Source organism: Streptomyces sp. NBC_01474 (assembly GCF_035918215.1).
In the GTDB taxonomy this organism is placed as follows: Bacteria; Actinomycetota; Actinomycetes; order Streptomycetales; family Streptomycetaceae; genus Streptomyces; species Streptomyces aureus.
This window is the reverse complement of record NZ_CP109449.1, coordinates 5,100,173-5,157,585: the sequence shown is the minus strand read 5'-3', so window position 1 is coordinate 5,157,585 and position 57,413 is coordinate 5,100,173. Positions and strand designations below refer to the sequence as shown.

Below are 57,413 nucleotides of genomic sequence, written 5' to 3'. Positions count from 1 at the left end.
CCCGGGGTGCCCGCGATGGACCCCGAGTCGGCCGAGGCGGTGAAGAAGCTGGTCTCCAAGGGCATTCTCGGGGCCGGCGTCCTGGTCACGGACGACATCCACGGGGACTACGAGCGGCTCAAGGGGCGCGGGGTGCAGTTCCTCCAGGAGCCGCAGGAGCGCCCGTACGGGACCGAGGCGATCTTCCGCGACGACTCCGGGAACTGGTTCTCGTTCACGCAGCGGAACGAGGGGCTAGACCTCGACAAGGAGTGGGCCACCAGCTGAGACCTCTCGTTCGGAGCCGCCCTCAGTCCGGCAGGCGCAGCATCGGGAAGCTTCCCGTGTTCGTCGGCGCGTGCTCCGGCAGCCACAGCACCGCGACCGCCCCCTCGGACGGAGTCATCGAAGGAGCGCCCGGCGGGCGCACGTTGCGGAAGGTGAGGCGGGCGCCGAGCACGCGCGCCTGACCCGCGGCGATCGTGAGACCGAGACCGTGCCCGTGGCCCGCGCGGTCCGCCGCGCCCGTACGGAAGCGGCTCGGCCCCTCGTCGAGCAGCTCCTCCGGGAACCCGGGCCCGTGATCGCGCACACGCACCACCCGGCCCTCGACGCTGACCTCGACCGGCGGCTTGCCGTGCTTCGCGGCGTTGGCGAGGAGGTTGAAGAGGATGCGTTCGAGGCGGCGCGGGTCGGTGGTGACCTCCGACTCGTGCACCACGCTCACCCGTACGTCCGCGTGGCGCGCGCCGACCCGCCGCGTCACGAACTCGCCCAGCAGCAGGTCCTGGAGCTCGGCGCGCTCGGCCGCGCTGTCCAGACGCGCCACTTCGAGCACGTCCTCGACGAGGGTGCGCATCGCCTGGGCCCGGTCCTTGACCAGCTCGCTCGGGCGTCCGGGCGGCAGCAGCTCGGCCGCGGTGAGCAGTCCGGTCACCGGCGTACGCAGCTCGTGCGCGATGTCCGCGGTGACCCGGCGCTCGGCCTCGAGGCGCTGCTTCAGGGCGTCGGCCATCGCGTCGACGGCCTGCGCGAGATCGTCGGTCTCGTCGCGTACGACGCCGCCGATGGCGTCCCCGACCCGTACGTCGGTCCGCCCCTGCGCGACCTCCCTGGCCGCGGACGCCGCCTTGCGCAGGCGCCGTGACACCTGGCCGCCGATGAGCACGCCGAGGGCGCACCCGCCGAAGACCACCGAGATCGAGCCGATGATCAGGGCCTGGTCGAGGTCCTTCATGACGGTGGCGCTGCGGTCGGTGAAGCGGGTGTGCACGGACAGCAGGCGCCCGTCGCCGAGCGGGACCGCGGCCCATATGTCGGGTACGCCGCCGACCTGTTCGGAGACGAAAGTGGCGCGCCGCCCGGCCATCGCCTTCTTGCGCAGGTCAGGGGGTATGCCCGGGTCGTCGACCTTGAAGCCGACGGGGAGGCCGCGTCCGGTGGCCTCGTACTGGCGCGCCACGAACTGGATGCGTTCGTCCTGCACGTCGCGCGCGTTGTCCAGCATCGAGACGCGCGCCGCGTTGTGCACGACCAGGCTCAGGGCGACGGCGACGAGCGCCCCGACCAGGGCGATGGCGACGCTGATCTTCCAGCGGACCCCGGTGTGCAGCACCGGGCGCAGCCGTCTCAGCGGCAGCCGCAGCGGCTGCCCGAGCCGGGCGCGCACGGTCGCGGCGGCCCCCCTCATATCCCGATCCCGTTCCTCGTGAGACAGCGAATGACCCGGCCGGCACATGCACCGACCGGGTAACCGATTTTCCGGACACCCGGCCCGGACAAGCCACCCGGTCCCGACAAGCCACCCGGTCCCGACAAGCCACCCGGCCCCGACACGACACCTCGACCCGGCACGGCCCGTCAGGCCTTGAGCTTGTAGCCGAAGCCGCGGACCGTTTCGATCCGGTCCTGGCCGATCTTCGTGCGCAGCCGCTGCACATGGACGTCGACGACGCGGGTGTCCCCGCCCCAGCCGTAGTCCCACACGCGTTCGAGGAGCTTGTCGCGGGAGAGGACGGTGCCGGGCGCGGACGAGAACTCCAGGAGCAGCCGCATCTCGGTCGGCGTCAGCGCGACCGTGGCCCCCTCCTTGCGGACCTCCATGCCCTCGGTGTCGATCTCCAGATCGCCGAAGTGCAGGACACTGGCGGTCGTGCCGGAGCCGTCAGGGACGGCCGGCGCCGCGCCGGACGCCGACCCGCTCGCGTGCCCGAAGCGCCGCAGGACGGCCCGGATCCGCGCCACGAGGACGGCCCCGTCGAACGGCTTGGTCACGTAGTCGTCCGCGCCGGCCTCCAGGCCGAGCACCACGTCGATCGAGTCGGCCCGCGCCGACAGCATGATCACGGGGACGGTGGACTCGTCACGGATGCGGCGGCACAGACTCACGCCGTCCAGGCCCGGCACCATCACATCGAGCAGCGCGATGTCGGGCCGGTTCGCGCGGAACGCCTCCAGGCCCGCGAGGCCGTCCGGCATGGCTGTGACCACGAAGCCGTCCCGCTCGAGGGCGAGCTGGGTGGCCTCGCGGATGACGTCGTCGTCCTCGACGAAGAGGACGTGAGTGTGCTCTGCCATCCGAATCCGCTGCTCCTGATACGTCGTCCGAAAAGTGGTCTGGTCCGTCATCTGCATGGTCGGGGCTGTCCGGCCCGCCGCTCAGTTGTCGGACGGCTCGGGCGTGTCCCCGTTCACCGCGTTGCTGTAGTCGTTGTGCGTTCTGGCCTGCTCGACGAACCGGCCGGTGGTCCAGCGGTACGTCAGGACGTCCTCACCCGAGGGATACGCCACCGAGTCGCCCTTCTCGTACACCTGCTTGGTGACGACGAGGTCGCCCCGGTCTATCTCCGCGTACACCGGAGGCTCCTCGGCCTTGAAGACGTTCTCGTACTTCCCGCCGGTGTCGCGGTACACGTAGCTGCCGATGCTGACGGCGTCTCCGCAGGTCATGACGTTGACCACGACGTCGCTCGACGTGTTCCCCGTCAGGTTCCCGTAGGACACGTCGACCGGGTACTCGTGCCCCACGCAGGGCTTGAGGTCGCGCTTGACCTCCGTGCTCACCGCCGGGTCGTTCTTGACGAGCCGGACCGCGTTCACCGTCTTGGGCGCAGGGGAGGACGGGGAGGACGACACGGCCTTCGGGGCGGCCGAGGGCCCCGGGTCGGAGCGGGCGGGCCCTTCGTCGCGGGCGCCGGTGCCGCCGGCCGAGCAGGCCGTGAGGGCGCCGAGGAAAAGGCCGATGGCGGCGAGCGCGGCCACCGCCGTACTCCCCGCCTTCAGGACCCGACCGGCACGTATGCCTAGGCCGCGCAACGCTCCGTCTCCTCCCGTTCGAGCACGCGGTGGCCGGACTCGTGGCGGTCCCGGCTCTCCAGCTCCTCGCGGAGCCGGGCCAGCGCCCGGTGCAGCGTGCTCTTCACGGTTCCGGCCGACATGCCGAGGGCGGCGGCCGTCTCCTCTGTGGACATCTGCTCCCAGTGTCGCAGCACCACCACGCTGCGCTGCTTGGGAGCCAGCACCTTCATGATGTCCATGAGGAGCGCGCGATCGGCGTGCTGCTCGGTCGAGTCGTCGATGCTCGCGTCGGGCAGCTGTTCGGTGGGCACCTCTTCGAGCTTGCGGGCGCGCCACCACTCCGTACGCGTATTGATCATGACCCGGCGCAGATAGGCGTCGGCGAGGCGCTTGTCGGCTATGCCGTCCCAGCGGCCGAACGTCCGCACCAACGCCGTCTGGAGCAGGTCCTGGGCGTCGACAGGGTCCGGCACGAGGCGCCGGGCGCTGCGCAGCAGGGCGTCCTGCCGAGTGCGGACGTACTCCTCGAACTCGAGCACCTCGCCGTGCGCCATGCCAACCGCCTCCCGTTCGCGAACCGTTCGCGCTTTCCCTGTCCGTCACCTGTGGGTGATCGGTACACGGAAGAAGCTACGGAGGCGTTGTCACGGGGTTGTCCGCTTCAGCCTGCGGCGGGCGCACGGCTGGCCGTCGGTTGTGTAACAGACGTAAGTCGTGGGTAAACCCGTACGCCCGTCAGCTCAGCGGCAGCCGGTAGAAGCCGTCCGGCAGCGGCTCCACGAGCCCGTCCGCCACGAGCCCGTCGAGGGCGCGCGCCCGCTGCACCGGCTCGTCCCACACGCGGTCCAACGCCGCCTGGGGAACCGGCGAGACGGCTTCCCGCAGCACGGCCAGCAGCTTCCCGCGCACCTGCCGGTCCGTGCCTGCGTACGTCTGCCCGCGGCGCGGCGGACCCACGTGGTCGGGCTTGCCGGCGAGCCGCCACGCGCACTGGGCGGCGATGGGGCAACGGTGGCAACTCTCGTTCTTCGCCGTGCAGATGAGGGCGCCGAGCTCCATGGAGGCGGCGGCCCAGCGCGAGGCCGTCGACTCCTGCTCGGGCAACAGGGCTCGGGCGAGCTTGCGTTCGGCCGCAGTCGTGGCGTTCGGCGGGTACTGCACACCGCTCACGGCCCGCGCGAACACGCGCCGTACGTTCGTGTCGAGGACGGCGTGCCGCTGCCCGTACGCGAAGGAGGCCACGGCGGCGGCCGTGTACTCACCGATGCCGGGCAGCGCGAGCAGTTGGGAGTGAGCGGAGGGTACGTCGCCGCTGTGCCGTTCCGTTATGGCGACGGCGGCGCCGTGCAACCGCAGCGCGCGGCGGGGATAGCCGAGTCTGCCCCAGGCGCGCACGGCCTCGCCGGGCGCCTCCTTGGCCAGATCGGCGGGGCGCGGCCACCGTGCGAGCCACTGCTCGTACACGGGAAGGACGCGGCTCACCGGCGTCTGCTGGAGCATGAACTCGCTGACCATCACGCCCCAGGGACCCGCGTCGGGGCGGCGCCACGGCAGGTCGCGGGCATTCTCCGCGAACCAGTCGATGACGGGAGCGTGCAGGGACTCGGTGCTGGTGTTCGTGGGCGCAGTCATGGCAGGACGATCCTGCCATGGGGAGCGGGGACGGCGCGGCCACGCTGTGACGCAAACGGGTTGGCTCGGCCTCGCTTCGCTTGACGCCCACCCTGACGATCGGCAGGGGCGGCGTCCCGGTCGGCGCTTGTACCTTCGGAAGACGTGAGACCTCAGCCCGCAGTAGCGGGCCCCTTGCACTGGGCGGCCTGGCCGTCCCCGTCGCCGCCGCAGAGCGCCTAGGCCTGGAGCGAAGCCCGCTGTGGGAGCAGCTCACCGGCTTCGCGGTGCTGGCCGCCACGACAGCCCTGCACCGCACCTGGCCCGCGACGGCGTTCCTGTTCGCGGCCGCACCGGGCATCGCGACGTCCCCCTCCCTCTTCACACTCTCGTACGGCAGCGCGCCGGCGGTCTTCGCCTTCCTGCTGGGCCGGCGCGGCATGGCGACGGGTGCCGCGCTGCTCTCGAACGCAACCGGCACCACCACCACTCACACCACCCGCGCCACATACCGAGTGATCCAGGAAGCTCTGGCTCTGACGAATGCGGCGAAACATGCCCCCGGAGCCCCGCCACCGACTGGAGAAGAGCGTGTCCCCCGGACCAGGCACGACAGACCAGGTGCAGGAACAAAAACGGGAGGGGGCGAGATGATCCGAGTCCTGCTGACGGACGACGAAGCGATGATCCGGGCGGGTGAGCGCGATCCTCGCGGCAGGCGGCAGGCGGCAGGCGGCAGGCGGCAGGCGGCAGGCGGCAGGCGGCAGGCGGCAGGCGGCAGGCGGCAGGCGGCAGGCGGCAGGCGGCAGGCGGCAGGCGGTGATCGGCGACGTCGAGGTGGTGGCGGAGGCGGCGGACGGCCGTGAGGCGGTGAGCTTGGCGCAGGCCCACCGCCCCGACGTGGCGCTCCTGGACATCCGTATGCCACGCCTGGACGGGCTGGAGGCGGCGGAGGAGACAGTACGAGCCGTGCCGGGCACGGCGGTGGCGATGGGCGCCGCGTTCCTGTCACCGAAGGTGGCGCGCCACGTGATCGACGGCTTCGGGGCACAGTGCCTGGGCCGAGAGGCAGCGGCCAGGGCGCGCGTGGCCGCGCTCACCCCACGTGAACGGGAGGAGGTGCTGGGCCTGGTGGGCGCGGGCCCCTCGAACCCGGAGATCGCGCGCCGCCTGCACCTGGTGGAGGGCACGGTGAAGGCCTACGTGAGCGCGGTCCTCGACCGTCTGGAGGTCAGGAACGGAGTGCAGGCGGCCAGCGTGGCGTGCGAGGCGGGCCTGGTCTGATCACCGCCGGTGACCGCCGACGGCCGCATACCCGCTCACCACCCCCGACCCGGCGAACCAGCGGACAACCTCACTACCGGACCCCCGCATGGCCACGACGACCCGAGCCCCACTCCCCACACAGAGCCGCACCGTGACGAACGAGACAAGAGCCCCGACCGCCAGCCCCACCGCCACGTCGTGCGGGTAGTGGACGCCGACGAAGACGCGGGAGAAGGCCATGAGGAGGGCGAGAGGGACGGTGAGCCGGCCGATGGCGGGCCAGGCGAGGGTGAGGCCGACGGCGGAGGCGGCCGCGATGGTGGCGTGGTTGCTGGGGAACGACCAGTCGCCATGAGGCGGACACGCGACAAGAGAGGTCAGGGCGTCGGAAACGGCCCGGCAGGGACGCTCTTCGTCGACACCGGACTTGACCAGCTCGCTGCACACGTAGGCGAGGCCGGTGGCCAGCGGGGCGAGCACCGCGACGGCCAGGGCCCGTGGATCACCGCGCCGGGCCCGCCACCAGACGGCGACGAAGAGCACGGCGAAGACCAACAGCCCCAGCTCGGTGAACACCTCCATGAGGTGCTGGAACCACGACGGGGTGTCGTGGGCGAAGCCGGTGATGTCGCGATAGAGGTCGGAGTCGAAGATTCCCATGACACGGGCGGTACGTAATGCCCCAGCACCATCACATCCTGCGATGGTCTCGTCCCGTACCTGACGAAAGACAGGGGTTGTCCCCGCGCCGGAACCGCCGCCCGGGACTATGATCCGCAAAACTCAGGGGCCGTGGCGGCGGGTGGGGGCGGGAGAACGGACGGATCTCTCGTACAGTTTGCGCCGTGGGATCTCTGCGCAATCCGATCGGGCCGCTTCCCTCCACCATTTACTGGCGACGGAGGGCCGTTCTGCTGTCCATGGTGGCGCTGCTCGCGCTGCTGATCGTATGGGCCGTCAACTCCGGTGGCGGAGGCAGCAAGACCGGCGCCGGTGGCTCGAACGGCAAGGACACCGCGCCCTCCTCCATCACGCCCGGCCCCTCCGGGTCCGGACCGGCGATCAGCCAACACCCGGGCGGCCGCGACGAGTCGGGCGGCGGCGGTGACGACGGTTCCTCCGACGGCGCCAACGGCGACGGTTCGGGCTCCGGCACGGCCGGCTCAGGGGCGGGACCCGATGACGGTGCGAAGGGCGGGACAGGCGCGGGCGACCGGCTCCCCGCGGGCTCAAGTCTCCCCGACTGCACGACAGGCGGCGTGACGCTGACGCTGCGCAGCGTCCACAACTCGTACGCGCCGGGCGAGAAGCCGAAGTTCGAGCTGGCCGCCAAGAACACGACGGCGAAGGACTGCAAGGTCGATCTGGGCCCGAAGAGCGCGGTCCTGACGGTCACTCAAGCATCCAGCGACACCGAGATCTGGTCCTCCGCCGACTGTCCCAAGGGTGCCGGCAGCCTCCTGCTACGCGTACCGGCAGGCGCCCACATCACGCACACGGTCGAGTGGGACCGCAAGGCCAGCGCCCCCGAGTGCGCAACCCCGAAGACGGGCCCGGCAACGCCAGGCACCTATCTGGTAGAGGCAAAGGCACCCCAACTCCCCAAGGCCCAGGCATCCTTCGTACTGGCCAAGGACTGACACCACCACCCCTCTGACGGAACGATCAGCGGAAACCGCCCGAGGCGCCCACCGGCGATCAGCCGCGTACGAGAGGGGCGGGCCGGCGAGCGCCCCACCGGCGATCAGCCGCGTACGAAACGGGAGGGGCCGTGGCGGGATGTGCGCGCGGAGCCACCAGCACCACGTACAGGTAATCAGCTGGGTGACGAGGCCCCGTAGAACAGCGAGCACGTACATCCCGGCGCGGTCCCGCACCCGAAGACGGCGGGGCGAGCCCACCGGGCCGCACTCGGCCCCCGCCCCAGCCCCCGCAAGCAGCCCCGAGAGGCGCCCCAAGGCGCCCCTGGGAGAAGCCTCTAGACGTACCGCTCCAGGATCGACGACTCGGCCAACCGCGAGAGCCCTTCCCGCACGCTCCGGGCACGGGCCTCCCCGACGCCGTCCACGGCCTGCAGATCATCGACGCTGGCGGCGAGCAGCTTCTGCAGCCCCCCGAAGTGCTCGACAAGCCGGTCGATGATGGCCCCGGGCAGCCGAGGCACCTTCGCCAACAGCCGGAACCCGCGAGGCGAAACGGCCGAGTCCAGGGTCTCCGGAGACCCGGTGTACCCCAACGCGCGTGCCACAGTGGGCAGTTCGAGAAGCTCGGCATGTGTCAGCGCGTCGAGCTCGAACAGCGCCTCGTCGACGGTCCGGGACCGCTTGGCCGTAGGTTCGGGCACATAGTCCCGAACGACGAGCTCCCGCTCGGGCTCCACCCCGGCGATCAACTCGTCGAGCTGAAGGGCGAGCAGTCGGCCATCCGTCCCGAGCTCCACCACGTACTCGGCGATCTCGGTGGCGATGCGCCGCACCATCTCCAGCCGCTGCGCGACCGCGGTCACATCCCGCACGGTCACGAGATCCTCGATCTCGAGCGCGGAGAGCGTCCCGGCCACCTCGTCCAAGCGGAGCTTGTACCGCTCAAGAGTGGCAAGCGCCTGATTCGCCCGCGAGAGAATCGCGGCCGAGTCCTCGAGGACGCGCCGCTGCCCGTCCACGTAAAGGGCGATGAGCCGCATCGACTGAGACACCGAGACCACGGGGAAGCTGACCTGCTTGCTCACCCGGTCCGCGGTGCGGTGCCGCGTGCCCGTCTCCTCCGTGGGGATCGTGGGGTCGGGCACCAACTGGACGCCCGCCCGAAGGATCTTGGTGATGTCCTTGTCGATGACGATGCCGCCGTCGAGCTTGCACAGCTCGCGCAGACGCGTCGCGGTGAACTCGACGTCCAGGATGAAACCGCCGGTACACATCGACTCGACGGTCTTGTCCCAGCCGAGAACGATGAGTCCGCCGGTGTTGCCGCGGAGGATTCGCTCGAGGCCGTCACGCAGCGCCGTACCGGGCGCGACCGCGCTCAGTGAGGCGCGCATCAGCCCATCGGCACCGGAGCTCCCGCCGGACTTGCCGGGAGCTGCTGCCCGGTCGTTGGCTGCCACTGCACTCCTCCGGTCGCAGATGTCGCAGATATCGCAGAAGTCCCAGATCTTGCGAAACGCACAGATCTTGAATGCCCAGGGTTCGTACGCACGGGCGAGACCAGGGCAAAGTCTACCGGCGCTCCTCCGTCTCCCGTGGGGCCTCTCGGCGACGGCTCCTGGGCAGCACGCGCAGAGCGTCCCCCATGTCGGCGACTTCGGTGACCTTCATACCGGCGGGCACCTTGCCCGGATCGCTCGGCACGAGGGCGTGGGTGAAGCCGAGCCGGTGCGCCTCGGCGAGCCGGCGCTGCACGCCGGTCACCCGTCTGACCTCGCCCGCGAGGCCGACTTCACCGATCGCGACGAGGTTCTTGGGGAGCGGGGTGTCGCTGGCGGCGCTGGCGAGGGCGAGGGCGATGGCGAGGTCCGCGGCGGGCTCGGAGAGCTTCACGCCGCCGACGGTCGCGGAGTAGATGTCCCGCTTTCCCAGGGCACTGATCCGCCCGCGCTGCTCGAGGACGGCGAGCATCATCGAGACGCGAGACGTCTCCAGGCCGGATGTGGTGCGCCGAGGGGACGGGATCTGGGAGTCGACGGTGAGGGCCTGAACCTCGGCGACGAGAGGCCGCCGCCCCTCCAGGGTGACGGTCAGGCAGGTGCCCGGGACGGGTTCGTCGCGGCGGGTGAGGAACAGCCCGCTGGGGTCGGCGAGTCCGGTGATGCCTTCGTCGTGCAACTCGAAGCAGCCGACCTCGTCGGTCGTCCCGTACCGGTTCTTCACGCCGCGTACGAGGCGCAGGCGCGCGTGCCGGTCGCCTTCGAAGGAGAGGACGACGTCCACGAGGTGCTCGAGGAGGCGGGGTCCGGCGATGGCGCCGTCCTTGGTGACGTGACCCACGAGGAGGGTGGCCATGCCACGCTCCTTGGAGGCGCGGATCAGGGCGCCGGCGACCTCGCGGACCTGGGCCATGCCGCCGGGGGCGCCGTCGATCTCGGGGGAGGCGACGGTCTGCACGGAGTCCATGATCAGGAGGCTGGGCTTGACGGCGTCCAAGTGGCCGAGGACCGCGGACAGGTCGGTCTCGGCGGCGAGATACAGATGGTCGTCGATCGCCTTGATGCGGTCGGCGCGCATCCGGACCTGGCTGGCCGACTCCTCGCCCGTGACGTACAGGGTGCGGTGCTCGTCGCTGGCGGCCTTGGCGGCGACGTCGAGCAGGAGGGTGGACTTGCCGACGCCGGGCTCGCCCGCGACCAGGACGACGGCGCCGGGGACGAGGCCCCCGCCGAGGACCCGGTCGAGCTCGGGCACGCCGGTGGAGCGGGCGGTGGCCTGCCGGGCGTCGACCTGGCCGATCGGGACGGCGGACGTCGTGACCCGGCCGGGCGCGGTCGTCCGCACGGCGGGCGCGCCGTACTCCTCGACCGTCCCCCACGCCTGGCACTCGCCGCAGCGACCCAGCCATTTCGCCGTCTGCCAGCCACACTCGGTGCAGCGGTAGGACGGTCGGTCCTTGCCGGATTTCGTACGGGCAGCCATGCACGGAACCGTAACCGAGGCCACTGACAACGCAGCGCCGACCACCACCCCGCCCGCCCCCGCCACCTCTCCCGCCACCGCCCGGAGGGCCCCGCGCCGGGCGTGCTCCCGTGCGCCCCGGCGCACATACATGCGCCGAGCGCATGTTCCCCCGTACGGAATTTGGTATTCCCGTCCCCTTTTGAGGGATCGTTTCACCCGTATGGATTAAATGTCCTCAAGGGGGAGGAAGGGGGCGGCGCCACCCGCCTACGGTCGCACGGGTGATGACCAGCAGGCCGGAAATCCCCACGCAGACCACCGGCGCACACCGGGCGCACCGCGACGGGCGCGGGCGACCTGCGCCGCGGACCGTGACCCAGCGCCCGACATCGCGCTACGAGCCCTATCTGGACGGCCTGTTCACGTACTGCCTGTCCGTCCTGTGCGATCACGACGACGCCATCGCGGCGCTGGGCGACGCCTTGGCGCTCGCCGAACGCCGCGGCTCACGCGGCCCCGAAACCGAGAGCGACCGTAAGGCGTGGCTGTACGCGCTCGCGCGGTGGTCGTGCCTGCGGGCCCTGGCGGAGGCGAAGCGCCGCAGACAGGGGGCGCACGTCTCGGGCCGGCCCCACCCCGAAGCCCCGCACGCCAAAGAGGCCCCTTCCGAAGAGATCCAGGCGCGGCGCCGCCGAGAGCTCGCGCTCCTGGCCTGGCCGGAGGCCGCCGGTACGACGCCCGAGCAGCGCGAGGCGCTGGAGCTGGCCGTACGGCATCAGCTGTCGCCCCGAGAGGTCGCCGCCGCACTCGGCACGGACCCGGGTCTCACCCGGGAACTGCTCGCCTCCGCCGCCTGCGAGGTGGAACGCACTCGCGCCGCCCTCGCCGTGGTGGAGACGGGCACCTGCCCGAGCGTCGCCCGCCTCACCGGAGACAACCAGCTGCTGCTGAGCTCCGCCCTGCGCCGCGAACTGGTCCGGCACGTCGACGACTGCCCCCGCTGCCGCCGCACCGCCGAGCGCGCCGCCCCCGGCGCCTGGCCCGGCACGGCCGTCACCCCGGCCGCCCTGCCCCTCGCCACGGCCCCGCGCGAGGCCCTGCACCGGGCGATGGCCCACGCCGACCGCCCCCAGCGAGGCGCGGCCCCCCGCTTCGACCGGCGCGGCTTCCCGATGGACCCCAAGGACAGGGCGGCCCGCCGGGACCGGCTACGCACGCGTGCCGTCACGACGACGGTCGTCGCCACCGTCGTGGCCGCCCCGGTGCTGGCGCTGTGGGCGGCGTACCGGGGTGCACCTCAGACGGGCGAGGGTCAGGACGGGCGCTCGATCAGCGCGAGCGAGGCCGGCGACCCGGGCGGGCTCGACGGCAACGGCGCGGACGGTGCTTACGAGAACGCGGGCAACGCGCGCACGACCCCCGACCCGCGTTTCACCGCGGGCAGCCGCTCCCCGGACGTCTCCGTGGAGGTCATCAGCCCCGGCGGGCCCTCGCAGTCCGGCCCGGGCCGGCTCACCGTGGAAGCGCAGCCGAGCGGCTCCGCGACCCTCATCACGCTGACGGCGTCCGGGAGTTCACCGGTCCACTGGTCCGCACACACCGGAGCCGGCTGGCTCTACCTGACGAGCAGGTCGGGAACCCTGCGGCCCGGAGAGTCGTTCACGATCCGGGTGTACGTCGATCACGACCGGGAGCCCGCCGGTCACTGGTCGGCGCGCATCGGCATCGACCCCTCAGGGGCAGTCATCTCAATAGAGGGACACGGGAGTTCGGGCCCCTCGCACCCCGGCACCTCGGACCCGGGCCCCGACCCGTCGAACACGGGAAACCCGGGCCCCGGCCCGTCCGACCCCACGCCGTCCGGCCCGGGCCCGTCCGACCCGGACCCCACACCGTCCGACCAGAGCCCCACGCCGTCCGGCCCGTCACCGAGTCCGTCGGCCCCCACGGACTCGTCACCGCCGCCGAGCGACGGCGGCGGCGCGAGCCCGAGCGGCGGCTAGCGCGGGCCCGGCGGGAGCCTGCGGGGGCAGTTCTCAGGAAGCGGTGGTGGGATCCGCCGGATGCGGCGCGAGCAGCGGCAGCTGGGAGGCCAGACGCTCCTCGCACAGCTCGACGAGACGGTCGTAGCCCTCCTTGCCCATGAGCTCGGTCAGCTCGGGCCGGTAGGAGACGTACACCGGGTCGCCCGCCCCGTGGGCCGACGTCGCCGAGGTGCACCACCAGTGCAGATCGTGGCCGCCCGGGCCCCAGCCGCGGCGGTCGTACTCACCGATGGACACCTGGAGCACACGGGTGTCGTCGGGCCGGTCGATCCACTCGTAGGTCCGGCGGACCGGCAGCTGCCAGCACACGTCCGGCTTGGTCTCCAGGGGCTCGCGGCCCTCCTTGAGCGCCAGGATGTGCAGCGAGCAGCCCGCGCCGCCCTTGAAGCCGGGCCGGTTCTGGAAGATGCACGAGCCGTTGTACGGGCGGGTCTGGCGCTCGCCGTCCTCGTCCTTGGAGACCCAGCCCGTCTGCGAACCGACCTCGTGGTTCTGCCAGATGTCGGGCGTGAGCCGCGCCACGAACCCGGCGACGCGCTTCTCGTCGTCCTCGTCGGAGAAGTGGGCGCCGAGCGTGCAGCAGCCGTCGTCCGCGCGGCCCGCCTGGATGCCCTGGCAGCCGCTCCCGAAGATGCAGCTCCAACGCGAGGTCAGCCACGTCAGGTCGCAGCGGAAGATCTGCTCGTCGTCCGCGGGGTCGGGGAACTCGACCCAGGCGCGGGCGAAGTCCAGACCCTTCTCGTCAGGGGCGGAACCTTTCCTCGATGACACCTTCGGCGATGAACCCTTCGTCCCGGACTGCTTTGTCCCTGATTCCTTGGACTTCGGCGCCTTCGACGGCTTAGTGGCCGACTTGGCTTCCTTGTCGCTCTTACCGCGCTTGTCGCTCTTGTCGGCGTTCGCCTTTTTCGTCTTTGGCACGGTTCCAGGGTAAGCGCGCTGCGGTGCCCTCGGGGACTGACGCCTGTCCTACGCGCAGTAGCGTTCCGTATATGAGACTCGGTGTCCTCGACGTGGGTTCGAACACGGTGCACTTGCTTGTGGTGGACGCGCACCCGGGCGCGCGCCCGCTGCCCGCGCACTCGCACAAGGCGGAGCTGCGGCTCGCGCAACTCCTCGACGACCGCGGCGCCATCGGCCCCGACGGCGTGGCCCGGCTGACCGCCACCGTGCGGGACGCCTTGGAGGCGGCCGAGGACAAGGGTGTCGAGGACCTCGTGCCCTTCGCCACCTCGGCCGTACGCGAGGCCAGCAACGCCGACGAGGTCCTCGCCCGGGTCAAGGAGGACACCGGCGTCGAGCTCCGCGTCCTCACCGGCGAGGAGGAGGCCCGGCTCACCTTCCTCGCGGCCCGTCGCTGGTTCGGCTGGTCGGCCGGGAAACTGCTCGTCCTGGACATCGGCGGCGGCTCCCTCGAGATCGCGTACGGCATCGACGAGGAACCCGACGCCGCGGTGTCGCTGCCGCTCGGGGCGGGGCGCCTGACGGCGGGCTGGCTGCCGAGCGACCCGCCGGACCCCGCGGACATCAAGGCGCTGCGTAGGCATGTACGCGCGCAGATCGCGCGCTCGGTCGGCGAGTTCACGCGCTTCGGCAAGCCCGATCACGTCGTGGCCACGTCCAAGACGTTCAAGCAGCTCGCGCGTCTGGCCGGAGCGGCCCGTTCCACCGAGGGCCTGTACGTCCAGCGGGAGCTGAAGCGCAAGTCCCTGGAGGACTGGGTGCCGCGTCTGGCCGCGATGACGGAGGCGGAGCTCGCCGAGCTCCCCGGGGTCTCAGAGGGCCGCGCGGGCCAGCTGCTCGCGGGCGCGCTGGTGGCCGAGGGGGCCATGGACCTGTTCGGGGTCGAGACCCTGGAGGTCTGCCCTTGGGCGCTCCGGGAGGGCGTGATCCTCAGGCGGCTCGACCACATGCCGACGGTCTGACGGGACGTACCGCAGCCGGAGGCCGGGCCGCGGCCACGGACAGCCGGGCCGCGGCCACGGACAGCCGGGCCGCGGCGGCTCCCGTCGCCGCCCGGTCCACCGACCCGGGGCCCGCCCTGCGGCGCGCCGCCGTCCTGAGGCGCACCCCACGGCACCCGCGGGCCGACCACCTCCCCGGGGCTCAGCCGGGGCCCGTACTCTGTCTCCGTGGCAGAACCAGTAGTGCGCATCCCGGATGCGAAGGTCGCCCTGTCGACGGCCTCGGTCTATCCGGAGTCGACGGCGACGGCCTTCGAGATCGCGGCACGCCTGGGCTACGACGGCGTCGAGGTCATGGTCTGGACCGACCCCGTCAGCCAGGACATCGAGGCCCTGCGCCGGCTCTCCGACTACCACCAGGTCCCGATCCTCGCCGTGCACGCGCCCTGTCTGCTGATCACCCAGCGCGTCTGGTCCACGGACCCGTGGACCAAGCTCCAGCGCGCGAAGTCGGCGGCCGAGAAGCTGGGCGCGTCCACGGTCGTCGTCCACCCGCCCTTCCGTTGGCAGCGCCAGTACGCGCGCGACTTCGTCGACGGCATCTGGCGCATGGCCGACGAGACGGACGTCCGCTTCGCTGTCGAGAACATGTACCCCTGGCGCTACCGCGACCGCGAGATGCTCGCGTACGCCCCCGACTGGGACGTCACCAAGGACGACTACCGGCACTTCACGATCGACCTCAGCCACACCGCGACGGCCCGCACCGACGCGCTGGCGATGATCGACCGCATGGGCGACCGCCTCGGCCACGTCCACCTCGCGGACGGCAGGGGATCGGCGAAGGACGAGCACCTGGTCCCCGGCCGCGGCACGCAGCCCTGCGCCGAGCTCCTGGAGCGCCTCGCCCTGACCGGCTTCGACGGGCACGTAGTGATCGAGGTCAACACCCGCCGGGCCATGTCCAGCGCCGAACGTGAGGCCGACCTCGCCGAGGCCCTCGCCTTCACCCGCCTGCACCTCGCGTCGTCGGTCCGGGTCCCCCGCTCATGACCGACCCCGACGTCCCTCCCGTACGCCGCAGGGGGCGGCCCTCCCGTTCGCAGACGGAGGCGGCCGGGCCCGCGACCCGCGACCGCATCCTGGAGGCGGCCCGCGCGGAGTTCTCCGAGCGCGGCTACGAGAAGACGTCGGTACGCGGCATCGCCAAGGCGGCGGGCGTGGACGCGGCGCTGGTGCACCACTACTTCGGTACGAAGGAGCAGGTCTTCGAGGCGTCCATCGAGGTCGCCTTCGCCCCTGCCCTGGACGCACCGGCCGCGATCGAGGACGGGCCGCTGGACGGCGTCGGCGAGCGCCTCACCCGCTTCATCTTCTCCGTGTGGGAGAACCCGGCGACCCGTGCCCCGCTCCTCGCGATCGTCCGCTCGGCCGTGAACAACGAGACCGCGGCGGCCGTTTTCCGGCGCCTGATCGCCGTACAGCTGATGCGGAAGATCGCCCGGCGGCTGGACCTGCCGCCCGAGGAGGCCGAGCTCAGGGCGGAGCTGGCGGCGGCACAGCTCGTGGGGATCGCGATGCTGCGCTACGTGATCAAGGTGGAACCGCTGGCGTCGGCGGACGTGGAGCGGATCGTCGAACGGGTGGCACCGGTGGTGCAGGGGCATCTGACGGGGGAGTGACGCACGCCTGGCATACCCACCCGAACCGTCGCGAGACCCGGCCACCGGGCGCCCGGACGGGACGCGAGGGCCGGGGCGTCCGGACGGGACACCACGGGCGAGGGCACGTACAGCGAGACGCGCGTCCCGTATTCCGGACACCCTGTCCGGATCTTGGATCGGCGGCGTACGCTCGATAGCAGCCCTATCTGCCGCACGGGCCCCTGAAAGGGCCCTTGAAGGAGCGAGCGACGATGCCCGAGCTGAGGTCCCGCACAGTCACCCACGGACGCAACATGGCGGGCGCACGCGCCCTTATGCGCGCCTCCGGGGTACCCGGTGCGGACATCGGCCGGAAGCCGATCATCGCCGTGGCCAACTCGTTCACCGAGTTCGTGCCCGGCCACACCCACCTCCAGCCGGTCGGCCGCATCGTCTCCGACGCGATCACGGCGGCGGGCGGCATCGCGCGTGAGTTCAACACGATCGCCGTCGACGACGGCATCGCGATGGGCCACGGCGGCATGCTCTACTCGCTCCCCTCGCGCGACCTGATCGCGGACAGCGTCGAGTACATGGTCGAGGCGCACTGCGCCGACGCCCTGATCTGCATCTCGAACTGCGACAAGATCACGCCCGGCATGCTGATGGCGGCCCTGCGCCTGAACATCCCGACGGTCTTCGTCTCCGGCGGCCCGATGGAGTCCGGCCGCGCCACCCTGGTCGACGGCACCGTCCGCACGCTCGACCTGGTCGACGCGATCTCCGACGCCGTGAACGACAAGATCTCGGACGAGGACATCCTCCGTATCGAGGAGAACGCCTGTCCGACCTGCGGCTCCTGTTCCGGCATGTTCACGGCCAACTCGATGAACTGCCTGACGGAGGCCATCGGCCTCTCCCTCCCCGGCAACGGCACGGTCCTCGCGACGCACACGGCCCGCAAGGCGCTGTACGAGAACGCGGCCCGCACCGTCATGGACATCACGCGCCGGTACTACGAGGAGGACGACGAGTCGGTCCTGCCGCGTAACGTCGCCACCTTCGCCGCCTTCCAGAACGCCATGGCCCTCGACATCGCCATGGGCGGCTCCACCAACACGATCCTGCACCTGCTGGCCGCCGCGCAGGAGGCGGGCGTCGCCTTCGGTCTGGACGAGATCAACGAGGTCTCGCGCCGTGTGCCGTGCCTCGCCAAGGTCGCGCCGAACGTGGCGAAGGACCGCACGTACTACATGGAGGACGTGCACCGCGCCGGCGGCATCCCCGCCCTGCTGGGCGAGCTGCACCGCGCCGGTCTCCTGAACGAGGACGTCCACTCCGTCCACAGCCCGTCGCTCTCCGACTGGATGAAGACGTGGGACGTGCGCGCGGGCTCCCCGTCCGCGGAGGCCGTCGAGATGTGGCACGCGGCCCCCGGCTGCGTCCGCTCGGCGGAGGCGTTCTCCCAGTCGGAGCGCTGGGAGGCCCTCGACATGGACGCCGAGAACGGCTGCATCCGGTCCGCCGAACACGCGTACTCGAAGGACGGCGGGCTCGCGGTCCTCAGGGGCAACCTGGCGGTCGACGGCTGCGTCGTGAAGACGGCGGGCGTCGACGAGTCGATCTGGACGTTCGAGGGTCCGGCGGTCGTCTGCGAGTCGCAGGAGGACGCCGTCGACAAGATCCTCAAGAAGGAGATCACGCACGGCGACGTCGTGGTCATCCGCTACGAGGGCCCCAAGGGCGGCCCCGGCATGCAGGAGATGCTCTACCCGACGTCATTCCTCAAGGGCCGCGGCCTCGGCAAGACCTGCGCCCTGGTCACGGACGGCCGCTTCTCCGGCGGCACGTCGGGCCTGTCCATCGGCCACGCCTCGCCCGAGGCGGCGTCCGGCGGCACGATCGCCCTCGTCCAGGACGGCGACCGCATCCGCATCGACATCCCGAACCGTTCGATCGAGCTCCTCGTCTCCGACGACGAGCTGGCCACCCGCCGCACCGCCCTGAACGGCGTCTACGCCCCGGTCGCCCGCGACCGCAAGGTCTCGGCCGCCCTGCGCGCGTACGCCGCGATGGCGACGAGCGCGGACAAGGGCGCGGTGCGGGACGTCTCGAAGCTGGGCTGAGAACCGGCCGACTGCCTCTGGGCGAAACGGTGGCTTGACCCTGGCTGTGGCTGTGGCTGTGGCTATGGGTCTGGTTCCGACTTCGACTCTGGGGCTGGGTCTGGGTCTAGCTCTGGTTCTGACGTCGACTCCGGCTCTGGTTCTGTCTGAGGCGTGAGCCCGCCCGGTGGCGAATTCGCTGCCGGGCGGGCTCATGTCTGTATGAGGACGGGGCCAGGCCTGACTGTTGCCGCGGCCATCAGGGCCCGGCCCGACTGCGGGTCGCCCTCGGCCCGGCCCGGCCGAGATCTCCAGGGCCCGTACGGCCCCACGTCACCAGCGCTCAGGCTTCCGCCCGTCCACCCCGAACACACTTCCGTCGGGCGCGCTCCCGTAGACGCGTCCTCCTTCGCCCACGACAGGCGCGGGCAACTCCCCGACCACCCGCCCGGGTTCACTACCGAGCCGGGGTCGCGTCTGGCCGAGGGGCTTGCCGGTGCGGATATCGGTGGCGAGCAGGCGGCCGTCGGGGGCGGTGAGGTAGACGTGACGGTCGTCGGCCGCGGGTGCCGAGCCCCTGCTGATGGAGGTTTCCACCCGCCACCGCTGTGTGCCGGTCGTCGTGTCCACGGCCACGAGTGCCCCGCCCACGGCGAGGAGATACACGGAGTCGCCGTGCAGGGTTGCCGTCGCCTGAGGAAGGGCAGTCGTCAGCCGTGACCGGTGCACGCTGCCGCTCGCCGGGACGTAGCGGACCAGGGCGACGGTCTCGCTGGACATGTTGCGCTCGGTGAAGCAGACCGCGCCCTTGGAGCCGCCGACCGGGGTCAGATTCCCGCTGATCCGCCGTTGCCACCGGACGGCTCCGGACTCCGGGTCCACGGCGCTGACCTGGGTACTCGCCCCGTCCGGGGACATGGTCGTCGCGTAGGCGAGGCCCTTGCCGAAGTACGCGAGGGTGGGCTGCGTCTGACCCGGCAGGCGGTGGCTCCAGAGCTTGTGGCCCGTGGCGCCGTCGACCCCGGTGACCGTCCCGTCAGCCGCGGTGAGCAGCGCTGTCCCGCCGGCGTGCAGCACGCGGCCGTTGTACGCGGCGATGTCCATGCCCCAGCGGAGCTTGCCCGTACGGGGATCGAGCGCGCGCAGACGCATGCCGTCGGCGCTGATCGCGTGGACGAGGCCGCCGGAGAACACGGGCGCCGTCGTGGGCGAGGCGCCCGAATCACTGTCGGCGCCGGTGGACCTGCGGCTCCACAGCACGCCCCCGTCGCGCGGATCGACGGAGGCGGCGAGCACGCCGGCCACCGCACAGCGCAGGGCTCCGCCACCGTACGAGCAAGTCGGCATCACGGCGGCTGAGTCACCCGACCCGCCGCCCAGCTCGCGGGCCCAGGGCTTGAAGCCGTGCACGGCACTACTGGCCGTGGAGGACGAACGTGCGCTTGAGGTCCCCCCGTCACTCAGCGAGGTGAGGACGACGGTCGCCGCTGCGATCGAGAGGGCGACGGCCAGGGCACCGCCGACGATCAGGGCACGCCGCCGACGGATGACGCCGGTTGCCCGGCTGCCGGGAGACTCCGGTGTGTGGGCGTCGGGGGAGCGGCTCGCGCCCGCTTCTTCGGTCGGTGCACCGGACGAGCGGCTGTGCGTCTCCTCGGCAGTGTCGCGGGACGGCTCACGGTCCCAGACTCCGGCTCCGGCCCTCCGCTGTTGAGGTATGAACGCCTGGGTGTCGTACCGGGCGGAGACCTGGCGCAGCTCCTTCATCAGCTCGTCGGGGGTCGGCCGGTGCTCGGGGTCCTTGGCGAGACAGCGCATGATCAGGGGGCCCAGATCGTCCGGGACGTCCGTCAGGTCGGGCTCGTCATGGACCACTTGGTACGCGACCAGGTAAGGGCTGTCGGAGTCGAAGGGGCCCCGTCCGGTCGCCGCGTGCACCAGGACCGAACCGAGCGCGAAGACATCGGCCGCCGGTCCCACCTCGCGCGGCCGGCGGAACTGCTCCGGTGCCATGAACGGCGGCGTACCGATCAATTTGCCGGTCTCGGTCCGCAGTTCGCTGTCTTTCGGCCGGGAGATTCCGAAGTCGATCACCTTCGGGCTGTCCTCGGCCAGCAGTACGTTGCTCGGCTTCAGATCGCGGTGCACGACCCCGGCGCGGTGGATGTCCCGCAGGGCCTCGGCGAGCCCGGCCATCACCTGACGCAGCTGGGCAGGCCGCAGCGGGCCGTGCTGCTTCACATGCTCGGCGAGGGTGAGGCCGGGAATGAACAGCGTGGCCATCCACGGCCGTTCGGCATCGGGATCGGCATCTACGACGGGCGCCGTGAATGCGCCGCTCACCCGTCGTGCGGCCGCGATCTCCTGCCGGAAGCGTCCCCTGAACTCGGGGTCCCTGGCGAACTCGGCATGCACGACCTTCACCGCGAGTTGCATTCCCGAGGCGGACCGCGCCAGATGTACGACTCCCATGCCGCCGGAACCCAGGCGCCCTTCAAGGCGGTAATGGCCGGCGTACTCAGGAAGTTCCGCTTCCGCACCGGGCCCGGCGCTGCGGCCTGGCGGCATGGTCCACCCCCGTGGCTGTCATCCGTGAGCGCCCCCGCGTGCAGCCGTTCGCACGAGCGACGCACGGAGCCTAGTCGATGATTCGTACGAGACGGACGAGGCTTGCTAGCCTCCGCGTGCATCAGCTGAACACACTGGTTTCAACGGGGGCTCAACGATCTCTGAACGAGGCCCCGGCGGAGCTCCAGGGGGTTCGGCGCCAAGAAGGCTCAGGAGTTCAACGGGGGAGGCCCGCATGACGGTTGAGGAAATAGAGGGTGCAGGAGAGGCCGCGGCACAGCGCTATTACGCGGTCGCGCCCGGCACGACGCTGAATGTCCGCAGTGGTCCCGGCACGCACTACCGACCGGTCCGCGTGCTGCCGGAGGGCGCCACAGTGCCGATCTTCTGCCAGCGCCCGGGGGAGACCGTCAGCGGCCCTTACGGCACGACCAAGATCTGGGACAACATCGGCGTCGGCGAGTACGTCTCCGATGCGTACGTGAAGACCGGCAGCGACGGCTATGTGGCGCCGCGCTGTGCCTAGGGGAGAGCGAAGCGGACAAGGGCCGGGAGCCATGCCCATGGTCAACTGGGCCGTACGGACGAGGTTGTTGGGTGCGAGAGGGCGCAGGAGGGGTGTGGCCGTGGCCGGCGCCATGGCCGCGCTGAGTCTCGTCCTGGGCTCGGCTTCGGAGGCCTCGGCCGTGGCGATCCGCTACCCGGTGGCTCCGGACGTGCGGCTGAAGGTACGCAGCGGACCGGGCACCGAGTATCAGCTGGTCAAGGTCCTGCCGCTGGACGCCCGCGTACCGATCAACTGCCAGAAGCCGGGCGAGACCGTCAGCGGCACGTACGGCACGACGGACCTCTGGGACAACATCGCCAACGGCCAGTACGTCTCCGACGCCTACGTGAAGACCGGCAGCGACGGCTACGTGGCGCCCCGCTGCGCGTAGCGGATGGCGGGAGCCGGTCGCGTACTCCGACGTGCGCGACCGGCCCCGTCTTTCACCGCCGGTCCAGGGCCGCCCTTACCCCGTCCCTCAACCGCCCGCCTCCTCAAGAAGAATCCGCGCCAGCTCCCCCGGCCGGGAGAACATCGGCCAGTGCCCCGTGTCCATCTCCCGCAGCCGCCAGCTCTCGCCGCGCAGAAGCTCGGCCACGTCGTCCGTCGGCTCGGGCCCGTCGAGCAGGCACTTGATGTACGTCGCCGGAAGCTCGCCCGGCGGGCGGGACAGCACGGCCGGCTCCGACAGGGACGCCCCTGGGTGCGGAGTGGCCCCGCCCACGATCCGCGCGACCTGCGCGTCGTCGAGCCCCTGCCCCTCGCACTCGGGCGCAGTCAGCGGCGGCCAGTAGCCGTCGTTCGCCGCGATGACAGCCTCCAGCGCCGCCGGCCCCTGCCACCAACGGGACACGAACGACTCCCCGTCCGCCGGAACATTCGAGTCGACGAACACCACGCGCTTCAGCCGGTCACCGATCCGCTCGGCGGCCTGGCCGACCGGAATCCCCGAGTAGCTGTGCCCGACCAGGACGACGTCGCGCAGTCCGAGGCGCTCCACCTCGTCGACGACGTCCTGGACATGAGTCTTCTGCCCGGCCGGAACGCCCTGCTTGTCGGCGACCCCGGAGAGCGTCACGGCGTGCGCGCCATGCCCGGCCGCGCGCAGTTCCGGCACCACGTCGTCCCACGCCCACGCCCCGAGCCACGCGCCTGCGACCAGTACGTATTCCGTCATGCGGGCAATGTAGGGGAGAGGTCCGACAATGCCCGCAACCCCGGACCCTGCCTGGCGGCACCCCAGGCCTACCCAGGCCTTCACGCTCAGCCCCACCCAGGCCTCACCCCAGCCCCACCTCCGAACCCGGAGCCGCCGGAGGCGCGCGCCATAATCGACCTGTGAGCGACGAATCCGGCACCCCCCGCCCCGCCCCCGAGACCCCGGAAGCCGCCGGCGGCATCCCCGCGGGCCCCCAGCCCGAGGAGATCCGTTTCTTCGGCAGGACCTGGGTCGAGCACGACGGCGGCTACATCTGGCGGCGCGTCGCGGTCGCCGCGGGCGCGCTCGTCGGCGCGGCGGCCGGCTGCTTCGTGCTGCGCTTCGCGTACGAGGGACTGGCCATCGCCGATGTCGGTTCCTTCGTGAACGTACTCGTGGTCCTGATGTTCGCGATCTGCAGTGCCCTCGCCTTTCGCCGCACGTGGGACGGCTTCTCCAAGCGTCCGGATCCTGAGGCGCAGGCGTCCCTGCGCGGCTTCATGTCGATCGGTTTCGTCGGCGTACTGCTCGCCTACTGCCTGCGCTGCTTCTCCGAGGCCCCGGGCGAGAAGCTCCGCAGGCAGGAGTACGCGACCGCCCGCGAACAGTACGAACGCCGCAGCACGCGCCGCACCGGCAACCCGTCGAAGAAGAAGCGCAAGGGCTGACGCCCACGGGTCCACGGGTCTACTAGCTCACGGGCTCACGGGCTCACGGGCACGCGAGGCCACGGGCCCATGGGCATACAGGCACGCGAGCCCACGGACACATGGGCATACAGGCACGCGCGCACCCGCCACCGCCCGAGCCACACACCACGTACTGACGAGAGTCCCCCGCACAGGACAGGATGGCGGCATGCCCACCGTCTCGCGCGCCCACTCGTTCAACGCCGCGGCCGCCCAGTACGCCGCGAACCGCCCGTCCTACCCGCCCGCCCTCCTGGACGCCGTCGAGGACGCCGCCGGACGGCCCCTCGCCGGCGCCCGCGTGGCCGACGTAGGCGCGGGAACCGGCATCTCGACCGCCCTCCTGCACGCGCGCGGCGCCCGCGTGGTCGCCGTCGAGCCGGGCGAGGGCATGGCGGTCGAATTCCGCAGGGCGCTGCCCGGCGTACCGATCGTGCGGGGCGACGGCAACGCCCTCCCCCTCGCCGACGCCTCCCTGGACCTCCTCACCTACGCCCAGTCGTGGCACTGGACCGAGCCGGCCCGCTCGGCCCCCGAGGCGATGCGGGTCCTGCGCCCGGGCGGTGCGCTCGCGCTGTGGTGGAACACCGTTGCCCTCGACGTTCCGTGGATCGCCGCGCAGCACGAACGCATCGCGCGCCACGTAGGCGTGGGAACGGGCGCCAGTCAGCGCCCCGACGAGGTCCGCGCCACCGAACTGTCGGGCCTTGCGAACCTGCCGGGACGCGGCGAGGTCACCCTTCGACATGTGCGCTGGAGCCGGCTTGTCCCGCTGGACACGCACCTCGCCAACATCGGCAGCCACTCGGCGTTCCTCGTCCTCGAAGAGGGCGACGCGCAGGCCTTCCTCACCGAGGAGCGGGCCCGGGTCGGCGAGCTCTTCCCGGACGGCACGGTGGAGGAGACCTACGTGGTCGAACTCCTGGTGGCCACCCGCATCTGACCCACAGCCACCACGACTACGACACGGGCGGCCACCCCGGCCACCTCACGAAAGGCGGCCGTCCCGCAGTCGCTACGTCACCGGCGGCCGCCCCCAAGTTCGCGACACCGTCGTCCGCGCGTGCCCCGCCACCTACTCCTCCAGCGCCGTGGCGCAGGCGTGATCAAGATGCCTCAGCCCACCCAGCTCCAGCCGCACGTCCCGGTCGGCAGGCAGCGCCTCCAGCGCGTCGAGCAGCTTCGGCAGCCGCAGGAAGGTGGCATTGCCGACCACCTATACGACCAGCCCCGCAGCCCCCGGTCCTCGGTCCCCGGTCCTCGGTCCGCACCTGTACGTGGCTGATGTCCCATGCCGTCTTCGCGACGGCCGGCGCCAGCCCCACCAGCACCCCCTCGAAGAGATTCGTCGCGACGATCGCGAGGGCCGTCACCGCGAGGACCACCGCCTCGCCCCGATGCTCACGCCACAGCGGCACCAACTCCCGCACCGGCACCAGCTTGCGGCCCGCGTGCACCAGGAGCCCCGCGAGCGCCACCACCGGAATCAGCCCCACCGCGGCGGGCAGCACGTCAGTCAACGGTGGGCGAGAGGCGGGGGAGGGAAATAGCTGCATGACGCATCTGGGGCGCACCTCCGGGGAGATGCGTGGGCGCCGGCAGTGGCGGAGACCCCGGCGCTGAAATCCATTGTCACGCAAGGGTGTTGAGGACAGGCCGAACCACGGTTACTGCCCGATGTCCTCGGAAGCGCGGAGTCGCCCGCCCTCGGACGTCCCGCTTCCGATCGCTCCCACGAGCGCCGGCGCCGTCAAAGCGCCCCTGGCGCTTGACGCCCCAGCCCCACCGGAGGAATATTCATCACATGATGAATATCTCCGAAGAGCCATCCTCCCCGGAGCCCTCTCCCTCCCTCTCCCCCTCTCCCTCTGTTTCGCCCTCCTCCTCGCCGGAACCATCGGCGGCCGCCGTCCGCGCCACGGACCTCACCGTCGTCCGAGGCCCCCGCCCCGTCCTGCATGCCCTGGACTTCACCGTCCCCCGAGGTCAGATCACCGGTCTCCTCGGCCCCTCGGGCTGCGGCAAGTCCACGCTCATGCGCGCGATCGTCGGAACCCAGGCCAAGGTCACCGGCACGCTCACCGTCCTCGACCACCCGGCAGGCTCCGCCGAACTCCGCTCCCGCATCGGATACGTCACCCAAGCCCCCTCCGTATACGCAGACCTGACGGTCCGCCAGAATCTGGACTATTTCTCGGCAGTACTCCAGCCGGGCCGCGCCGCCGCCTCCCACCGCCGTGACGACGTCGCCCGCGTCATCACGGAGGTCGACCTCACCTCCCACGCCGACGCCCTGGCCGGCAACCTCTCGGGCGGCCAGCTCAGCCGGGTCTCCCTCGCCGTGGCCCTTCTCGGCACCCCCGAACTCCTCGTCCTCGACGAACCCACCGTCGGCCTCGACCCCGTCCTGCGCCGCGACCTGTGGAACCTCTTCCACTCCATCGCCGCCGAGCGCGGCGCCACGCTCCTCGTCTCCTCCCACGTCATGGACGAGGCCGAGCGCTGCCACCGCCTCCTCCTGATGCGCGAAGGCGAGATCCTCGCCGACGACAGCCCCGACGCCCTGCGGGCCGGTACCGGCGCGGCGACCGTCGAAGACGCCTTCCTCCACCTCGTCGACCAGGCCAACACCCTCCAGCGGAGCCCCCGATGAACGCAGCCCGCACCCTCGCCACCGCAGCCCGAGTCCTGCGCCAGCTCCGCCACGATCCGCGCTCCATCGCCCTGATGCTGCTCGTCCCGTGCGTGATGCTCTTCCTGCTCCGCTACGTCTTCGACGGCAGCCCCGGCACCTTCGACTCCATCGGCGCCTCCCTCCTCGGCATCTTTCCGCTCATCACGATGTTCCTGGTCACGTCCATCGCCACCCTGCGCGAACGCACCTCGGGCACCCTCGAACGCCTCCTCGCGATGCCCCTCGGCAAGGGCGACCTCATCGCCGGTTACGCCCTGGCCTTCGGCGCCCTCGCGGTCGTCCAGTCCGTACTGGCAACGGTCCTCGCCCTGTGGGGCCTCGGCCTCGACGTCACCGGCTCCGCCTGGCTCCTGCTCCTGGTCGCCCTCCTCGACGCCCTGCTCGGCACCGCCCTCGGCCTCTTCGTCTCCGCCTTCGCGGCCTCCGAGTTCCAAGCCGTCCAGTTCATGCCGGCGGTGATCTTTCCCCAGCTGCTCCTGTGCGGCCTGTTCATCTCGCGCGACAAGATGCAGCCCGTCCTCGAAGGGATCTCCAACGTCCTCCCCATGTCGTACGCCGTCGACGGCATGAACGAAGTTCTCCGCCATACCGACCTCACGGCCGACTTCATCCGCGACGCGGCCGTCGTCGCCGGCTGCGCCGTCCTCGTCCTGACCCTCGGCGCCGCAACGCTCCGCCGCCGTACGGCCTGACCGCCGCCGATGCGAGGATGACCCCGACGGACGCAACCGCACCGAACCCCGCGCCCCGAAGGGTGGCCTCCATGCCCCAGCAGCACGTCGCAGTCCTCGGCACCGGAAAGATCGGCGAGGCCCTTCTCAGCGGAATGATCCGAGCGGGCTGGGCCCCTGCCAACCTCCTGGTCACGGCCCGCCGCCCGGAACGCGCCGAAGAGCTCCGCACCCGCCACGGCGTCACCCCCGTCACCAACGCGGAAGCCGCCAAGCGGGCCGACACTCTGATCGTCACGGTCAAGCCCCAGGACATGGGCGCCCTCCTCACCGAACTCGCCCCGCACCTCCCCGCCGACCGCCTGGTCATCAGCGGCGCGGCGGGCATCCCCACCACCTTCCTCGAGGAGCGCCTCCCCGAAGGCACCCCCGTCGTGCGCGTCATGACGAACACGCCCGCCCTCGTCGACGAGGCCATGTCCGTCATCTCCGCCGGCTCCCACGCCACGACCGCCCACCTCGCCCACGCCGAGGAGATCTTCGGCGCCGTCGGCAAGACGCTCCGCGTCCCCGAGTCCCAGCAGGACGCCTGCACCGCCCTGTCCGGCTCGGGCCCGGCGTACTTCTTCTACCTGGTCGAGGCCATGACCGACGCGGGAATCCTGCTCGGCCTGCCCCGCGACAAGGCCCACGAGCTGATCGTCCAGTCCGCCATCGGCGCCGCGACGATGCTCCGCGACAGCGGCGAACACCCCGTCAAGCTCCGCGAAAATGTCACCTCCCCCGCCGGCACCACCATCAACGCCATCCGCGAACTCGAAATCCACGGAGTCCGCGCCGCCCTCATCGCCGCCCTGGAAGCCGCCCGGGACCGCAGCCGCGAACTGGCCTCCGGCAACAGCTGACCCACCGACGTACGCCCCCATGGGCCTATGCCCCCACGGACGTATGCGCCTACGGGCCTCAAACACCCACGTGTCTGAATTACCCACCTGGAACGACCCCCGGCCTGCTATCCAAGGCCTGGCTGATCCAGGCCTGGGGCGATGACCGGCCTGGCTACCCAGGCCGTGGCTACCCCGGCTTGGGTAGCCTCCGGACCGGCTGATCCTGGCCATCTCCGGGCCGGAGATCCCGGCCCTTGCCGAAGCTCGGCTCGTCCTGCCCCTACGCGGCCTGTCCGGAACCGGGGGCCGGCCCGACGGGTCGGCGAGCTTCACCTCCCCCGGGTCGACCCGGCCCGGGCGAGGGCCGGGATGCAGCGGGCCGCAGCGGCTCGCCTCACCTGGCTGCCGACCCGGCCGGCCCACCACGGTGGCGCCCCGTCGCCCCCTCGTGCCGCAATCCACTCGCCCGCGCGAGCCAGGCACCGCGAGGACGACCCACCCCCAGCGCGGCGACGACCCGCACCGACATGGACGCGGCAGCTCACCCCACGGCCGGCGGATCCGGTCATCCCGGCGCCCCACGAACCACGCGGCACGGTGTTGCCGCACCGGCGCCGCGACGGCTCACACCCGACGTGAACGGGGCTGCCCTCGCCACCCGGCAGTCCCGGTGCCTCCCGCACGCGTGCCGACGACACCGAACCAGCACCGACCGTCACCCGCGAAGCGCCCCCGCCTCCGCCGCAGCCACAACCTCCGCCGTCGTGACCACCCGAGCGAAGCCGCCCCCGTGCAGTGACACCGCTGAGGCCTGGGCCAGCTCCTCCGCTGTGCGGCGCCAGCCGAACGGGCCCTCCAGGTCGAAGGTGTGCGTCGCGTCCAACGCGAACAGCACCTCGTACCCCAGATTCCCGCCCATGCGCGCCGTCGTCTCCGCGCACATGTTGGTCTGGATCCCGGCCACCACGAACTGCTCGATGCCAGCTGCCCTGAGCCACGCGTCCAGGTCCGGCGCCCCGTAGAACGCCGAGTTCACGGACTTCGTCACCAGAAGCTCCGCCCCGTCCCCCTTTCCACGCCGCTCCTCCACGTACTCCTTGAAGCCGTTCCCGGCATACCCCGGCCGCAACGGCGACTGAGGCTTAGGCGAGTCATGCCGCACGAAGACGACCGGTCGCCCCGTCGATTGCCACGCGTCAATCAGCGACGCGATGTTCTCGTCAGCCCCAGGGCTGTTCCGCGGTCCCCAGAACCCCTCCTCCTCGAACCCCTTCTGTACGTCCACCACGATCAGCGCTGCGTTCTCTGCGATCTCCATGCCCACGATGCTCCCGCCGGGAGCGCGCCTACCCCAGAGGCGAAAAAGACAGCGATCGATGGTTTACTGCCACCGTGCCGTACCCAGACACGCACGCACTGCCGCGCCCCACTCAGCGCATCGCCCTCCTCGCCTTCCCCGGCATCCGGGCTTTCGACGTCTCCGTCATCACCGAGGTCTGGGGCACCGACCGCACCGACCGCGGCGTCCCCGCCTTCGACCTGCGGCGCATCGCCGAAGACCCGACACCTGTCCCCATGCGAGGCGGACTCACCCTCACCCCGGATCGCACCCTCACCTGGCTGACCCGCCTCGCGCCAGCCACCGACCTGCTCGTCGTCCCCGGCCTAGACGACCACCTCACCCCCGCGCCCGAACCGGTCCTCGAGTCCCTGCGCCGCGCCCACGCCCGCGGCGTCACCATCGCGGCGCTCTGCGGAGGGGCCTTCACACTCGCCCAAGCCGGCCTACTGGACGGCCGCCGCGCGGTCACCCACTGGAACCTCGTCGACCTGCTCCGCGCCCATCACCCCCTCGTCACCGTCGAACCCGACGCCCTCTTCATCGAGGACGACAACATCTGGACCGCTGCCGGCACGGCCGCCGGCATCGATCTCTGCCTGCACCTCGTCCGCAGGATCCACGGCGCGGAGACCGCCGCCACCATCGCCCGATCGATGGTCACGGCCCCCTTCCGCACCGGAACACAGGCCCAGTTCATCGAGCACCCCACGCCACGAGCCGACCGCGACGCCGATGCCCTCACCTCCGTACGCGCATACGCCCTCCAGCACCTCCACGAACCGCTCACCGTCGCAGGCCTCGCCGCCCGCGCCGGCATGTCCCCGCGCTCCTTCGCCCGTCACTTCACCGCAGCCACTGGCACCACCCCTCTGCGCTGGCTCCTGGACCAGCGCATGGCGGCAGCGCAGAAGCTGCTCGAACGCACCGACCTCCCCATGCCCGAGGTCGCACGCCGCGCCGGCTTCGGCAGCGAGGTCACGATGCGCCAGCACTTCGCATCGCACCTCGCCACCAGCCCAAGCTCCTACCGGGCTTCCTTCGCCCAGCGACCCTTCACCCCCTTCTAGGAACGCCTCTCCTAGGAACGCCCGTCCAGGAACATGCCGCCTATAGGCACGCTCGTATAGGGACGCTCAGGTAGGGGGAAGCAGCCCGATCGCCCGATAGGCGGCGTCCACGGTCGGCTTCGCCATCTCCCTCGCCCGCTCAGCTCCCCGCCGCAGCACCTCCTCTACATACGCGGGATCCGCAACCAGCTCCTTGTGCCTCTTCTGCAGCGGCGCAAGAAGCTCCACCACGGCCTCCGCAGTCGCCCTCTTCAGCGCGCCATACGACTCATATACACCGCTCAGGCCTTCTGGGTTCCCACCCTCACAAGCGGCCAGAATCTCCAGCAGATTCGACACCCCGGGCTTGGCCTCATGGTCGTACTCGACCTCCGTGCCGCTGTCCGTGACCGCCCGCAGGATCTTCTTCCGCACGACGTCCGGCTCGTCGAGGAGGTAGACGATCCCGGCCCCGCTGTCATGCGACTTCCCCATCTTGGAAGCCGGGTCCTGGAGGTCCATGACTCGCGCCGCGACAGCGGGCGGCGTCGCCCGCGGCACGACGAAGGTGTGCCCGTACCGCTGGTTGAACCGCACCGCCAGATCCCGGGAGAGCTCGACGTGCTGCGTCTGGTCATCACCCACAGGAACCTCGTCCGCTCCGTAAGCGAGGATGTCCGCCGCCATCAGCACGGGGTACGTCAGGAGCGACAGCCGCACACTCCCGCCCCGCTCCCGCTCGCGCGTGGATTTCTCCTTGTACTGGATCATCCGCCGCATCTCGCCGTCCGTGGCGACGCACTCGAGCAGGTACGACAGCCGGGCGTGCTCGTCCACATGACTCTGTACGAACACGGTGCACGCCTCGGGATCGAGCCCTGAGGCAAGCAACAGCGTCGCCGCCTGCTTACTGAGTCGCCGCACCCGCCCAGGATCGTGGTCCACGGTCAACGCGTGCAGATCGACGACGCTGAACAGCGCGTCAGCCCTGTGCTGATCGACTTCAGCCCACTGGCGTACGGCGCCCAGATAGTTCCCCAGCGTCAGATGCCCGGTCGGCTTGACCCCGCTGAAGATTCGCGTCATTACTCCACCTCCTGGTCAGGACCGCCGCGACCCGGCTGCCGGGCTCCGTGGTCTCCAGGAGGGAGATACAAGAACGGCCGCCGAGGCGGCGGCCGTTGGGTGCATGCTTCTGCCGGCCGCCGTCAGGCGGCCCACCACTGCTGGGTGTGCGCATGCGTAGTCACGAGCCCAAGAGTAGACCTCACAGGCGTGAAGTTGACACCCCTGGGCCCGGTACGTAGTGTTCTCCGAGTTGCCCGACGTGAGCTCCGGTCCCTGACCGGTCCCCGGGTGGCCATTCCGCAGGAACCATTCAACGATCGATGTCGCCTCTCTTTGAGATGCGCCACGGTTCGTTTTCATGCGTCTTTGCGAAATGAGGAATCCGCGTTCGAAAGGACGCCCCCGATTAGCTCGGGAGCCAGGACTCCGCTAAAGTCTCACTCGTCGGAACGGCCCAACAGCCGCGAAGACAAGCCCCACTGACTGGGAGTCAGGCCCGAAAGGATCTGATAGAGTCGGAACCGCCGGAAAGGGAAACGCGGAAAGCCGAAAGGCCGGAGCGGAAACCTGAAAGGCACCGAGGAAATCGGACACGAAAGAGTCTGATAGAGTCGGAAACGCAAGACCGAAGGGAAACTGCCCGGAGGAAAGCCTGAGAGAGTCTCTCGGGTGAGTACAAAGGAAGCGTCCGTTCCTTGAGAACTCAACAGCGTGCCAAAAGTCAACGCCAGATTGACAACCCCGGCCCACCTTTGGTGGGTTGGAGGTTCCTTTGAAAAAGTCCTCACTCCCACACCGGGGTGAGGCGCACTAGCGAGGATGCAGTGAATCGTGGGGATTATTCCTCCCGACGGTTCCGCTCTCGTGGTGTAGTCCCGATTACGGGAAAACATTCACGGAGAGTTTGATCCTGGCTCAGGACGAACGCTGGCGGCGTGCTTAACACATGCAAGTCGAACGATGAAGCCCTTCGGGGTGGATTAGTGGCGAACGGGTGAGTAACACGTGGGCAATCTGCCCTGCACTCTGGGACAAGCCCTGGAAACGGGGTCTAATACCGGATGACACCCCCTCTCGCATGGGAGGGGGTTGAAAGCTCCGGCGGTGCAGGATGAGCCCGCGGCCTATCAGCTTGTTGGTGAGGTAGAAGCTCACCAAGGCGACGACGGGTAGCCGGCCTGAGAGGGCGACCGGCCACACTGGGACTGAGACACGGCCCAGACTCCTACGGGAGGCAGCAGTGGGGAATATTGCACAATGGGCGAAAGCCTGATGCAGCGACGCCGCGTGAGGGATGACGGCCTTCGGGTTGTAAACCTCTTTCAGCAGGGAAGAAGCGAAAGTGACGGTACCTGCAGAAGAAGCGCCGGCTAACTACGTGCCAGCAGCCGCGGTAATACGTAGGGCGCAAGCGTTGTCCGGAATTATTGGGCGTAAAGAGCTCGTAGGCGGCTTGTCACGTCGGTTGTGAAAGCCCGGGGCTTAACCCCGGGTCTGCAGTCGATACGGGCAGGCTAGAGTGTGGTAGGGGAGATCGGAATTCCTGGTGTAGCGGTGAAATGCGCAGATATCAGGAGGAACACCGGTGGCGAAGGCGGATCTCTGGGCCATTACTGACGCTGAGGAGCGAAAGCGTGGGGAGCGAACAGGATTAGATACCCTGGTAGTCCACGCCGTAAACGGTGGGAACTAGGTGTTGGCGACATTCCACGTCGTCGGTGCCGCAGCTAACGCATTAAGTTCCCCGCCTGGGGAGTACGGCCGCAAGGCTAAAACTCAAAGGAATTGACGGGGGCCCGCACAAGCAGCGGAGCATGTGGCTTAATTCGACGCAACGCGAAGAACCTTACCAAGGCTTGACATATACCGGAAAGCATCAGAGATGGTGCCCCCTTGTGGTCGGTATACAGGTGGTGCATGGCTGTCGTCAGCTCGTGTCGTGAGATGTTGGGTTAAGTCCCGCAACGAGCGCAACCCTTGTTCTGTGTTGCCAGCATGCCCTTCGGGGTGATGGGGACTCACAGGAGACTGCCGGGGTCAACTCGGAGGAAGGTGGGGACGACGTCAAGTCATCATGCCCCTTATGTCTTGGGCTGCACACGTGCTACAATGGCAGGTACAATGAGCTGCGATGCCGCGAGGCGGAGCGAATCTCAAAAAGCCTGTCTCAGTTCGGATTGGGGTCTGCAACTCGACCCCATGAAGTCGGAGTTGCTAGTAATCGCAGATCAGCATTGCTGCGGTGAATACGTTCCCGGGCCTTGTACACACCGCCCGTCACGTCACGAAAGTCGGTAACACCCGAAGCCGGTGGCCCAACCCCCTTGTGGGGAGGGAGCTGTCGAAGGTGGGACTGGCGATTGGGACGAAGTCGTAACAAGGTAGCCGTACCGGAAGGTGCGGCTGGATCACCTCCTTTCTAAGGAGCACTTTGGCTGCCGGGTTTCACCTGGTGGTCCAAGAGCCATTTCGTCGGCAAATGTCCGACGGTGGTTGCTCAAGGGTGGAACGTTGACTATTCGACCGGGTTCACGGGTCGGAGGCTGTGAGTACTGCTCTTCGGAGCGTGGAAAGCATGATCTCCGGGCGGGACCGGGTCGGGCACGCTGTTGGGTGTCTGAAGGTACGGCCGAATCGGTCGCCTTCAGTGCCGACCCCAGTGCACTCGAATCTGTTGGTTCGGGGTGATGGGTGGTTGGTCGTTGTTTGAGAACTGCACAGTGGACGCGAGCATCTGTGGCCAAGTTTTTAAGGGCGCACGGTGGATGCCTTGGCACCAGGAACCGATGAAGGACGTGGGAGGCCACGATAGTCCCCGGGGAGCCGTCAACCAGGCTTTGATCCGGGGGTTTCCGAATGGGGAAACCCGGCAGTCGTCATGGGCTGTCACCCATACCTGAACACATAGGGTATGTGGAGGGAACGCGGGGAAGTGAAACATCTCAGTACCCGCAGGAAGAGAAAACAACCGTGATTCCGGGAGTAGTGGCGAGCGAAACTGGATGAGGCCAAACCATATGCGTGTGATACCCGGCAGGGGTTGCGCATGTGGGGTTGTGGGATCTCTCTTTCACAGTCTGCCGGCTGTGAGACGAGTCAGAAACCGTTGATGTAGGCGAAGGACATGCGAAAGGTCCGGCGTAGAGGGTAAGACCCCCGTAGTCGAAACATCAGCGGCTCGTTTGAGAGACACCCAAGTAGCACGGGGCCCGAGAAATCCCGTGTGAATCTGGCGGGACCACCCGCTAAGCCTAAATATTCCCTGGTGACCGATAGCGGATAGTACCGTGAGGGAATGGTGAAAAGTACCGCGGGAGCGGAGTGAAATAGTACCTGAAACCGTGTGCCTACAAGCCGTGGGAGCGTCGCTGTATGTGCTTGCACATACAGTCGTGACTGCGTGCCTTTTGAAGAATGAGCCTGCGAGTTTGCGGTGCGTTGCGAGGTTAACCCGTGTGGGGAAGCCGTAGCGAAAGCGAGTCCGAATAGGGCGATTCAGTAGCGCGCTCAAGACCCGAAGCGGAGTGATCTAGCCATGGGCAGGTTGAAGCGGAGGTAAGACTTCGTGGAGGACCGAACCCACCAGGGTTGAAAACCTGGGGGATGACCTGTGGTTAGGGGTGAAAGGCCAATCAAACTCCGTGATAGCTGGTTCTCCCCGAAATGCATTTAGGTGCAGCGTCGTGTGTTTCTTGCCGGAGGTAGAGCACTGGATAGGCGATGGGCCCTACCGGGTTACTGACCTTAGCCAAACTCCGAATGCCGGTAAGTGAGAGCACGGCAGTGAGACTGTGGGGGATAAGCTCCATGGTCGAGAGGGAAACAGCCCAGAGCATCGACTAAGGCCCCTAAGCGTACGCTAAGTGGGAAAGGATGTGGAGTCGCACAGACAACCAGGAGGTTGGCTTAGAAGCAGCCACCCTTGAAAGAGTGCGTAATAGCTCACTGGTCTAGTGATTCCGCGCCGACAATGTAGCGGGGCTCAAGCGTACCGCCGAAGTCGTGTCATTGCGATATATACCCCCAACGGGGATCGTGATGGGTAGGGGAGCGTCGTGTGCCGGGTGAAGCAGCCGCGGAAGCGAGTTGTGGACGGTTCACGAGTGAGAATGCAGGCATGAGTAGCGATACACACGTGAGAAACGTGTGCGCCGATTGACTAAGGGTTCCTGGGTCAAGCTGATCTGCCCAGGGTAAGTCGGGACCTAAGGCGAGGCCGACAGGCGTAGTCGATGGATAACCGGTTGATATTCCGGTACCCGCTGTGAAGCGTCAAACATTGAATCAGGCGATGCTAAGTCCGTGAAGCCGTTCCGGACCCTTCGGGGAAAGGAAAGTGGTGGAGCCGACGGACCAGACTTGTAGTAGGTGAGTGATGGGGTGACGCAGGAAGGTAGTCCAGCCCGGGCGGTGGTTGTCCCGGGGTAAGGGTGTAGGCCGTGCGATAGGTAAATCCGTCGCACATTAAGGCTGAGACCTGATGCCGAGCCGATTGTGGTGAAGTGGATGATCCTATGCTGTCGAGAAAAGCCTCTAGCGAGTTTCATGGCGGCCCGTACCCTAAACCGACTCAGGTGGTCAGGTAGAGAATACCGAGGCGTTCGGGTGAACTATGGTTAAGGAACTCGGCAAAATGCCCCCGTAACTTCGGGAGAAGGGGGGCCATCACTGGTGAGAGGACTTGCTCCTCGAGCTGGGGGTGGCCGCAGAGACCAGCGAGAAGCGACTGTTTACTAAAAACACAGGTCCGTGCGAAGCCGTAAGGCGATGTATACGGACTGACGCCTGCCCGGTGCTGGAACGTTAAGGGGACCGGTTAGTGCACTTTCGGGTGTGCGAAGCTGAGAACTTAAGCGCCAGTAAACGGCGGTGGTAACTATAACCATCCTAAGGTAGCGAAATTCCTTGTCGGGTAAGTTCCGACCTGCACGAATGGCGTAACGACTTCTCGACTGTCTCAACCATAGGCCCGGTGAAATTGCACTACGAGTAAAGATGCTCGTTTCGCGCAGCAGGACGGAAAGACCCCGGGACCTTTACTACAGTTTGATATTGGTGTTCGGTTCGGCTTGTGTAGGATAGGTGGGAGACTTTGAACTCTGGACGCCAGTTCAGGGGGAGTCGTCGTTGAAATACCACTCTGGTCGTGCTGGATGTCTAACCTGGGTCCGTGATCCGGATCAGGGACAGTGTCTGATGGGTAGTTTAACTGGGGCGGTTGCCTCCTAAAGAGTAACGGAGGCGCCCAAAGGTTCCCTCAGCCTGGTTGGTAATCAGGTGTTGAGTGTAAGTGCACAAGGGAGCTTGACTGTGAGACCGACGGGTCGAGCAGGGACGAAAGTCGGGACTAGTGATCCGGCGGTGGCTTGTGGAAGCGCCGTCGCTCAACGGATAAAAGGTACCCCGGGGATAACAGGCTGATCTTCCCCAAGAGTCCATATCGACGGGATGGTTTGGCACCTCGATGTCGGCTCGTCGCATCCTGGGGCTGGAGTCGGTCCCAAGGGTTGGGCTGTTCGCCCATTAAAGCGGTACGCGAGCTGGGTTTAGAACGTCGTGAGACAGTTCGGTCCCTATCCGCTGCGCGCGTAGGAATATTGAGAAGGGCTGTCCCTAGTACGAGAGGACCGGGACGGACGAACCTCTGGTGTGCCAGTTGTCCTGCCAAGGGCATGGCTGGTTGGCTACGTTCGGAAAGGATAACCGCTGAAAGCATCTAAGCGGGAAGCCTGCTTCGAGATGAGTATTCCCACCCCCTTGAGGGGTTAAGGCTCCCAGTAGACGACTGGGTTGATAGGCCAGATCTGGAAGCCCGGTAACGGGTGGAGGTGACTGGTACTAATAGGCCGAGGGCTTGTCCTCAGTTGCTCGCGTCCACTGTGTTGGTTCTGAAACCACGAACAACCCCACGTTTGTCACAGAGCGTGGTGCGGTTGACAGTTTCATAGTGTTTCGGTGGTCATAGCGTGAGGGAAACGCCCGGTTACATTCCGAACCCGGAAGCTAAGCCTCACAGCGCCGATGGTACTGCAGGGGGGACCCTGTGGGAGAGTAGGACGCCGCCGAACTATTTTTGAAGAAAACCCCCGTAACGGATGAGAATCCTGTTACGGGGGTTTTCTGCGTTTAGGGTCGAGTTATGCGATACGACCTGGTCATCTTCGACAACGACGGCGTTCTCGTCGACAGTGAGCCGATCTCCAACAAGCTTCTCGCCGGCTATCTCACCGAACTCGGGCACCCCACCTCGTACGAGGAATCCCTTAGGGAATACATGGGTTCTGCCATGCACCGCGTGCACGATCTTGTAGAGGAGCGCACCGGGCAGCGGCTGCCCGAGGACTTCGACGATGTTTTTCACGGGCGGGTATTCGCCGCTTTCGAGCGGGAGCTGGAGCCCGTGCCCGGGGCCGTGGAGGTCGTGGAGAAGCTGGCCGCCGATGGAGTGTCGTACTGCGTGGCCTCCTCGGGGAGTCACGAGCGGATCCGCGTCGGGCATCGCAAGACCGGGCACGACAAGTGGTTCGACGACGGTCGGATCTTCAGTTCGCAGGATGTCGGGCGGGGGAAGCCGGCGCCGGATCTCTTCCTGTACGCGGCCCGGCGCATGGGTGTGGCGCCGGAGGGGTGCGCGGTCGTGGAGGACAGTCTGCTCGGCGTCCAGGCCGCCGTGGCCGCCGGGATGGACGTGTACGGGTTCACGGCCATGACGCCGGCGAGCCGGTTGAGTGCGGCCACCGAACTCTTCGGCGACATGAGGGAGTTGCCTGACCTGCTCTCATGACATCTCCGTACGAGATGCCCTGACATTTGTCATCGCGAGCTCCGGACGATCGTTTCTGTTGGGCCGAGGGGGTCCTCCATGAAGCTGAGTACATCGAGAACGGGACGTACACAGTGACGACGGAGGGAACCCGATCATGAGTCAGCTCGTTGTACAGACACCGGTCAAGTCCGCTGACGCGGCTGCCGCCCCGCAGAGCGACCGTGCGGCCCTCCTGGGAAGTCTCAAGCCGCTGGTCGTGGACGTGGTCGTGCCGATGGCCTCGTACTACGTGCTGAGCAAGGGGTTCGGCATGAGCACGCTGGCCGCCCTGGGGTGGAGCAGCGTGCTGCCGGCGCTGCGGACCGTGTGGGGGGTGCTGCGGGATCGGCGGCTCAATGTGCTGGCCGGAGTCATCCTCGTCGTCAACACGGTGGGGCTGCTGCTGAGCACGGTGACGGGCGATCCTCGGCTGATGCTGGCCAAGGACAGTGGGATCAGCAGTGTCGTCGGCATCTCGATGCTGGTGTCGGTCGTGGCCGGCAAGCCGCTTCTCACGTCCGCGCTGAAGCCGTTCGTGACCAAGGGGGATGCTGGGCGGACCGCGGCCTGGGAGCGTCTGTCGGCGGGGCCGGGCCGCTTTGTGCGGGCCGAGCGCATGTTCACGGCGGTGTGGGGTCTGGCGCTGGTCACGGAGTGCGTGGTGCGGATCGTGGGGGCGTACACGCTGCCGGTCGACACGATGGTCTGGCTCGGCAATGTGATCATGGCGGGTGCCGTGGTCCTGGCCGTCCGGTTCGGCGGGCGTCTGGCCGTGGGGCCGATGGAGCGGATGCTCGAGGAGGAGCTGGCGAGTGGCCGTGGTCAGGTGGAGCGCGTCGCCTGACACGGCTCCGGTACGTCCGTAGCGCACACCCTCTTCCCGGTCGCTCGATGACGGCGGCCGGGAACTTTCGTTCGAGATGCCTCGAGATCCATCTACCCACGGGTAGCTCTGGGGCATACGCTGTGCGGCCATGACAGAAGTGCTGCGGCGTGGCAGAGGATCGCTGGCGTTCAGTTTCTTGGTGCAGGGTGCCGCGTTCGCGCTCCTGGTGACTCGAATACCGGCTATCCAGGATCAGTACGGCATATCAGATGGGCTGTTGCCCGTCTTTCTCGCTGCGGTGCCGATCCTGGCCGGCGTCGGGAGCGTGTGTACCGAGAAGTTGGTCAAGCGGGTGCGGCCCAGCCGGGTTCTGCGGTGGTCGCAGCCGGTTGTGCTGCTGGCTCTGCTCGGGGTCGGGGCGGGGGGCTCGCTGTGGCAAGCGGCCCTGGCGCTGGGGGCGTTCGGGCTCGCGGTGGGTGCGCTGGACGCGTCCATGAACATGCTCGGGGTGAGCCTGCAGAGGGCGTACGGGCGCAGCATCATGCTCGGGTTTCATGCGGCGTACAGCCTGGGCGGGATCGTGGGGGCGTCGCTCGCGTGGGTGGGGGCGCACTGGGAGCTCTCGCTGTTCGTGTCGTATCTGCCGGTGGTCGTGCTGCTGTTGCCGGCGGCGTTCGTGGGGAGTCGCTGGTACGTCGACGGGGAGAGCGGCGCCGGTGAGGGTGCTCAGGGCGCCTCGGGTGGCCCGGTGGTGTTCAAGCTGCTGTTGCCGCTGTGTCTGGTGATGACGTTCGCGTACATCGGGGATTCGACGGTCTCCAACTGGAGTGCGAAGTACCTCCAGGACGTGCTGGGCAGTTCGGAGCAGCTGTCGACGGTTCCGTACAACGTCTACATGGTGATGACGCTGGTGGGGCGGGCGCTCGGGGATCTCGGGGTGCGGCGGTTCGGGGCGGTCGTGGTGGTGCGGTTCGGGGCCGTGGTGGCGGCGCTCGGGTTCGCTGTCGTGGCGGTGGCGCCGGGGCCCTGGGTGGGGATGCTCGGGTTCACGCTGCTGGGGCTCGGGTTGTGCGTGATCGTGCCGCAGACGTTCGCCGCTGCGGGCAGGCTCTTCCCGAACGCTTCGGATTCGGCGATTGCCCGGCTGAATGTCTTCAACTATGTGGGATTTCTGATCGGTTCGCCCCTTGTGGGTGCTCTGGGCGATGCGTGGAACTACCGGGGGGCGATGCTCGTTCCTATGGTGTTGGTGCTCGTGACACTCGTGTATGCCCGGTCCTTCGCCCCTGCAGCGGACCGATACGGTGACGGGCATGAGCGGCCGCGCACAGCTGATGTGGGACGAGGCAGTAACGGGCTATGACTTCGGCCCGGATCACCCGATGGATCCGGTCCGGCTGGCCCTGACGAGAAGTCTCGTCGGGGCTCTTGGGCTCGATCGTGAGGTGGACGTCGTCACCGCCAAGCGGGCGGGTGAGTCGACGCTGCGGCTTGTGCACCGCGAGGACTATGTGGAGGCGGTCAAGGCCGCGTCCGCCGATCCGGCTTCGGCGGATGGGACCTATGGGCTGGGGACGGTCGACGATCCGGCCTTCGCCGGTATGCACGATGTGTCGGCGCTGATCGCCGGGCAGTCCGTGGGCGCGGCGGAGGCCGTGTGGCGGGGGGAGGCGCTGCACGCGGTGAACTTCGCGGGCGGGCTGCACCATGCGATGCCCGGGGGTGCTTCCGGGTTCTGTATCTACAACGACGCGGCGCTGGCCATCGCTCGTCTCCTCGAGCTGGGTGCCGAGCGGGTCGCGTACGTGGATGTGGACGTGCACCACGGGGACGGGGTGCAGGCGGCGTTCTGGGAGGACCCGCGGGTGCTCACCATTTCGCTGCACGAGCATCCGCGGACGCTGTTTCCGCAGACCGGGTGGCCCGAGGAGACGGGGGCCGACGGTCCTGCGGAGGGGTCGGCGGTCAATGTGGCGTTGCCGGCGGGGACCGGGGACGCGGGATGGCTGCGGGCTTTTCACGCCGTCGTGCCCGAGTTGCTGGCGGAGTTCAGGCCGCAGGTCCTGGTGACGCAGCACGGGGCCGATACGCACTTCGAGGATCCGCTGGCGCATCTGGCGGTGTCGCTCGACGCGCAGCGCGCCGTGCAGGCCGCCTGTCATGAGCTGGCGCACGAGCATGCGGACGGGCGGTGGGTCGCGCTGGGCGGTGGCGGGTACGCCGTGGTGGACGTGGTGCCGCGGTCCTGGTCGCATCTGGTGGGGATCGCCGCCGGGCACGAGGTCGCGCCCGAGGCAGTGATTCCGGAGAGCTGGCGGCAGGAAGTGTTCGCCAGGACACGGCAGTTGGCTCCCACGCGGATGACGGACGGGCGGTGGCCGGTCTCGTACAACGAGTGGGATTCCGGGTACGACCCGGCGGACCGGCTCGACCAGGCGGTTCTGGCGACCCGGCGTGCGGTGTTCCCGCTGCGCGGGCTGTTGCCGTAGCGGTGTGGGGGTGGGCGGCCCGTGAGAGTACGGGGTGTTACGCCAAGTGTGGGGTGTTTTCGGGGTTTTAGGGGTGGCAGGTGCCCCAATGCGCCAGCATCACACGGGTGTTGAGCACCGGAGCGCTGCGTGCGCATCTGCTGGCCGCCCATCTGGCCGGGCCCGTTGCGACCTCCCGTGAGGTGAGTCTGCGCAGCTATCGGCTCTTCGCGGCCAGGGATCCCCGGATACTTCTGGGCCTCGACCCGGAGTGGAGCTGGGGACAGCGGGATCTGCTCGCGCTGATGGCCGACAAGTGCGGGGTGTCGGGCGATCCGGGGGACACCTCGGGGTTCGACGTGATCGATCCGGAGCGGACGCTGGCCGCGCTCGACGCGTTCGCGAAGCGGCTCGGTGAGGCCGCGCGGGGTCGTGTCCCGGTGCTGTTCGGGACGGGTCACCCGCATCGACTCCTCGGTTTCTACGCCGCGTTGGCGGACGCCCTGTCGGCGGCGGGATGTCCCGTCCTCACCCCCGCGCAGGGTGAGAGTGTCGACATAACGACCCGGTTCGGTCTACGCACGTACGACCTCGACTACGTCCGTGGAGTCGCGCTGGTGCGGGAACCCGGCGCGCGCGAGCCGGGGAGTGAGACCGGCGCACACACCCACTCACCCCTCCCGGTTCGCACGGTGCTCGCGGCCGCAGCGCAGGCCGGCGGGCTGCTGCCGGAGCTGGTCGTGGGTGACCATGGATGGGTCTGCGGCGCAGGTCAGTTGGGGTTCGATGCCATCGGGCTCGCGGATACGGATGATCCCGCGCTGTTCGTGGGGGAGGCCGAGGGGCGGGTGTCCGTAGTCGTTCCGCTTGATGACGCTGTGCGGTCTGATTACTACCGACCGCTTACTCGCTATGTACTCAATCGAGCGTGTCTGTCACAGTAGGCGGCCATCCGCTGCTCCTCTTCCCCACTCGCACCACACGCCCCTAGTCTGGGGAGTGAGCACGCAACGACGTTGAGTCACCGGAAGGGGAAGCCGGTGGCCGTCGAGTGCGGAAGGTTCAGGTGTGTCATGGCTGCTGGTGAGAGTAGGCCTCTGAACGAGGTGCAGTTCCTGACCGTGGCGGAAGTCGCCTCGGTGATGCGAGTCTCGAAGATGACCGTGTACCGGCTGGTGCACAGTGGTCATCTGCCCGCGATCCGGGTCGGAAGGTCTTTCCGAGTCCCGGAACAAGCGGTTCACGAGTACCTCCGCGAGTCCTATGTGGGGGTGGGGACAGCCTGACGGCATCCTCCGGGATCCCTCGATTACAGGCTCAGCGCTGGGCCGGGTAGGCTAGGCCGACGTAGGTCGTGTGGGCCCAGACGCCCCGCACCGAGTGAAGAGAAGTGAGCGAGGGTAGTCGTGGGCTCTGTTATCAAGAAGCGGCGTAAGCGGATGGCCAAGAAGAAGCACCGCAAGCTGCTGAAGCGCACCCGCGTGCAGCGTCGCAACAAGAAGTAGGCGACCGCTGCAACAAGCGCGCTCTGTGGCCCCTCCACCGTCCGGTGGAGGGGCCACAGTCGTTCCACGGGCCTTATGAGGCCGATTTCGCGGGGTTGTGTGGGAGCGTAGGGCCACGTCCTGGCGACCTCGGTCTGTACGTACGTCTGTGGCTGTCGTCACTTCCTGCATCGCGCGGTCATCACAGCGCAACATCGACCCGCTAACGTGGCGGCGAGAGCCAGGCGGTGCGGAACTGGGGCGCGGCAGGGCTGCGACGGAAGGTAGGCGCTGATCTTGGGCAAGGTCGTGCTCGTGACCGGGGTGGCCCGGCAGCTCGGGGGCCGTTTCGTACGACGCATCCAGCGTGATCCCGAGGTGGACCGGGTGATCGCTGTGGACGCGGTGGCGCCCGCGCATCACCTGGGGGGCGCCGACTTCCTCCAGGCGGACATACGGCAGCCGGCGATCGCCCGGGTGCTCGCCGAGCACTCCGTCGACACGGTCGTCCACCTGGACGTCACGGGCACCCCGCTGGCCAGCGGCGGCCGGGGCTCCGTCAAGGAGACCAACGTCATCGGCACGATGCAGCTGCTCGGCGCGTGCCAGAAGTCGCCGGCGGTCAAGCGGCTCGTGGTGAAGTCCAGTACGAACGTGTACGGGTCCGCGCCGCGCGACCCGGCCGTGTTCACCGAGACGACGCCGCCCAAGTCGCTGCCCAGCGGCGGCTTCGCCAAGGACACCGTGGAGGTCGAGGGGTACGTGCGCGGGTTCGCCCGGCGCAGGCCCGATGTCGCGGTGTGCGTGCTGCGGTTCGCGAACATCCTCGGTCCCGCCGCGGATTCGCCGCTCGCCGAGTACTTCTCGCTGCCGGTCCTGCCGACCGTCCTTGGCTATGACCCGCGGCTGCAGTTCGTCCACGAGGACGATGTCATCGAGGTGCTGCGGATCGCGTCGCACGAGCCGGCGCGGGGGACGCTCAACAGCGGCACGTTCAACGTCGCCGGTGACGGCGTGCTGCTCCTGTCGCAGTGCTCGCGCCGGCTCGGGCGGCCGACGGTGCCGGTGTTCCTGCCGGCCGTGACCTGGGTGGGGTCGGCCCTGCGTACGCTGGGCGCGACGGACTTCTCGCCCGAGCAGATCAGGCTGCTCACGCACGGGCGGGTCGTGTCGACGGCCCAGATGCGAGAGACGCTGGGCTATCGGCCCGAGTACACGACGGCGGAGACCTTCGCGGAGTTCGCCCGTGGCCGCGGCCCCGGACTTCTGCCGCCGGAGGCCCTCGCGGGGGCCGTCGACCGGATCGCCTCGCTGCCCTTCCTGGGCGGCGGCCACCCCCAGAGCGCCAGCTGAGGAGCGCATCAACGATGGCGGATGCCAAGGTCATTCCGTTCGACGACGACCGGTCGCGGACCGGCGCCGGCAAGGTGGTTCCGCGCCGCCGTGGCGCGAGCGGCCGGCGCAAGGGCGAGCCCGCGACCGTACGCGAGGTCGCGCCGCTGCCCGAGCAGCAGGACCGCGAGCCGTCACTGCCCACCGCCGTGCGGGAGCCGGATCCGCGGGAGCGGCCGCAGGCCGGTGGCGGCCTGGACCGCCGCATCGCGGGCGGCCTCGCGTTCCTGCGGCGGCGCCTGACGGGCGATTACGACGTCGACGAGTTCGGCTACGACAAGGAACTCACCGACCAGGTCCTGATGTCCCTGGTGCGGCCCCTGTACGAGAAGTACTTCCGGGTCGAGGTGAAGGGCATCGAGAACATCCCGGCGGACGGCGGTGCGCTGATCGTCGCCAATCACTCGGGGACGCTGCCGCTGGACGGCGTGATGATGCAGGTCGCCGTGCACGACAACCATCCGCAGAACCGGCATCTGCGGCTCCTGGCCGCGGACCTCGTGTTCATGCTGCCGGTGGTCAACGAGCTGGCGCGCAAGGCCGGCCACACGCTGGCCTGTGCGGAGGATGCGCAGCGGCTCCTGGAGCGGGGCGAGTTGGTCGGCGTGATGCCGGAGGGGTTCAAGGGCATCGGCAAGCCGTTCAGCGAGCGGTACAAGCTCCAGCGGTTCGGGCGTGGCGGCTTCGTCTCGACGGCCCTGAAGGCCGGCACACCGATCGTGCCGTGCTCGATCGTCGGGGCGGAGGAGATCTACCCGATGATCGGCAATGCGAAGACCCTGGCGCGGCTCCTTGGCTTCCCGTACTTCCCGATCACGCCGACGTTCCCGTGGCTCGGTCCATTGGGTGCGGTGCCGTTGCCGACGAAGTGGACGATCCAGTTTGGCGAGCCGATCCCGACGGACGGCTTCCCGCCGGAGGCGGCCGAGGATCCGATGTTGATGTTCAACCTGACGGACCAGGTGAGGGAGCAGATCCAGCACACGCTGTACAAGCTGCTGGTGCAGCGGAGGTCTGTGTTCTTCTGACGCCGGCTGCGGTCCGGGGGAACTGCCCGCAGGGACGCAGGGACATGGGACATACGTGAAGGGGGCGGTCACCGGATTTCGGTGGCCGCCCCCTTCACGTAACACGTGACGGAGTGACTAGTCCGCGTCCTCGCTGTCGATTCCCAGGCCGGGCAGCAGGCCTGGGAGGAGGGGCGGGAGTGTGACGTCGGGCTTCGGGGTGGTGTGTTTGCCTTCGGACGGGGTGGGGCTGGTGTCGTCCTTGGGCGGGTCTAGGAGGCCGCCGGTGGTGTCGTCGAGGAGGCCGTCGTCGTGGGTTCCGGAGGAGGACGGGCGGGGTTTGCCCGAGCTGTCCTGGTGGCCGTGCGAGCTTCCGCCGGCCGTCGGGGTGGAGCGTTCGTCGCCGGAGGAACCGGGCGTCCTGTCGTGGATGCCGGGCTGTCCGCCGGTGCGGCCGTTCTTTTCGGGGACCTGCGGGAGCAGGGACCGCAGCGGGTCGACCTCTTGGTCTATGGCGTCGAAGACCGAGCTGACCTGTGCGCCCACGTCGCCGAGTTGTACGGGCAGGCGGTGGCGCAGCGCGTCCCAGTTCTCGCGGTGGGACCGGGTGAACGACGACAGGGCCTGGATGGGGCCGAGCGAGCCGTCCCTGCGGTAGGCGTCGAGGAGGAGGCGGTGGCCCTCGGAGGCGTCGTACTGGACGCCGGAGAGCGTGCGCCTGACTTCGCCGAGGGATTCGTGGTCGAGCTGTCCGCTGCGGCCGCGCTCCATGAGCCTGCGCGCTTCGCTCAGGCGGGTGGAGGCCTGGTCGAGATAGATCCGGCCGCGGTCGGAGTCGCCGTCGGCCATGCCGAGTTTCAGGTCCTCCATCCCGCGTTTCAGTCCGTAGAGGTGGTCACCGGGGAGGGCGTCGGAGCTGGCAGCGGCTACGCCGCCGAAGGCTCCCGCGGCGACACCGACGGTGAGGCCGCCGGCCGCGATGCCCTTGGACAGGCGTGAGCGGGGTCGCAACTTCCGCAGCGGGCTCGCCCGGTGAGCGCCCTTGCGCGCGCGCTGCTCGGGCACGGAAGGGCCTGGCCCCGCACCCCCCGCAGCCGTGCCTTCGAGCAGCATGGCCTCCATGGCGGCCACGAGCTGGGCTCGTTGAACCACCTTGACCTCGGGGTCAAGCTCAGGCTTGGGCAGCTCGTCCAGTCCGGTCGCCAGAGCCAACAGCTTGCCCTGCTCGCCTCGTTCGGCGGAGGGCTCTTCTTGCTGTACGGCCGCAGCTTCCCGGTCGGACTGCTCCTCCAGGGCCTGGGCGAAGGCGTTCGCCCGCCGGTGTGCCGATACGTTCGCGATCACTGGCGGCACCTCCTCTCGTCATGACGGTCGACTCCCCAGGGGGTCCTGAGGGTTGCACACCCTGAGCGCTTCCACACGATCGAGTGAGTGGAAGCAGTCGGGGAGTGACCACAGGGAGCCTGCATCCCGCATAACGAGCGACGCGGCACTTGGGTTACGGACGGCGGATGATCGGACCGCGATCCCATCTGCCCCTCACAGAAGGTGAGTTGATAGTTACAGAGCGACGCGTCGGGTGGGGTGGGCCCCACCGGTCGCTAACGGGCGTCGTCCGGGAGCAGGCGCGCCAGGGTGCGCACAGCGCGGTACTGGAGCGTCTTGATCGCGCCCTCGTTCTTGCCCATGACCTTGGCGGTCTCGGCGACCGAGAGGCCCTGCAGGAAGCGCAGGGTCACGCACTCCTGCTGCTGGGGGTTGAGCCGGTGCACCGCGTCGAGCAGGGCGGCGTTCGACAGGGACTCCAGGACGGAGTCCTCTGGGCTGCGCTCGACCTCGTTCGCGTCGAGCATTTCGCCGGTGGTCACTTCGAGGCGGAATCGGCTCGACTTGAAGTGGTCGGCGACCAGGTTCCGCGCGATCGTGACCAGCCAGGCGCCGAAGTCGCGCCCCTGCCAGGTGAACGTGCCGATGCGGCGCAGGGCCCGCAGGAAGGTCTCGCTGGTGAGATCCTCGGCGGTCGCCTTCCCGCCGACGCGGTAGTAGATGTAGCGGTAGACGGTGTCGCTGTACTGGTCGTAGAGGCGGCCGAACGCGTCGGCCTCGCCCGCCTGGGCGCGCTCGACGAGATCCATCATGCGGGCGCTGTCGCTGTCCGCGGCGGGGCGGCGAGCGGTGGACGTACCGGCGGAACCGGATCGGGCTCGTCTTCCGACCGTGGTGCTCCCGTCAGCCAGGGCATAGCAAGGACCGGTAGGGCCGTTCGCGGCGGGTGCCGCGACGGCGAGGGCGGGGACGGCGTACGCGGTGGGGACGAAGCCGCGCAAGCGGTCGGAGACCGTTGCGCGCAGCGTAGCCAGGCCCGAGGCGTCAACCCCGACGTGTGGGTACACGGGACTCCCAGAGGCAGAGCTTCCATCACGTGCAGTGCGGGACCGTTCACTCGTCGTGTTGACGTGTGGGTACCGGTTTGCGTCTGAGGAGAATAACGCTTCGTGCAGGGAGCGCTACACCCAGTTGCTCAAATCACCGATTACGTCGCTTCCGTAACTGAAAGGAGTCGGTTCAAGTACCGGAGAGTGACCGCTTATTGATCGGATTAGGTCATGTTCCGTCTGAGCACGAGGCGTGTTGTGGCCGAGTTGCACCAACGGGACTGGCGGGAGCCGTGCGGGGGTAAGGGGACGCGATTGGCGCTCCCGCCCGGGAGCGCCGCGGGTCAGCGGCGACGCCGGTGCAGGGCGACCGCCGCGGCCGTGCCGCCGGCCAGTGCGCCGACTCCCGCCGCGGCCGGGATGCCGACCTTCGCGGCCTTGCGGCCCGTGCGGTAGTCGCGCAGTCGCCAGTCACGTTCGCGTGCGTGCTTGCGCAGTTTGGTGTCCGGATTGATCGCGTACGGATGTCCTACGAGCGACAGCATCGGGATGTCGTTGTGCGAGTCGCTGTACGCGGCGCAGCGGTTGAGGTCGAGGCCCTCGGCGGAGGCGAGGGCGCGGACGGCCTCGGCCTTCGCGGGGCCGTGCAGGGGTTCGCCGACGAGCTTGCCCGTGTAGACGCCGCCGACGGACTCGGCGACCGTGCCGAGGGCGCCGGTCAGGCCGAGGCGGCGGGCGATGATCGTCGCGGTCTCCACGGGGGCCGCGGTGACGAGCCACACCTTCTGGCCCGCGTCCAGGTGTGCCTGGGCGAGGGCGCGGGTGCCGGGCCAGATGCGCTCGGCCATGTACTCGTCGTAGATCTCCTCGCCGATGGACATCAGCTCGGCGACTCGGTGGCCCTTGACGATGGACAGCGCGCTGTCGCGGGCGTCCTGCATGTGCTCGGGGTCCTCGACCCCGGCGATTCTGAACCAGGCCTGCTGCCAGCCGAACTTGACCAGCTCGCGGCGCTGGAAGAACTTCCGCTTGTAGAGGCCGCGCCCGAAGTGGAAGATCGCGGCGCCCTGCATGACGGTGTTGTCGAGGTCGAAGAAGGCGGCGGCCCTGTCGTCGCCGACGACAGGGAACTCCGTTTCCGGGGTGCCTTCGTCGGGCTGTGTCGCCTCGCCGAGCTGTTCCAGCTCCTGCGACGACTTGCGGGCGGCCTCGGCCGAGGCCTCGCCAGCCAATACGCTCCGCGCGGTGGCGGAGCGCCTACGGGGTGTGAGCCATCCGAGAGCGGCCATGTCGTGAGCATAGCCAGGTTGTTCGGTGGTTCCGGAGTCGTGAGGATTCGGCGTTGTGAACTCTCCGCGACCGAGCCGTTAAACAACTGGAGGGAGAGGTGCGCCGGGAGGCGTCGACGGAGCGAGAATGGCCGGTATGAGCCCCATTTTTCGCCGGAGCGAGAAGAAGAGCCCCGAGGAGCGTCTGGTCACCCTGGTCGGGAAGCCCGGCTGCCACCTGTGCGACGACGCACAGGAGGTGATCGAGAAAGTGTGCGGCGAGCTCGGTGCGTCCTGGGAGAAGAAGGACATCACCCAGGACGAGGAGCTGTACCGCTTGTACTGGGAGCAGATTCCCGTGGTGCTCGTGGACGGAGCACAGCATGACTTCTGGAAGGTGAACGAAGATCGACTTCGGCGCGCGCTGACGGGCTGATCCGCCGCTGGTCCGCGGGGGAGTAGCGACCGTCACTGACCGAGCAGTCCAAGTGGTCCGGAAAGTCGCTTAGGATCGGGGGCGGTTTGGTCTCGGGGGCGCGGATCGTAGAGGAGAGTGTACGGTTTTGCCCCCTTCAAGCAGGCAACGAAGCGGCTTGCGCGCCGGTTCCATATGCGCGCGCCAGGGGCGCGTGACCCCGGTCACGTTGCCCGGGCAAATCGGACACCATCTTTGTGCACGCGTTCACAAAGACATAGCCTGCATTCGACGGGGCGGTCCTGGCACGTACGACCGCCCGCAGCCCCGCTCTACCCGCAGGAGCACCGTGGCAACTGGCCGAACTCACCGACCGGCGACCCGCAGCCGAGGAATTCCCGAGGCCACCGTCGCCCGCCTTCCGCTGTACCTCCGGGCCCTCACCGGTCTGTCGGAGCGCTCGGTTCCCACGGTCTCGTCCGAGGAGCTCGCGGCCGCCGCGGGGGTCAACTCCGCGAAGCTGCGCAAGGACTTCTCGTACCTCGGCTCGTACGGCACCCGCGGTGTGGGCTACGACGTCGAGTACCTCGTCTACCAGATCTCCCGCGAACTCGGCCTCACCCAGGACTGGCCGATCGTGATGGTCGGTATCGGTAACCTCGGCGCCGCTCTGGCCAATTACGGCGGGTTCGCCTCCCGTGGCTTCCGCGTCGCCGCCCTGATCGACGCCGACCCGGCGATGACCGGCAAGTCCGTCGCGGGCATGGCCGTGCAGCACGCCGACGACCTCGAGAAGATCATCGACGACAACGGCGTGTCCATCGGCGTCATCGCGACGCCCGCGGGCGCGGCCCAGCAGGTCTGCGACCGGCTCGTCGCCGCCGGTGTCACCTCGATCCTCAACTTCGCGCCGACCGTCCTGTCCGTGCCGGACGGCGTCGACGTGCGCAAGGTCGACCTCTCCATCGAGCTCCAGATCCTCGCCTTCCACGAGCAGCGCAAGGCCGGCGAGGGCCAGGACGACACGGCGGAGGATGCCGGTACCGAGACCCCGGCCGCCGCGGCGAAGCCGGCCCGCAAGGGACCAGACGGGGACGTCCCCGCCGTGATGCAGGCATGAGTCTCCTCGTCGTAGGCCTGAGCCACCGCAGCGCCCCCGTGAGCGTCCTGGAGCGCGCCGCGCTCTCCGCGGACGCCCAGGCGAAGCTGCTCCAGGACACGCTCGCCGCGGAGCCCGCCGCCGAGGCCTCGGTGCTCTCGACGTGCAACCGCATCGAGCTGTACGCCGACGTGGACAAGTTCCACGCGGGCGTCGCCGAGCTGTCGACGCTGCTCGCCCAGCACAGCGGCGTCGGTCTCGAGGAGCTCACTCCTTATCTTTATGTGCACTACGAGGACCGGGCCGTCCACCACCTCTTCTCGGTGGCGTGCGGGCTCGACTCGATGGTCGTGGGCGAGGGTCAGATCCTCGGCCAGATCAAGGACGGCCTCGCGCGCTCCCAGGAGCTGCACACCGCGGGCCGCCTCCTCAACGATCTGTTCCAGCAGGCCCTGCGGGTCGGCAAGCGGGCCCACTCGGAGACCGGGATCGACCGTGCCGGTCAGTCCCTGGTCACGTTCGGCCTGGAGCAGCTGGCCGCCGGGCGCCCCGTCGACGTATGGGTCAAGGACAAGCGCGCCCTGGTGATCGGCGCGGGCTCGATGTCGTCGCTGGCCGCGGCGACGCTCGCGCGCGCCGGGGTCGCCGAGGTCGTCGTCGCCAACCGCACGCTGGAGCGCGCCGAGCGTCTCGCACAGATCCTGAGCGAGCCCGGCGGTACCGGGGTGGCCGCGCGAGCGGTTCCCATGGACGCCGTCGGCGACGAACTGACACGTGCCGATGTCGTCGTCTCCTGCACCGGAGCGACCGGCCTCGTCCTGACCGAGGCCCAGATCCTGCGCGCCACCGAGGGGCGTACGGGCGGGCTCTCGCTCCTCGACCTCGCGATGCCGCGCGACATCGACGGCGCCGCGCACCGCATCGGCGGCGTGCGCTTCGTCGACATCGAGTCGCTCGCGGAGGCCTCGGCCGACGCGCCGATGGCCGCCGACGTGGACCAGGTGCGGGGAATCGTCTCCGACGAGGTCGCCGCGTTCGGCGCCGCCCAGCGCGCCGCGACCATCACGCCGACCGTCGTCGCTCTGCGCACGATGGCCGCCGACGTGGTCACCGGCGAGATCGCGCGCCTCGACGGGCGCCTGCCGGAACTCGACGAGAAGCAGCGCGCGGAGATCACCCAGACCGTGCGGCGCGTCGTGGACAAGCTCCTGCACGCGCCGACCGTACGGGTCAAGCAGCTGGCCGCCGAGCCCGGCGGTGCCGGGTACGCGGATGCGCTGCGGACCCTTTTCGACCTCGACCCGGAGGCGGTGGCCGCCGTCTCGCGGGCCGATCTGAACGAGCTGAACGAGCCGGTAGCCAAGAATCGAGGCCGGGCATCATGACGGACAGGGCACTCAGGCTCGGGACGAGGCGCAGCAAGCTCGCCATGGCCCAGTCGGGGCGCGTGGCTGAGGCCGTACGGCAGGTGACGGGACGGCCCGTCGAGCTGGTCGAGATCACCACGTACGGTGACACGTCCCGCGAGCAGCTGGCGCAGATCGGCGGTACCGGCGTGTTCGTCGTGGCGCTGCGCGAGGCGCTGCTGCGCGGCGACGTCGACTTCGCCGTGCACTCCCTCAAGGATCTGCCGACCACGCCCCACCCGGACCTCACGCTGGCGGCCGTGCCGCTGCGCGAGGACCCGCGCGACGTACTCGTCGCCCGCGACGGACTGACCTTCGCGCAGCTCCCGAAGGGAGCGCGCGTCGGTACCGGTTCGCCGCGCCGCATGTCGCAGCTGAACGCGTACGCGCGCAGCCACGGCATGCACATAGAGACCGTGCCGATACGCGGGAACATCGACACCCGCATCGGTTACGTGCACAACGGGGAGCTCGACGCCGTCGTGCTCGCCGCCGCCGGACTGAACCGGATCGGCCGCATCGGGGAAGTGACGGACTTCCTCGCGGTCGACACTGTTCTGCCCGCCCCCGGCCAGGGGGCTCTGGCGGTCGAGTGCTCCGCGTCCAACGCGGACCTCGCCGCCGCGCTCGGAGAGCTCGACGACTCGTTCACCCGAGTCGCCGTGACCGCCGAGCGATCCCTGCTCGCCGCCCTGGAGGCCGGCTGCAGTGCACCTGTGGGCGCACTGGCCGACCTGCTGGCCGACGGGCAGATTGCCAACGAAATGCGCCTGCGTGGCGTCGTCGGTACGACCGACGGCTCCGAGCTGGTGCAGCTGTCCACCACCGGTCCCGTGCCCGAGACGGAAGACCAGGCGCTGGCGCTCGGTCGCGAACTCGCTACCGAGATGCTCGCCAAGGGCGCGGCCGGTCTGATGGGGGAGCGAGCACTTTGAGCCCCACCACCTCTGATCCTTCGGCCACCTGGGCAACCGGGCACGTCACCTTCCTGGGTGCCGGTCCCGGAGATCCAGGACTACTGACACTGCGCGCCGTGGAGGCGCTCGCCCGAGCGGATGTGCTGATCGCCGAGCCCGAAGTGCTCGACGTCGTCCGCACACACGCGAAGGCGGGCGTGACCGTCCTCGGCGCGGAGAGCCCGGGCACACCGGGACAGACGGCTACTGACGATGCGTCAACTGCCGTCGTGGTCCCCGCGTTGAGGGACTGCGCCAATCTTGTCATGGAGGCCGCGCGGGGCGGCAAGCGGGTCGTACGTGCCGTCAGCGGCGACCCCGGACTCGACACCGACGCGGCCGGGGAGATGCTGGCCTGCGCGGCCGGCGGGGTCTCCTTCGAGGTCGTGCCCGGCATCGCGGCGGCTGTCGGTGTGCCCGCGTACGCCGGTGTTCCGCTGCGGGACGCGCAGGGCACGGACGTGCGGTTCGTCGACGCCCGTACCGCCTCCGAGCGCTGCTGGACCGAGGTCGGCGCGTCCGACGGCACGGTGGTCGTCTCGACGACGCTCGACGCGGTGGCCGCGGCCGCCGGTGAGCTGGTCGCGGCGGGCCGCAAGCCGGACACCCCGCTGACCGTCACGGTCGCCGGTACGACGACGCGCCAGCGGACCTGGTCCGCGACGCTCGGCACGATCGCCCAGACCTTCAAGCAGGCGAAGGTGCTGCCCTCCCCGGAGGGGGGTCGCCCCGTCATAGCCGTGGTCGGCGAGCGCTCCGCGGCCGCCCAGCGCGACCAGCTCTCGTGGTTCGAGTCCAAGCCGCTGTTCGGCTGGAAGGTGCTCGTACCGCGGACCAAGGAGCAGGCGGCGTCGCTCTCCGACCAGCTCACGTCGTACGGCGCCGTGCCGCACGAGGTGCCGACGATCGCCGTCGAACCGCCGCGCACGCCCCAGCAGATGGAGCGCGCGGTCAAGGGCCTCGTCACCGGACGCTACGAGTGGATCGCCTTCACCTCGGTGAACGCGGTCAAGGCCGTGCGCGAGAAGTTCGAGGAGTACGGGCTCGACGCCCGTGCCTTCGCCGGGATCAAGGTCGCCGCGGTGGGCGAGCAGACCGCGAGCGCGCTCATCGCGTTCGGTGTGAAGCCCGACCTCGTGCCGAGCGGTGAGCAGTCGGCCGCCGGTCTCCTCGAGGACTGGCCGCCGTACGACCCGGTCTTCGACCCGATCGACCGCGTCTTCCTGCCGCGCGCCGACATCGCCACCGAGACGCTCGTCGCCGGGCTCATCGAACTCGGGTGGGAGGTCGACGACGTGACCGCCTACCGGACGGTGCGGGCGTCGCCGCCGCCGGCGGAGACACGCGAGGCGATCAAGGGCGGCGGGTTCGACGCCGTGCTGTTCACGTCGTCGTCGACCGTGCGGAACCTGGTCGGTATCGCCGGCAAGCCGCACAACGTGACCGTGATCGCGTGCATCGGCCCCGCGACGGCCAAGACCGCCGAGGAGCACGGGCTGCGCGTGGACGTCATGTCTCCGGAGCCGTCCGTGCACCGGCTGGCGCAGGCGCTGGCCGACTTCGGTGCCAGGCGGCGTACCGCCGCGCTCGAGGCGGGGGATCCTGTGTCCCGGCCGAGCGAGCGGCGGCCCGGTGCGCGGAGGCGTCGGGCGGCGCCGTAAGGCGGCTGCTGACGCAGGGAACAGCGGGGGACAGCGGGGGCAACGGGACAGTGAGACACGGAGTGTTGGTGTGACTGAGTACGGATCCTTCCCGGGTGCGCGGCCGCGGCGGCTGCGCACCACCCCCGCCATGCGGCGCATGGTCGCCGAGACGCGGCTGCACCCGGCCGACCTGATCCTTCCCGCGTTCGTGCGGGAGGGCATCGGTGAGCCGGTCGAGATCGGGTCCATGCCCGGTGTCGTGCAGCACACCCGGGACACCCTGAAGAAGGCGGCCGTCGAGGCGCTGGAGGCCGGGGTCTCCGGGATCATGCTCTTCGGCGTGCCGGACGACGCGAAGAAGGACGCCCTCGGGACGGCCGGTACGGACCCCGACGGCATCCTCCAGGTGGCGCTGCGCGATGTGCGCGCCGAGGTCGGCGACGACCTCATCGTCATGTCCGACCTGTGCCTCGACGAGTTCACGGACCACGGGCACTGCGGTGTCCTGGACGCCGAGGGGCGCGTCGACAACGACGCGACGCTGGAGCGGTACGCCGAGATGGCGCAGGTCCAGGCCGACGCGGGCGCCCATGTCGTGGGCCCCAGCGGCATGATGGACGGGCAGGTCGGGGTGATCCGCGACGCGCTCGACACCATCGGCAAGGAGGACGTCTCGATCCTCGCCTACACCGCGAAGTACTCGTCGGCGTTCTACGGGCCGTTCCGTGAGGCCGTCGGCTCCTCGCTGACCGGCGACCGCAAGACGTACCAGCAGGACCCGGCCAATGTCCGGGAGTCCCTGCGGGAGCTGGCGCTCGACCTCGAAGAGGGCGCCGACATGGTGATGGTCAAGCCGGCCGGTCCTTACCTCGACATCCTCGCCAAGGTCGCCGAGTCGGTGGACGTGCCGGTCGCCGCGTACCAGATCAGCGGCGAGTACGCGATGATCGAGGCCGCCGCGCAGCGTGGCTGGATCGAGCGCGACAGGGCCATCCTGGAGACGCTCCTCGGCATCAAGCGGGCCGGTGCGAACATGATCCTCACGTACTGGGCGACGGAGGTCGCACGCGGCCTGTGACCGCGCCCGACCCCTGAACTCCCGCTGCCCCGCCGGTACATGACCGGCGGGGCAGCTTTTTCACGTTCAGCAGGTCACCGGGTCACCAGGTCAGCGCGTCGCTCATCGACTGCTGCCAGTACGTGACCTTGAGCGAGTCGTCGACGTAGACGCCCTTCGCGGGCAGCGCGGCCTTGGCGCCGGGGCCGCCGTCGTTCGTGTCGCGGCCCTGGAAGAACACCTCGAGCGTCTTCTCCGTACGCCCGTTGGCGCCGCCGCCGTCGTCGCCGCCGGAGAGCGCGACGCCCGCGTAGGCGGACTGGCCGGGGGTCAGGGAGACCACCGCCTGCGGCTGCGAGTCGTCGATCACCGGCGGGACCGACTGGGCCTCGCCGAAGCGGAGGGCCGGGTAGCCGTACAGGTCGCATCGCTTCGAGCCGGTGTTGGTCACCGTCAGGAGCATGTGGTTGACGGGGCGCGAGACGGACTGGGCGGTGACCTTGACCGTGGAGCCGTTGCACGTGACGCGGGAGGTGGCGGCGGTGGGGTTGTTCTTGCCGGTGGAGGCGGGCTGGGGCTTCGGCTTGGTGGTGGCGCCGCTGCCTGTGCCGGTGTCCGTTCCGGTGCCGGTGTTGTCGCCCGTCGTGGATCCGGCGCTCGTGTCCTTGCCGCTGTCGCCGCCGGCCGGCGCCGACTTCGACGGCTGCTGCGACGCGCCCTCGTCGCGGACCCCGTCCCCGTTGTTGCAGGCGGTCAGGGAGAGCGCGGCCAGGGCGACCGTGGCGGCGGCCGTGAGGAGGCGGACACGGGAGCGGGTGGGTGCGGCGATGGACACTGGTGATCCCCTTCGGAAGCGGCGTGCTTGGATGACCAGAGCTTGTGCGGTGATCTGTCCCCATCGCCAGCACCGCAGGACCACTTGGGACGCTGGAACGTTCGTACCGGCTCTGACCTGGGGAAACGACCATGCCCTGGAACGCCGGAATGGGATGAGGGGGTGGGGGAACGGTGGCTGAGGCTGACGGGACGGCCGAGTTCGCGACGCTGCTGCGAGGGCTGAAGGAGCGCTCGGGTCTGAGTTACGGCGTACTCGCGAAGCGGCTGCACATGAGCACGTCGACGCTGCACCGGTACTGCAACGGGGACGCGGTGCCGGTCGACTACGCGCCGGTCGAGCGGCTGGCGCGGCTGTGCAAGGCCGGTTCCGAGGAGCTCGTCGAGCTGCACCGACTGTGGGTCCTCGCGGACGCGGCGCGCAGGACGAAGCCGGTGGCGGCAGCGGAGGAGCCCCCGGCGGTGGCGCCGGCGCCCGTTCCCGACGCGGAGCCCGTGCCCGCCCCCGGGAAGCGCCGCGCGCGGCGCACTGTCCTGCTCGCCGCCGCCGTGGCCGTCGTCGTGGCCGGGGGAGCCGGCGCGTTCGCCGTGCACCTCGCCGGGGGCGGAAGCGGTGACGGCGGCGGCCGGAAGGATCGCGCCGGGGCCACCTCGTCCGTCACACAGGGAGCCCGTTCCGCGGACCCGTCCGGTACGGCGTCCCCGTCACCGGGCCACAAGCACAAGCCCTCCGCGGGACCGTCCCGCAGCGACGCCCCGGCCGGGGCCGCGCCGGGCACCCCGTCCGCCCCGGCGGCAGGGGAAGGCACCGGCACCCCGCTGACCGTGGCCACCACCCCGTACGTCTACGAGGACCCCTGCAGCCAGCACTTCCTGATCGACAGGCCGCCGGCCGAGGTGCCCCCGCCGCCTCTCGAACAGGACGCCCCGAACTGGGTCGGTGCGATCGGCGCGGTCGCGTCGGGGGAGCAGTTCATCAAGCTCACCGTCCAGGGGACCGGCAGCGACACCGTCGTCCTTCAGGACCTGGACGTCCGCGTCATGAAGTCCGGTGCGCCGCTCGCGTGGAACGACTACTCGATGGGCGTGGGCTGCGGCGGCGGGGTCGGGACGAAGTCGTTCGGCGTGGACCTCGACGCGCCCCGCCCGGTCTCCGTGCCCAGGAACGGGCAGCGGGACTTCCCGTACAAGGTCAGCGAGAGCGACCCCG

Annotated in this window: 49 protein-coding genes, 3 rRNA genes and 1 pseudogene (2 of these 53 running past the window's edge); 35 read left to right on the top strand and 18 right to left on the bottom strand. The window is 69.4% G+C overall.

Features of this window, described 5'->3' with window-relative positions; translation table 11 throughout:
- Nucleotides 1-267, top strand: partial view of a VOC family protein gene (locus OG758_RS23630; RefSeq protein ID WP_326711802.1) — the 3' portion only. The gene continues 180 nt to the left of window position 1, outside the view; the window shows 267 of its 447 coding nt (coding positions 181-447); its start codon lies off the left edge, out of view; its stop codon occupies nt 265-267.
- A 22-nt stretch (nt 268-289) separates the two neighbouring features.
- On the opposite strand, the gene cseC is transcribed toward OG758_RS23630, so the two are convergent.
- From cseC to OG758_RS23605, 5 genes are all read right to left on the bottom strand, one after another.
- On the bottom strand, nt 290-1,669 hold the full coding sequence (gene cseC, locus OG758_RS23625) for a two-component system sensor histidine kinase CseC (protein WP_326711801.1): 1,380 nt from the start codon (nt 1,667-1,669) through the stop codon (nt 290-292).
- Between the two features lie 170 nt (nt 1,670-1,839).
- A complete protein-coding gene (gene cseB, locus OG758_RS23620; protein WP_326711800.1) occupies nt 1,840-2,556 on the bottom strand; it encodes a two-component system response regulator CseB in 717 nt (238 codons plus the stop codon).
- 81 nt (nt 2,557-2,637) lie between these two features.
- Nucleotides 2,638-3,294: a hypothetical protein gene (locus tag OG758_RS23615; protein WP_326711799.1), complete on the bottom strand. Its 657-nt coding sequence runs from the start codon at nt 3,292-3,294 to the stop codon at nt 2,638-2,640.
- Nucleotides 3,282-3,830: a SigE family RNA polymerase sigma factor gene (locus tag OG758_RS23610; RefSeq protein WP_116511432.1), complete on the bottom strand. Its 549-nt coding sequence runs from the start codon at nt 3,828-3,830 to the stop codon at nt 3,282-3,284. The genes OG758_RS23615 and OG758_RS23610 overlap by 13 nt, the downstream gene beginning before the upstream one ends.
- 181 nt (nt 3,831-4,011) lie before the next feature.
- Entirely contained in the window at nt 4,012-4,908 is an 897-nt protein-coding gene (locus OG758_RS23605; protein WP_326711798.1) for an A/G-specific adenine glycosylase, read from the bottom strand.
- A gap of 798 nt (nt 4,909-5,706) precedes the next feature.
- On the opposite strand from OG758_RS23605, the gene OG758_RS23600 reads away from it, so the two are divergent.
- Nucleotides 5,707-6,171, top strand: a complete 465-nt coding sequence (locus OG758_RS23600; protein WP_326716010.1) for a response regulator transcription factor — start codon at nt 5,707-5,709, stop codon at nt 6,169-6,171.
- Here the strand turns inward: OG758_RS23600 and OG758_RS23595 are convergent, their stop codons facing one another.
- A complete protein-coding gene (locus tag OG758_RS23595; RefSeq protein ID WP_326711797.1) occupies nt 6,172-6,813 on the bottom strand; it encodes a phosphatase PAP2 family protein in 642 nt (213 codons plus the stop codon).
- Nucleotides 6,814-6,998: 185 nt separating this feature from the next.
- On the opposite strand from OG758_RS23595, the gene OG758_RS23590 reads away from it, so the two are divergent.
- Nucleotides 6,999-7,793: a hypothetical protein gene (locus OG758_RS23590; RefSeq protein WP_326711796.1), complete on the top strand. Its 795-nt coding sequence runs from the start codon at nt 6,999-7,001 to the stop codon at nt 7,791-7,793.
- A gap of 338 nt (nt 7,794-8,131) precedes the next feature.
- On the opposite strand, the gene disA is transcribed toward OG758_RS23590, so the two are convergent.
- Both disA and radA read right to left on the bottom strand, forming a co-directional pair.
- Nucleotides 8,132-9,256 (bottom strand): DNA integrity scanning diadenylate cyclase DisA, encoded by a 1,125-nt coding sequence (disA, locus tag OG758_RS23585; RefSeq protein ID WP_116511422.1) that lies wholly within the window; start codon nt 9,254-9,256, stop codon nt 8,132-8,134.
- Nucleotides 9,257-9,368: 112 nt separating this feature from the next.
- Nucleotides 9,369-10,778 carry a DNA repair protein RadA gene (radA, locus tag OG758_RS23580; protein ID WP_116511420.1) on the bottom strand — a complete coding sequence of 470 codons (1,410 nt, stop codon included), beginning with the start codon at nt 10,776-10,778 and terminating at the stop codon, nt 9,369-9,371.
- Nucleotides 10,779-11,044: 266 nt separating this feature from the next.
- Between radA and OG758_RS23575 the strand changes: the two genes are divergently transcribed.
- A complete protein-coding gene (locus OG758_RS23575) occupies nt 11,045-12,763 on the top strand; it encodes a BACON domain-containing protein (protein ID WP_326711795.1) in 1,719 nt (572 codons plus the stop codon).
- Nucleotides 12,764-12,796: 33 nt separating this feature from the next.
- Here the strand turns inward: OG758_RS23575 and OG758_RS23570 are convergent, their stop codons facing one another.
- A complete protein-coding gene (locus OG758_RS23570) occupies nt 12,797-13,726 on the bottom strand; it encodes a hypothetical protein (RefSeq protein WP_326711794.1) in 930 nt (309 codons plus the stop codon).
- 71 nt (nt 13,727-13,797) lie between these two features.
- Between OG758_RS23570 and OG758_RS23565 the strand changes: the two genes are divergently transcribed.
- The 4 genes from OG758_RS23565 (at nt 13,798) to ilvD (ending at nt 18,478) form a co-directional block, all read left to right on the top strand.
- A complete protein-coding gene (locus tag OG758_RS23565; protein WP_326711793.1) occupies nt 13,798-14,730 on the top strand; it encodes a Ppx/GppA phosphatase family protein in 933 nt (310 codons plus the stop codon).
- Nucleotides 14,731-14,937: 207 nt separating this feature from the next.
- On the top strand, nt 14,938-15,762 hold the full coding sequence (locus tag OG758_RS23560; protein ID WP_326711792.1) for a sugar phosphate isomerase/epimerase family protein: 825 nt from the start codon (nt 14,938-14,940) through the stop codon (nt 15,760-15,762).
- Nucleotides 15,759-16,391: a TetR/AcrR family transcriptional regulator gene (locus OG758_RS23555; protein ID WP_326711791.1), complete on the top strand. Its 633-nt coding sequence runs from the start codon at nt 15,759-15,761 to the stop codon at nt 16,389-16,391. The genes OG758_RS23560 and OG758_RS23555 overlap by 4 nt, the downstream gene beginning before the upstream one ends.
- A gap of 233 nt (nt 16,392-16,624) precedes the next feature.
- Nucleotides 16,625-18,478 carry a dihydroxy-acid dehydratase gene (ilvD, locus tag OG758_RS23550; protein ID WP_266561528.1) on the top strand — a complete coding sequence of 618 codons (1,854 nt, stop codon included), beginning with the start codon at nt 16,625-16,627 and terminating at the stop codon, nt 18,476-18,478.
- 312 nt (nt 18,479-18,790) lie between these two features.
- Here the strand turns inward: ilvD and OG758_RS23545 are convergent, their stop codons facing one another.
- On the bottom strand, nt 18,791-21,025 hold the full coding sequence (locus OG758_RS23545) for a serine/threonine-protein kinase (RefSeq protein ID WP_326711790.1): 2,235 nt from the start codon (nt 21,023-21,025) through the stop codon (nt 18,791-18,793).
- Between the two features lie 235 nt (nt 21,026-21,260).
- Here OG758_RS23545 and OG758_RS23540 point away from each other — a divergent pair, with 235 nt between their 5' ends.
- Entirely contained in the window at nt 21,261-21,551 is a 291-nt protein-coding gene (locus tag OG758_RS23540) for a peptidase (protein ID WP_326711789.1), read from the top strand.
- 112 nt (nt 21,552-21,663) lie between these two features.
- A complete protein-coding gene (locus OG758_RS23535; RefSeq protein WP_326716009.1) occupies nt 21,664-21,963 on the top strand; it encodes a peptidase in 300 nt (99 codons plus the stop codon).
- 87 nt (nt 21,964-22,050) lie between these two features.
- Here the strand turns inward: OG758_RS23535 and OG758_RS23530 are convergent, their stop codons facing one another.
- Nucleotides 22,051-22,749, bottom strand: a complete 699-nt coding sequence (locus OG758_RS23530) for an alpha/beta fold hydrolase (protein WP_326711788.1) — start codon at nt 22,747-22,749, stop codon at nt 22,051-22,053.
- A 161-nt stretch (nt 22,750-22,910) separates the two neighbouring features.
- Here OG758_RS23530 and OG758_RS23525 point away from each other — a divergent pair, with 161 nt between their 5' ends.
- Both OG758_RS23525 and OG758_RS23520 read left to right on the top strand, forming a co-directional pair.
- The gene (locus OG758_RS23525) at nt 22,911-23,438 is read left to right on the top strand and encodes an EamA/RhaT family transporter (protein WP_326711787.1); all 528 of its coding nucleotides are present in this window, start codon (nt 22,911-22,913) and stop codon (nt 23,436-23,438) included.
- Nucleotides 23,439-23,628: 190 nt separating this feature from the next.
- Nucleotides 23,629-24,402 carry a class I SAM-dependent methyltransferase gene (locus OG758_RS23520; protein ID WP_326711786.1) on the top strand — a complete coding sequence of 258 codons (774 nt, stop codon included), beginning with the start codon at nt 23,629-23,631 and terminating at the stop codon, nt 24,400-24,402.
- Between the two features lie 132 nt (nt 24,403-24,534).
- On the opposite strand, the pseudogene OG758_RS23515 reads toward OG758_RS23520, so the two are convergent.
- A pseudogene (locus OG758_RS23515) lies at nt 24,535-24,967 on the bottom strand (SulP family inorganic anion transporter); the annotation flags it as partial.
- Between the two features lie 296 nt (nt 24,968-25,263).
- Between OG758_RS23515 and OG758_RS23510 the strand changes: the two are divergent.
- The 3 genes from OG758_RS23510 to proC all read left to right on the top strand — a co-directional run bounded on the left by OG758_RS23510 (nt 25,264) and on the right by proC (nt 27,730).
- The gene (locus tag OG758_RS23510; RefSeq protein ID WP_326711785.1) at nt 25,264-26,112 is read left to right on the top strand and encodes an ABC transporter ATP-binding protein; all 849 of its coding nucleotides are present in this window, start codon (nt 25,264-25,266) and stop codon (nt 26,110-26,112) included.
- On the top strand, nt 26,109-26,846 hold the full coding sequence (locus OG758_RS23505; RefSeq protein WP_326711784.1) for an ABC transporter permease: 738 nt from the start codon (nt 26,109-26,111) through the stop codon (nt 26,844-26,846). Before OG758_RS23510 ends, OG758_RS23505 begins: the two co-directional genes overlap by 4 nt.
- A 71-nt stretch (nt 26,847-26,917) precedes the next feature.
- Nucleotides 26,918-27,730 carry a pyrroline-5-carboxylate reductase gene (proC, locus tag OG758_RS23500; RefSeq protein ID WP_326711783.1) on the top strand — a complete coding sequence of 271 codons (813 nt, stop codon included), beginning with the start codon at nt 26,918-26,920 and terminating at the stop codon, nt 27,728-27,730.
- A gap of 697 nt (nt 27,731-28,427) precedes the next feature.
- Here proC and OG758_RS23495 read toward each other — a convergent pair.
- Nucleotides 28,428-29,030, bottom strand: a complete 603-nt coding sequence (locus OG758_RS23495; protein ID WP_326711782.1) for a cysteine hydrolase family protein — start codon at nt 29,028-29,030, stop codon at nt 28,428-28,430.
- 74 nt (nt 29,031-29,104) lie between these two features.
- Between OG758_RS23495 and OG758_RS23490 the strand changes: the two genes are divergently transcribed.
- Complete coding sequence (locus tag OG758_RS23490) at nt 29,105-30,121, top strand: GlxA family transcriptional regulator (RefSeq protein WP_382062327.1); 1,017 nt, start codon at nt 29,105-29,107, stop codon at nt 30,119-30,121.
- Nucleotides 30,122-30,187: 66 nt separating this feature from the next.
- Here the strand turns inward: OG758_RS23490 and trpS are convergent, their stop codons facing one another.
- Nucleotides 30,188-31,186, bottom strand: a complete 999-nt coding sequence (gene trpS / locus OG758_RS23485; protein ID WP_326711781.1) for a tryptophan--tRNA ligase — start codon at nt 31,184-31,186, stop codon at nt 30,188-30,190.
- 874 nt (nt 31,187-32,060) lie between these two features.
- Between trpS and OG758_RS23480 the strand changes: the two genes are divergently transcribed.
- The 12 genes from OG758_RS23480 to OG758_RS23425 all read left to right on the top strand — a co-directional run bounded on the left by OG758_RS23480 (nt 32,061) and on the right by OG758_RS23425 (nt 45,171).
- Nucleotides 32,061-33,587 (top strand): 16S ribosomal RNA (locus OG758_RS23480).
- A 319-nt stretch (nt 33,588-33,906) separates the two neighbouring features.
- Nucleotides 33,907-37,030 (top strand): 23S ribosomal RNA (locus OG758_RS23475).
- Between the two features lie 89 nt (nt 37,031-37,119).
- Nucleotides 37,120-37,236: ribosomal RNA gene (rrf, locus tag OG758_RS23470) — 5S ribosomal RNA — on the top strand.
- The 16S, 23S and 5S rRNA genes sit together here, the layout of an rRNA operon.
- 71 nt (nt 37,237-37,307) lie before the next feature.
- The gene (locus tag OG758_RS23465; RefSeq protein WP_326711780.1) at nt 37,308-37,952 is read left to right on the top strand and encodes an HAD family hydrolase; all 645 of its coding nucleotides are present in this window, start codon (nt 37,308-37,310) and stop codon (nt 37,950-37,952) included.
- Nucleotides 37,953-38,088: 136 nt separating this feature from the next.
- On the top strand, nt 38,089-38,817 hold the full coding sequence (locus OG758_RS23460; RefSeq protein WP_326711779.1) for a VC0807 family protein: 729 nt from the start codon (nt 38,089-38,091) through the stop codon (nt 38,815-38,817).
- 130 nt (nt 38,818-38,947) lie between these two features.
- On the top strand, nt 38,948-40,162 hold the full coding sequence (locus tag OG758_RS23455; RefSeq protein ID WP_326711778.1) for an MFS transporter: 1,215 nt from the start codon (nt 38,948-38,950) through the stop codon (nt 40,160-40,162).
- Entirely contained in the window at nt 40,113-41,288 is a 1,176-nt protein-coding gene (locus OG758_RS23450) for an acetoin utilization protein AcuC (RefSeq protein ID WP_326711777.1), read from the top strand. Before OG758_RS23455 ends, OG758_RS23450 begins: the two co-directional genes overlap by 50 nt.
- A gap of 107 nt (nt 41,289-41,395) precedes the next feature.
- Nucleotides 41,396-42,211 (top strand): phosphatase, encoded by an 816-nt coding sequence (locus OG758_RS23445; RefSeq protein WP_326711776.1) that lies wholly within the window; start codon nt 41,396-41,398, stop codon nt 42,209-42,211.
- Nucleotides 42,212-42,340: 129 nt separating this feature from the next.
- The gene (locus tag OG758_RS23440) at nt 42,341-42,553 is read left to right on the top strand and encodes a helix-turn-helix domain-containing protein (protein ID WP_127832639.1); all 213 of its coding nucleotides are present in this window, start codon (nt 42,341-42,343) and stop codon (nt 42,551-42,553) included.
- Nucleotides 42,554-42,673: 120 nt separating this feature from the next.
- Entirely contained in the window at nt 42,674-42,772 is a 99-nt protein-coding gene (locus OG758_RS23435) for a 30S ribosomal protein bS22 (protein ID WP_003948845.1), read from the top strand.
- Nucleotides 42,773-43,048: 276 nt separating this feature from the next.
- Entirely contained in the window at nt 43,049-44,104 is a 1,056-nt protein-coding gene (locus OG758_RS23430; RefSeq protein WP_326711775.1) for an NAD-dependent epimerase/dehydratase family protein, read from the top strand.
- Between the two features lie 14 nt (nt 44,105-44,118).
- Entirely contained in the window at nt 44,119-45,171 is a 1,053-nt protein-coding gene (locus OG758_RS23425; RefSeq protein ID WP_326711774.1) for a lysophospholipid acyltransferase family protein, read from the top strand.
- A 117-nt stretch (nt 45,172-45,288) separates the two neighbouring features.
- Here the strand turns inward: OG758_RS23425 and OG758_RS23420 are convergent, their stop codons facing one another.
- The 3 genes from OG758_RS23420 to OG758_RS23410 all read right to left on the bottom strand — a co-directional run bounded on the left by OG758_RS23420 (nt 45,289) and on the right by OG758_RS23410 (nt 48,814).
- Nucleotides 45,289-46,494, bottom strand: a complete 1,206-nt coding sequence (locus OG758_RS23420) for a DUF5667 domain-containing protein (protein WP_326711773.1) — start codon at nt 46,492-46,494, stop codon at nt 45,289-45,291.
- Nucleotides 46,495-46,751: 257 nt separating this feature from the next.
- Nucleotides 46,752-47,543 carry an ECF subfamily RNA polymerase sigma factor, BldN family gene (locus tag OG758_RS23415; protein WP_100599392.1) on the bottom strand — a complete coding sequence of 264 codons (792 nt, stop codon included), beginning with the start codon at nt 47,541-47,543 and terminating at the stop codon, nt 46,752-46,754.
- A 326-nt stretch (nt 47,544-47,869) separates the two neighbouring features.
- Nucleotides 47,870-48,814, bottom strand: a complete 945-nt coding sequence (locus tag OG758_RS23410) for an HAD family hydrolase (RefSeq protein ID WP_266673065.1) — start codon at nt 48,812-48,814, stop codon at nt 47,870-47,872.
- A gap of 127 nt (nt 48,815-48,941) precedes the next feature.
- On the opposite strand from OG758_RS23410, the gene OG758_RS23405 reads away from it, so the two are divergent.
- From OG758_RS23405 to hemB, 6 genes are all read left to right on the top strand, one after another.
- On the top strand, nt 48,942-49,229 hold the full coding sequence (locus tag OG758_RS23405; protein WP_326711772.1) for a glutaredoxin family protein: 288 nt from the start codon (nt 48,942-48,944) through the stop codon (nt 49,227-49,229).
- A gap of 328 nt (nt 49,230-49,557) precedes the next feature.
- The gene (locus tag OG758_RS23400; RefSeq protein WP_326711771.1) at nt 49,558-50,328 is read left to right on the top strand and encodes a redox-sensing transcriptional repressor Rex; all 771 of its coding nucleotides are present in this window, start codon (nt 49,558-49,560) and stop codon (nt 50,326-50,328) included.
- Nucleotides 50,325-51,692 carry a glutamyl-tRNA reductase gene (locus OG758_RS23395; protein WP_326711770.1) on the top strand — a complete coding sequence of 456 codons (1,368 nt, stop codon included), beginning with the start codon at nt 50,325-50,327 and terminating at the stop codon, nt 51,690-51,692. The genes OG758_RS23400 and OG758_RS23395 overlap by 4 nt, the downstream gene beginning before the upstream one ends.
- Nucleotides 51,689-52,648: a hydroxymethylbilane synthase gene (gene hemC / locus OG758_RS23390; RefSeq protein ID WP_326711769.1), complete on the top strand. Its 960-nt coding sequence runs from the start codon at nt 51,689-51,691 to the stop codon at nt 52,646-52,648. The genes OG758_RS23395 and hemC overlap by 4 nt, the downstream gene beginning before the upstream one ends.
- On the top strand, nt 52,645-54,330 hold the full coding sequence (locus OG758_RS23385; RefSeq protein WP_326711768.1) for a uroporphyrinogen-III synthase: 1,686 nt from the start codon (nt 52,645-52,647) through the stop codon (nt 54,328-54,330). The genes hemC and OG758_RS23385 overlap by 4 nt, the downstream gene beginning before the upstream one ends.
- Before the next feature lie 70 nt (nt 54,331-54,400).
- Nucleotides 54,401-55,390, top strand: a complete 990-nt coding sequence (gene hemB, locus OG758_RS23380; protein WP_116511361.1) for a porphobilinogen synthase — start codon at nt 54,401-54,403, stop codon at nt 55,388-55,390.
- A gap of 82 nt (nt 55,391-55,472) precedes the next feature.
- On the opposite strand, the gene OG758_RS23375 is transcribed toward hemB, so the two are convergent.
- Entirely contained in the window at nt 55,473-56,204 is a 732-nt protein-coding gene (locus OG758_RS23375; RefSeq protein ID WP_326711767.1) for a DUF4232 domain-containing protein, read from the bottom strand.
- A 173-nt stretch (nt 56,205-56,377) separates the two neighbouring features.
- Here OG758_RS23375 and OG758_RS23370 point away from each other — a divergent pair, with 173 nt between their 5' ends.
- Nucleotides 56,378-57,413 carry the 5' portion of a helix-turn-helix domain-containing protein gene (locus OG758_RS23370; RefSeq protein ID WP_326711766.1) on the top strand. Its footprint extends 197 nt past the window's final position, so 1,036 of the gene's 1,233 nt are visible here — the first part of the coding sequence; its start codon is at nt 56,378-56,380; its stop codon lies off the right edge, out of view.

What these genes read in the sequence shown, in the direction of transcription:
- cseC (WP_326711801.1), bottom strand. Translation starts at nt 1,669, where the DNA reads ATGAGGGGGGCCGCCGCGACCGTGCGCGCCCGGCTCGGGCAGCCGCTG.
- cseB (WP_326711800.1), bottom strand. Translation starts at nt 2,556, where the DNA reads ATGGCAGAGCACACTCACGTCCTCTTCGTCGAGGACGACGACGTCATC.
- OG758_RS23610 (WP_116511432.1), bottom strand. Translation starts at nt 3,830, where the DNA reads ATGGCGCACGGCGAGGTGCTCGAGTTCGAGGAGTACGTCCGCACTCGG.
- OG758_RS23605 (WP_326711798.1), bottom strand. Translation starts at nt 4,908, where the DNA reads ATGACTGCGCCCACGAACACCAGCACCGAGTCCCTGCACGCTCCCGTC.
- OG758_RS23595 (WP_326711797.1), bottom strand. Translation starts at nt 6,813, where the DNA reads ATGGGAATCTTCGACTCCGACCTCTATCGCGACATCACCGGCTTCGCC.
- radA (WP_116511420.1), bottom strand. Translation starts at nt 10,778, where the DNA reads ATGGCTGCCCGTACGAAATCCGGCAAGGACCGACCGTCCTACCGCTGC.
- OG758_RS23575 (WP_326711795.1), top strand. Translation starts at nt 11,045, where the DNA reads ATGACCAGCAGGCCGGAAATCCCCACGCAGACCACCGGCGCACACCGG.
- OG758_RS23565 (WP_326711793.1), top strand. Translation starts at nt 13,798, where the DNA reads ATGAGACTCGGTGTCCTCGACGTGGGTTCGAACACGGTGCACTTGCTT.
- OG758_RS23555 (WP_326711791.1), top strand. Translation starts at nt 15,759, where the DNA reads ATGACCGACCCCGACGTCCCTCCCGTACGCCGCAGGGGGCGGCCCTCC.
- ilvD (WP_266561528.1), top strand. Translation starts at nt 16,625, where the DNA reads ATGCCCGAGCTGAGGTCCCGCACAGTCACCCACGGACGCAACATGGCG.
- OG758_RS23545 (WP_326711790.1), bottom strand. Translation starts at nt 21,025, where the DNA reads ATGCCGCCAGGCCGCAGCGCCGGGCCCGGTGCGGAAGCGGAACTTCCT.
- OG758_RS23540 (WP_326711789.1), top strand. Translation starts at nt 21,261, where the DNA reads ATGACGGTTGAGGAAATAGAGGGTGCAGGAGAGGCCGCGGCACAGCGC.
- OG758_RS23535 (WP_326716009.1), top strand. Translation starts at nt 21,664, where the DNA reads ATGGCCGCGCTGAGTCTCGTCCTGGGCTCGGCTTCGGAGGCCTCGGCC.
- OG758_RS23530 (WP_326711788.1), bottom strand. Translation starts at nt 22,749, where the DNA reads ATGACGGAATACGTACTGGTCGCAGGCGCGTGGCTCGGGGCGTGGGCG.
- OG758_RS23520 (WP_326711786.1), top strand. Translation starts at nt 23,629, where the DNA reads ATGCCCACCGTCTCGCGCGCCCACTCGTTCAACGCCGCGGCCGCCCAG.
- OG758_RS23510 (WP_326711785.1), top strand. Translation starts at nt 25,264, where the DNA reads ATGATGAATATCTCCGAAGAGCCATCCTCCCCGGAGCCCTCTCCCTCC.
- OG758_RS23505 (WP_326711784.1), top strand. Translation starts at nt 26,109, where the DNA reads ATGAACGCAGCCCGCACCCTCGCCACCGCAGCCCGAGTCCTGCGCCAG.
- proC (WP_326711783.1), top strand. Translation starts at nt 26,918, where the DNA reads ATGCCCCAGCAGCACGTCGCAGTCCTCGGCACCGGAAAGATCGGCGAG.
- OG758_RS23495 (WP_326711782.1), bottom strand. Translation starts at nt 29,030, where the DNA reads ATGGAGATCGCAGAGAACGCAGCGCTGATCGTGGTGGACGTACAGAAG.
- trpS (WP_326711781.1), bottom strand. Translation starts at nt 31,186, where the DNA reads ATGACGCGAATCTTCAGCGGGGTCAAGCCGACCGGGCATCTGACGCTG.
- OG758_RS23465 (WP_326711780.1), top strand. Translation starts at nt 37,308, where the DNA reads ATGCGATACGACCTGGTCATCTTCGACAACGACGGCGTTCTCGTCGAC.
- OG758_RS23460 (WP_326711779.1), top strand. Translation starts at nt 38,089, where the DNA reads ATGAGTCAGCTCGTTGTACAGACACCGGTCAAGTCCGCTGACGCGGCT.
- OG758_RS23455 (WP_326711778.1), top strand. Translation starts at nt 38,948, where the DNA reads ATGACAGAAGTGCTGCGGCGTGGCAGAGGATCGCTGGCGTTCAGTTTC.
- OG758_RS23450 (WP_326711777.1), top strand. Translation starts at nt 40,113, where the DNA reads ATGAGCGGCCGCGCACAGCTGATGTGGGACGAGGCAGTAACGGGCTAT.
- OG758_RS23440 (WP_127832639.1), top strand. Translation starts at nt 42,341, where the DNA reads ATGGCTGCTGGTGAGAGTAGGCCTCTGAACGAGGTGCAGTTCCTGACC.
- OG758_RS23425 (WP_326711774.1), top strand. Translation starts at nt 44,119, where the DNA reads ATGGCGGATGCCAAGGTCATTCCGTTCGACGACGACCGGTCGCGGACC.
- OG758_RS23410 (WP_266673065.1), bottom strand. Translation starts at nt 48,814, where the DNA reads ATGGCCGCTCTCGGATGGCTCACACCCCGTAGGCGCTCCGCCACCGCG.
- OG758_RS23405 (WP_326711772.1), top strand. Translation starts at nt 48,942, where the DNA reads ATGGCCGGTATGAGCCCCATTTTTCGCCGGAGCGAGAAGAAGAGCCCC.
- OG758_RS23395 (WP_326711770.1), top strand. Translation starts at nt 50,325, where the DNA reads ATGAGTCTCCTCGTCGTAGGCCTGAGCCACCGCAGCGCCCCCGTGAGC.
- hemC (WP_326711769.1), top strand. Translation starts at nt 51,689, where the DNA reads ATGACGGACAGGGCACTCAGGCTCGGGACGAGGCGCAGCAAGCTCGCC.